Raw genomic sequence first — 57,671 nt, forward strand, 5'->3', positions numbered from 1 at the left:
CGTTTGGTGGCGATAGCGGAAGGGTTCCACGCGTACCCATCCCGAACACGACCGTTAAGCCTTCCAGCGCCGATGGTACTTGGACCGAAGGGTCCCGGGAGAGTAGGACGTCGCCAAGCCAGATAAAGCCCGCTGTTGATTTTATATCGACAGAGGGCTTTTTAGTGTTTTTGATGCTTATTGAATGCGTATGATTAAGAAAGTGTGTTCAATACAACCCTTTCAGGATAGATTTAGAAGTTGCAATATCGAGTTATTTATGATATATTATATATCTGTTCTTTTTTGTGAAATGCTTGTTGTTAAAAAAAAAATTGCAGCCTGTGAAAATATCACTTGTAATATAACTATAAAAATGATATATTATAATTCCGGCTGTTGAAAAACGGTTGATTTAAAATGATCTTACTTCAGTAAGATCATTAAGTGGGAGTTTAAATTCTCCTCAGTAATAGTACACACTTTCTAATGACGCGGGGTGGAGCAGTTCGGTAGCTCGTCGGGCTCATAACCCGAAGGTCGTAGGTTCAAATCCTGCCCCCGCAACCAATCTTATCGTTTTCGCAATAATTTTTTCTTTTTAAGAGCCATTAGCTCAGTTGGTAGAGCACCTGACTTTTAATCAGGGTGTCGAAGGTTCGAGTCCTTCATGGCTCACCATTAGTTTTACTTGTGCGCGTGTGGCGGAATTGGCAGACGCACTAGACTTAGGATCTAGCGTCTTTGACGTGGGGGTTCAAGTCCCTCCACGCGCACCATGTTTTTGCGGACGTGGCTCAGCGGTAGAGCATCGCCTTGCCAAGGCGAGGGTCGCGGGTTCGATTCCCGTCGTCCGCTTATGTTTTGAAAATAACGGGATGTAGCTCAGCTTGGTAGAGCACCTGGTTTGGGACCAGGGGGTCGCATGTTCAAATCGTGTCATCCCGATTATTCATATATTTCAAAAGGGTGCTGGATTTTCTCCAGCACCCTTTTGTGTTTTCTTGAAAGTGAATGGCTAGAGTATCCATTATCGATCAACGCTATATTTTAAATGACCATATTGTGTAAATAGATTTAGCTTGTTATCGTAGTAGTGGAAGTCTCTTTTTAAACTATCCAATTCACCTGAAAGGAAGCCTGTCATGAATGAGGTCATTCGTAAGCTAAATATCGATGAAATTCCTGCGTTTGTGGACATCGCTCTGAATGCATATCCTGCAAAAGCCGTACCGGGACCGGAGTTCAGAGAACGACAAATTACACGTTTCACACACAATCAAGAGAATATGTCTACGGTTCAATATTATGGTCTGTTTCGGGATAACCGCCTGATTGCCGGGATGCGCATCCATGAATACACCATGAATCTTTACGGACGAATGATCCAAGTGGGGGGCGTAGGGCAGGTTGCCGTAGATCTCCTTCATAAGAAAGAAAAAGCAGCCAAACAGTTAATTGAGTTTTTTATTTCACATTTTAAGTTAAAGGGAATTTCTCTTTTGCTCTTATATCCGTTCAGACCGGATTTTTATAAAAATATGGGATTTGGATATGGCTCAAAAATGAATCAATATCGAATCAAGCCGGAGAGCTTTCCAAGAGCAACGGAGAAGCATGGCTTGGTGTGGTTGGATCGCTCCCATCAAGATTTGATTCGTGACTGCAGCGACCGACAAGCCACGTCTACACACGGAATGATGCTGAAAACTCCTTATGAACTGAATCCGTTGTTCAACGCTCCGGGCAAGAGACTGATCGGATATATGGAAGATAACAAGTTAAATGGCTACATTTCATTCACCTTTAACAGTATTAGCTCGGATAACTTCCTGCTGCATGACATGGTCATTCATGAGTTTGTATATGAGACACCTGAGGCGCTGCAACAGCTGGGCACTTTTTTACATACGCAAAGTGATCAGATCAACCGGATTATATGGACGACACAGGATGATACTATCGAATATTTGATCGGAGATCCTCGCAACGGCAGCGACCGTATTCTTCCGAGTGTGTTTCATGAAAGTCATACATCAGGTGTGGGCTTGATGTACAAGATCATTGATATTGAGAAGTTTATAATCGAACTTGCCCAAACAGGTGCTGTGTATAGCTCGAAGCCGGTTACTTTGCATTTTAAGGTAACTGACTCCTTCTCTTCCAAACAACCGGACTCTTTCGCCTTACACATTGAGCAAGAGTCATTAACGATTTCAATGCAAGAACAACAAGGTACCAGGGACGATTCCGTTATCGAATTGGACATCTCGGACTTATCTTCCCTGTTAATGGGCGTGGTTGATGCAGAAAAGCTTTATCAATACGGAAAAATAAAAACTTCCGATCCGCAAGTTATAGCATTGCTTAAAAATTGTTTCCGGCGCGTTAACAAACCAGTCTGCACCACAGCTTTTTAATATTGTAATGGATGAAAAGGAGGTTATGCTGAATATCATTATCCAGAAGTGGAACAAAATCGCTTTCCCTTACGTTTAGCAGATAAAGGGGGATTGATGATGAAGATAAAAACTTTTGGCCTGCTCATGATTATTCTTCTAAGTGGATGCTCCAGCCTCCAGTTTAATCAGAATCAGACACATACCATTATCGATTGGGTGGATTTTGTAAAGCTGAATGGAAACATGTATACAAGTGATTGGGGAATCGTTCTAAAACATGAGAATGATGTGGCCGAAGAGGTTGGTGAAGTGAGTTTTACAGTGGATGAGGTCGTAACAGATCCAGGTTATAGAACCAAAGACGGGGACGCCGCCTTTCTGGATATTGGGACAAAACTTTATCGAGTAAAAGGGTTTGGAACAGATGAGCTCATTGCTGTAGCTGACGACACTCGGGTAAATGGTTATAAACTGTACATACAGGATCAATTCAGGAGTTCCATGATCAATCGTTATGATGAGATTCCAAAAGACAAGGTGAATAGCATTGGGCTGTATTGTGACAATGAATCGAAGCCTTACAAAACACTTACCGGGAAAGACATCAATAAATTTATTAAGCTTCTGGATGATGGGGTTTATTCCCCTAATTATTCACCTAATATGAACAACGGAGATCCTCTATATTATCTCATGGTTTTTTATACCGATGATCCGATTGGTAACTCTTTTTCGATAGCGGACGATAGTCAAAATGTTTATTTTTATCCTGACAGTACAAGGATTGTTGATAGTGAGATTCGTGATTGGATTGAGCAGTAATGATAAAATTCATATCACTTCCCATGTTAAAAGACCCTGCGGTTTGTCGCAGGGTCTTAGCTGTGTATTTATAAAAGTATACTTCTCGCCGAAGCAATGCGGAGGCTATAATTATACACTAAGCCCATTTTCCGTTACGGAACACCGGCTCGATGGTGCCATCAGCCAACACACCGTCAATCTCCAATTCTTCCGAACCGATCATAAAATCGACATGCGTCAAACTGACATTTGCGCCTTTGGCAAGCAGTTCTTCCTTGGAAAGCTTGGTTCCACCTTCGATATTAACCGGGTAGGAGCTGCCCAGTGCAAAATGGCATGATGCATTCTCATCCACCCCCGTATTGTAAAACACACGGTTTAAACTGGAGATTGGAGAATCATATGGCACAAGTGCCATTTCACCAAGATAGGAAGCACCCTCATCCGTATCGAGCAGCGAAGTCAGATGCTCACGTCCGGATTTTGCATCATACTTAACGACTTTGCCGTCCTTGAACGTAAGGGTAATCCCTTCAACTAGACGGCCATTCAAATTCAGTGGAAGTGTGCTGGTAACCGTGCCGTTGACACCTGTACGATGCGGCATGGTGTAGATTTCTTCTGTGGGCATATTGGCGACAAAATAAACACCGGCTTCGTTATAGTCCCCACCTCCAAGCCATAGATAGCCTTCCGGCATTTCGACGCGCAGGTCAGTGCCAGGAGCGCGGTAATGAAAACTTTTGTAACGTTTACTGTTCATAAACTCTTGTCTTTGTTTCAGTTCGGCAATGTGCTCACGCCAAGCGGCAACCGGATCCTCTGTGCCCACCCGGTTCATCAGGAACACAGCTTCCCACATCGCATCCAGTCGCTGCTCTTCCGGCAGGTCGGTGAAGACTTTGTTCGCCCAAGCACGGGTTGGCGCTTTGATCAGAGACCAGCTAACCTTATTATTTCTTACATAGGCCTGGTATTTCTCTCTTGCTACGGCAGCTGCTCTCACAGCGGTTGACACCTTGGACGAATCGATCCCACGGAACAGCTCCGGATCAGGTACCTTAATATGCAGTACGGCACCGCCGCCCTCAGCGAGCTGCTCCATCATGTCGGCCTGCCACTTCGGATAATAGCCAAAAGAGTCATCCGGCGCTTTTTCATAACGAATCCGGGTGGTTTTTTCATCCTCCCAATCGACCTGAACATATTTCGCGCCTGCTTCATAAGCTTTACTTACAACTAGTCGAGTGAACTCGACGGTTTCTAGGGGGGAATTTACCAGCAAAACTTGACCGGGTTGCACATTTACGCCCACTTTTACAACGAGTTCTGCATATTTTTCTAACATCGTTTCAAAACTGCTCATATGTATATTCCTCCATGTCATGTATATCGGTACTTTAATAGTTTACCATGTTTTGAACAGTAAGCCGTGAGGACCGATGAAAACATTCACTTTATGGATTTTGGCGGTAACTGCTTGTACATATATAGAGTTAAAATCATCGAAATAAAGGGTGTCTCTATGGCTCCTATAACCGTAGAGACGCCCTTTTGGCGTGAAGGATTAACTTTTGATCGCTCCAGCTGCAATATCAGAAATGAACTGCTTGCTGATAAACAGAAATAGAACAATTAGCGGAATGACCGCCATTAACGTACCGGCGATAACCATGGCATAATCGGTCGTATAGATGCCGTTTAATGAAGAAAGAGCGATTTGAAGCGTAAACTTGCTTTCATCATTCAGTATGATAAGGGGCCAAAGGTAGTCATTCCATACTCCGATAAACGTGAAGGCGGCTAAGAATGAAAGAGCAGGTCTCAGGATGGGAAGCGCAACATTCCAATAAAGCCGGAAAAATCCACAGCCATCGATCCTGCCGGCATCCAACAGTTCGGAGGGAACCGATTCCGACGCATATTGACGAATCCAGAAAATGCCGAAGGCATTAGCCATTCCCGGAATGATTAATGCTTTAAAAGTTCCTACCCAACCGAAAGTTGCCATAATAACAAAAGAAGGGACCAATGATAGCTGTGCCGGAGCCATCATGGTGGCGAGCAGAACGATGAACAGCCACTGTTTACCCGGGAAGTTGAATTTTGCAAATGTAAACCCGGCTAGGGAATCAAAGAACAGGACAAGAAGTGTACAAGCCGTAGCAACGAATAACGTGTTTAGGAAAGCGCCGAAAAAATCGATACTGCTTAGTACCCGTGTTATATTATCAATCAGATGGGAGCCAAACCACATTTTGGGCGGAAAGCTGTATATGTCTGCTGTCGTTCGCGTAGACATGACGAGAAGCCAGTAGAAAGGAAAGATCGATACGACCAGCCCGGCAAACAGCCCAAAATGCAGCAGAAGTGATTTACCTTTCATCATTCGTCTCACTCCTATTACGATTCATTTGATCCTTTGCCTTGGACCATTCTCCAGTTGATAATTGAGAAAAGGGCAATCAGTACGAACATTCCCCAGCCGACAGCGGAGCCATATCCGAAGTAATTGTTAACAAAAGCTTCCCGGTATAAATAGAGGACGATGGTTAGTCCTCCGCCGCTGACACCGCCGTCATTGCCGACAAGCACCTGGGGTTCCGTAAATACCTGCATGCCACCAATGGTAGAGGTGATTACGGTAAAGAGGATGATCGGTCTTAAATTCGGAATCGTAATTCTGAAAAAAGCCTGTATACCGGTAGCACCGTCAATTTTGGCTGCCTCATAGAGTACAGTTGGAATGCTCTGCAGGCCTGCAAGGTAGATAATGGCGTTATATCCGACCCAGCGCCAAATGATCATTATGGAGATGGCCAGCTGTATGCCCCACGTCTTGTTCAGCCACTCGACAGACTCCAGACCGATCAGATTGAGAAAGTAATTGAGCAGTCCATAATTGTTCGAAAACAGTGTGCTGAACACGATAGCAACGGCTACCAGGGATGTCACATTCGGCAGGAAGTAACCGATCCGAAAGAAGGTGCGGAACCTGACAAACGAAGCATTAAGCAGGAAGGCAATAATTAGAGCGAAACAGAGCATAGGTATGGTGGAGTAGATCCAGATGACGAGTGTATTGCGAACAGCGCTCCAAAACTCGGGGTCAGTGAGCATGAACTGATAGTTATTCAATCCGTTGAATGTCATCACGCCGATGCCGTCCCATTTTTGAAATGATAAGTACATGGAGAAGGCGATCGGAAACAGACCGAAGACAGCGAATAAAATGTAAAAAGGTGAAATAGCCAAGTATTCTTTCCGATGTTTCCAGAGCGTCGCCGCAAAACCATTCCTGTCCTTGTCCGAGGATGGCCCGCTTCCGACATGCTGTGATGTATGTTGATGCAAGGATGGTTCCATACGTTTCAACCTCCATTGTTATCCTTCTCTTCATCACTGAAGGGGTTAACGCAGCAGTTCCTTCTTAACGCGTTTCAACGCATCCTCCCAAGCTTTATTCGGGTCTTTGCCTTCGAGAGCTACAGATTGAAGCTCCCGGTTAACAATTCCATTCACATTGCCAAATCTGCCACCGAAATAAGCGGATTGGACGTTGAGTGCTGATTCCGTGAAAATTTCACCTGTCGCCTGATCACCGAAGAAAGGATCTTTCAGAAGCATCGCAGGTGAATCCAAAGCACTCGCCGCCGAAGGGAACAGGTTCATACTTTCATACGATTTCGATTGATTGTCAGGATTCAGTAACCACTGAAGTACCTTGATTGATTCCTCCGGATATGGGCTGGTTTTCATAATTGCAAGGAATGAGCCCCCGTTGTTGCCGTCGCCGCCGGGTGCCCGGGTTACCCGCCATTTTCCAGATGTATCCGGTGCTGCCTGCATGAGTATCTCCTTCGCCCAAACGGCCCCGACAAAAGAAGCGATTCTTCCGTTGTTCATCGCTGCGTTCCATTCGGAAGAGAAGCTGCTGGCGTTGGCCAAGAGTCCCATCCGTGATGCATTCACAGCGGTGTCCCAAGCTGTTTTCATGGAAGAGGAGGGATCCTCCCCGATGAAGGCATCGTCTTCTGAAAAATAAATGTGTTTGGACTGCGAATTGACTTGATTGTAAACATTATTGATGTTATCTGTGAGCTTGACCTTGCCCCCGAAGGCTTCATTCAGCTTCTTCCCGGCATTCAAATAATCATCCCAGGTTGCTAGTTGACGATGAACTTCTTCAGGGTCGTTGGGCAATCCAGCCTCCTCAAACAGGTCAGCTCGGTAGAAAAGAGCGGTCGGTCCGGTGTCAATCGGCATCGCGATCATTTTACCTTCGGGCGTTACCCCCAGGTTCCATTTCCAATCGAGATAATCTTGTTCAATCTCTTTGGCTCCGAGCTCATACAAGTCGTAGAACCGGTCCGAGCTTGTGAACAGCTCAGCTACCCAGTCGTTGAAGGCAACGATATCCGGACCGCCAGATCCTGCGGCTAGAGTTGTCTTGAGCTTGGATTTGAAATCACCGCCAATCTTTTGTGCCTGAATTCGTATGCCGGGGAACTCCTTTTCCACCGCTTTAATCAGATCGTCGTCCAGACTCCGGTTCCAATACCATAACGTAAGCGTTTTCGTTTCCGAGTTTGATTGATCAGCTGAGCAACCGTTTACAATTATGGTGATGCAAACGATCAAGCATGAAACGAGGAACCGACAATTAAGCATGGCTTAGCCTCCCATCCTGTAAAGTGAAAAAACGACCGTTTTACAGTGTATGACGTTAGGAGGTAACAATATATTGAATTTTTACTTTTTAGATAATGGAAGTTTCCTGGTTGTGGAGGTCTTTTACAAGAGAACGGGCTGGAGCCGTCCATGAAATTTGATAAATGGTTTGTTTATAGCTTATGTGCAATAGGTATAGGACTGCATGTAAGGATGTTGATCAGATCAATTCAAAATCATGAAGACCTAGTTATGGATATAATAGGTTTGTTCCTGTGGATAGCTTACTTGGTAGTCATGCACATCAATATTAAGAAAAAAGAGATAGCGTCTCAAGAAAGAACTGACAAGAGCAATTGAATAAACATTCTAGTAAACGAAAGGAGAGACAGTATGAATTTGACGATTATTTAGAAAAGACCTCACGGCCCTTCTGTATTCAGAATCGGCTATGAGGTCTCATTTTTTATGTTATTGCTGTTCTTTCGAAGTCTTCTCAGAGGACGGATTGTTCATAAATACTTCTGCCGCTTGCTCAGCAGAAAATTCCGTGTTGTCTAATCCTTCACCCGGAACAGGCATTTTATTCAGCTTCGTGGTATATACCTCGGATTTTGTTGGTTCATTCGAATTTGATTTGCTCATATGGACACCTCCTTTTGTAACTTGCAACATCATTTAGTGTCCCGAATCTGCGGAATATTATGCAAACACCAGATAGCTTTTGGCATTACCGATATTAATATAATAGCCTCCACATATAAAATGTCGCATAGGATTCCCAGTTTGCCCAGCCGGCTGAGAGCTTAAGAAGTTCATCACGGGACGGTTTCAGTTCCGATCCGAGAGCATGCTTTACAGCATTGTGCAAACCGACATCGTCGATAGGAAAGGCGGTAGGAATTCGCAAGCAGCGCATTAACACATAATTGGCAGTCCATGGCCCGATCCCCCGAATGCCTACCAATAATTTTTCGATTTTTTTATGGTCTCCGATCTGTAGCAATGCTTCCTTTGACAGCTTACCCTCTGCAAAAAGCTGAGCTATAGCAATTAGATACTCACGCTTCTTGACGGTCATCCGAAGATCCTCCATATCCGCTACCGAAAGGGCAGCGATCGTATCAGGTTCTGGAAATACATGAGACGTTATGCCATCAATTGTTACACTTCTACCGTAGGTTTCTACGAGCCGTCTTTTGAGTGTGAAGGCAAAGGCTAGATTGATTTGCTGTCCAAGAATCCCCCAGCAGACGGCTTCAAATAAATCCGGAATGCCCATATTTCGGAGTCCGTAAAAGGAATGGACCGTCTTCTGGAGAAGCACGTCCTGCTCGGCCATCTCATAAAAAGGAACAAGGTCTGTGTCCAGGTCAAACCATTCCCTAACATAGCGGACAATGGTTTCAAGGACGGCTGAATCTTTCGGTACGATATCTCCAATAAGGGAGACCATAAGTGAATGGGGGACATCGGGATCTTCAAATATTTCAATGACATAAATATGTTGTCCGATTGGGAGAGCTTTATAAATCCTATTTTCGTGGATACGGTACAAACATTCATTGGGTGCATTGGTCAGGTAATTTAAGTTTTGTGAAAAGCTGAATTCCCGAGGCACCGGTAGTTTTAATAGCTGCCCTGCATTTTGTTGTTCGTATAGTTCAGTCATTATTATATTCCTCCAAAGTGAAGTGGCTTTCTCTACTTAGTTGTACCATATATTGAAACCTCAGCATTTCATTATCTTGCTATTACATTCCATAATGCGTACATACGTCCTTATGCGGGGGTATACTGAAGGTGGAGGTGAACCACCGTGAATAAAGAACGAATAAAAGACTCTATGGATCAAGAGCTTCCGGAAGATCCAGAAGGAGAGTATCTGTCTGATGAACAATGGAGTGCCATTATTAACAACGATTCCAGTTATGATGATCAGTTTTTTTATGCGGTAAGAACAACAGGGATATTTTGCAGACCTTCCTGCAAATCAAAAGCACCCATGAAATCAAATGTCCGAATTTTTCAAAATGCGGAACAGGCGCTGTCCGCCCATTTCCGGCCTTGCAAACGATGTAAACCTACGGGAGAGCGATTGCCGGACCGGGAATGGGTGGAACAGATTGAGATGTATATTGATAACAACTACGCTGAGACGATCACACTGGAACACTTGGCTGATATTTGCCATGGTAGTCCCTATCATTTACAGCGAACTTTTAAAAGAGTAACAGGGATAACTCCTGTTGAATATGTGCAACAGAAACGGATCGAGCAAGCGAAACAGAATCTAATCTACACGGACCAATCGGTCTCGGAAATATCGTTGAATGTTGGGATGGCCAATGTTCCTTACTTCATAACTTTGTTCAAGAAGAAGACCGGATATACCCCTAAGGAATACCGTTACCAACATCAAATACACCATTCTACGGAGGTACAGAAACTATGAACACAGAACAAAGAGACAAGGCAGTACCTATCTACTGGACATTATTAAACGATCAAAAGTGGAGTCTGCATATGGCTGCTACGGAAAAGGGACTTTGTTTTGTGGGCTCCAACAATCAAGCGATAGATGAACTAATCGATTGGGCACAAACTCGTTATCCAGGAAGCCCGATCATTAGAGATGATGAGATGTTACTCCCATATGTTAAAGAACTTCTCGAATATTTAAGAGGAGAGCGTAAGATATTCAGCAAGCCGATTGATGTTCGGGGAACCCCCTTTCAGATTGCGGTGTGGAATGCTTTGAGTGAAATACCTTACGGATTAACGAAATCGTATTCAGATATTGCACAGCATATTCAAAAGCCTTCTTCGGTAAGAGCGGTTGGAACAGCAATAGGAGCGAATCCACTGTTAATCACCGTGCCATGTCACCGAGTTATAGGTAAGAATGGATCACTGACAGGATACCGGGGAGGTCTGGAGATGAAAACCAGGCTGTTGGAGTTGGAGAAGAAAGACCTGGTGATTCCAGCAGAGGGGAGCAGGCTGCGTGTCTCTACTTCTTAAAGAACGGGTTACCGGACTGGATTGGCCCCTTATCCAGCACCACCTGGATGAACAGGGGTTCGCTAAACTCCCGGTGCTATTCGGCAATAACGAATGCCAAGAGTTGATGGATGCATATGAGGAAGAGACGCGCTATCGCAGTACGATCAATATGTCCAGATACCGGTTTGGAGCAGGGGAGTACAAGTATTTTCAAGCACCTCTTCCAGACTTACTGCAGCAACTAAGAGAGGCTCTCTATCCAGAGTTGTCCAGAACAGCGAACCGATGGTCCGAATATATGGGAAAGAAGCAAGATTACCCGGATCACTTAGAGGAATTTCTGGAAGTATGTCATGAACAGGGACAGACTCGCCCAACGCCACTCATCCTGAAATATGAAGAAGGAGGATATAACTGTCTTCATCAGGACTTGTACGGCGATATATCCTTTCCCTTTCAGGTCGTATTTGCAATAAATCAGCGGGAAAAGGATTATACCGGAGGACAATTTGTACTGATGGAGCAGCGTCCCCGAGCACAGAGCAGAGGTCATGCCATCACCCTGGAACAGGGGGAGGGGCTTATTTTTCCAACACAGCACAGACCTGTGCTGGGATCGCGAGGTTATTACAAAACAACGATGAGGCATGGAGTCAGTACGATTACTTCCGGGACACGCTTTAGCCTTGGTATCATCTTTCATGACGCCAAGTGAAAAACCGACGCATGACTCTGCGACTCAAAAGAGCAAGGAAGCCTTCTGCCATCTCGGGATGGTAGAAGGCTTTTTTCTAAGCCAATAATTTTTGAATTTCCAATTGTCGTTCATACAAATGAGTGCGACCGAGATAAAATAACATTTCTAATTACATCGTATCGTACAGCCTTTTCTTTGATATCATGTAGTTAGTACCTTGAGGGATCATTTAGCCATACAGATAAAAATAAGGAGGTTGATTGAAAATGATAAAGCCTCTTGCAATGCTTCCGCTGGGTGATTCGGCGGTACTTATCGAGTTAGGTCAAGTAATCAGCGAGTCGGTACACCGTCAGGTTCATGCTGCTTCGCAGTACATCGAGAACCATCCGTTTCCGGGTTACATCGAATGCATTCCTTCCTTCACAACAGTAAGTATCCACTACGACTTGCTCAAGCTACCCAGGCGTGACGGAGTCAGCTCTTCCTTTGAAGTTGTATGCTCACTTCTGAATGAATTGTTAAGTGAAATTGAGATTCAGGAAGAGCGGAGCCCTGTAGTCGTCGATATTCCGGTATGTTATGAAGAGGAATACGGACCCGATTTGGAAGTTGTAGCTACTATAAACGAGTTGACTCCGGAAGAAGTGATTCATATTCATACCGGGCAGGACTATCTTATATATGCACTCGGTTTTACTCCAGGCTTTCCTTATGTCGGTGGAGTATCTGAACAGATCTCGGCTCCTCGAAAAAGCACACCAAGACTTAAAGTTCCTTCTGGATCGGTCGGGATAGCAGGGAATCAGACAGGAATTTACCCAATCGAAACACCTGGTGGGTGGCAGATAATCGGCCGGACACCACTGGCTTTGTTTCTTCCGGAACAATATCCTCCGACGCTGCTTGAAGGGGGGCAATACATAAGGTTCCGGAGAATAGACCGTGAGGAGTTTTCATTTCTGAGAGGTGGCAGCGTATGAGCATAACAGTTATTAAACCTGGGTTATTGTCCACCGTCCAGGATTTGGGAAGATCACGGTATGGTAAATACGGGGTAAGCATGTCGGGCGCAATGGATCACTTTTCTCATCGCACAGCGAATTGGCTGGTCGGAAACGATGAAAGAGAGGCCACGCTTGAATTGACCTGGTCGGGCTTCACCACTCAATTCGAGCAGGATCAATGGATTGCAATCACTGGAGGAGATTTTTCGCCTGCAATTGAAGGTGTAAGTGTTCCGATGTGGCGGCCGGTGTTTGTTCGAAGAGGCAGTATACTCACTTTTCATAAACCAATTACCGGATGCAGATCATACTTGGCTGTCTCAGGTGGAATCGATGTCCCTGAGCTGCTGGGCAGTCGCAGCACCTATTTACGCGCTGGAATTGGTGGATTTCAAGGTAGGGCATTAAAGTCCGGGGATGTGATATGTGTCAAACCCGGCGGGTTCAACAAACATCCGATCGAATTTGATGAAGGCAGTTCTTTTTACTCGGTAAAATGGTCGGTTCCAACGACTTTATTTCCTTCCTATCACGATCATCCGACGATTCGTGTTACCTGCGGAAACCAATTTGATGATTTCGAAATGGAAAGCAGGAAGTCTCTGTATGATCAGACTTTTCAAGTGACACCCCAATCGGACCGCATGGGATACCGTTTGTCAGGAGCGCCGTTACGTTTAAGTTCAGTAGGTGAGTACACATCCGAAGCCGTGTCGCTGGGCACCGTTCAGGTCCCGGCCGACGGGCAGCCAATCATTCTGATGGCGGACCGTCAGACCCATGGAGGATATCCGAAGATAGCGCAAGTCGCGAGCATTGATATTCCGGTTATAGCCCAGGTGCCACCTGGGAGCTCTATACGATTCAGCGAGATTACCTTGAAGGAAGCCGAAACGTTATTTATTGAATGGAGCCAGAAGATCCGGTTTCTGTCCAAGATGATCTATATGAGGTTAAAGGAGGAGTTTCATGTTACAGGTGGATCTGAATTGTGATATGGGAGAGAGCTTCGGTGCATACCGTATAAATATGGATGAAGAGTTAATGAATCATGTAACCTCAGCTAACATTGCCTGCGGGTTCCATGCCGGAGATCCAGCCGTGATGCGTTCTACCGTTAAACAAGCGCTCAGTAAAGGAATATCTCTCGGTGCCCATCCCGGACTACCGGATCTTGCGGGCTTCGGGAGAAGAAACATGGATATTACACCGGACGAAGCCTATGACATGGTTACTTATCAGATTGGTGCACTTGACGCATTTGCCAAACAGGAAGGAGGCGTCCTGCGGCATGTGAAGCCGCACGGCGCTCTGTACAATATGGCAGCCACCTCCAGACCTCTTGCTGATGCAATAGCTGCCGCCGTTCAAGGTATCGATTCAAGCCTGATCTTGTATGGTCTATCTGGCAGTGAGTTGATTCAAGCCGGGCAGAGACTGGGGCTGTCAACAGCTCAAGAGGTGTTTGCAGACCGCACATATCAGGATAACGGTTCGTTAACTCCCAGACGGTTGTCAGGTGCGCTGATTACCGATTCCGAACAAGCCGTACAACAGGTTATCCGTATGGTGAAGGAAAAGGTGGTCCTATCTACATCTGGCAAGAGAATACCGATTCAAGCGGATACGGTGTGTATTCATGGAGACGGAGCCTATGCTTCCATGTTTGCATCCGTGCTTTGTTCCCGGCTTGCGGCCGAGGGAGTCGTTGTGAAAGCTGTTCGCGAGTGAGCAAGAGAATTGATTCATATTAACGATGACTATTAGGAGGCACTTCTATGAAAATATTAATATCCGGCTTTGAGCCTTTTGGCGGCAGCAGCATAAATCCGACAGAGCGACTAATACAGGAAATTGTAAATATACCTTTTGAAAATGTAGAGCTCAGAACAATATTGCTGCCTGTTTATTTTGATGAGTGTGCCGAATTGCTACTGCGTGAGATGGAATCTTTCAAACCTGATGCGGTTATTGCCTGCGGAGTTGCGGCCGGCCGGACATCTATTACCCCGGAACGCATCGCAGTGAATGTTAAAGATATCGCTCCTGATTCACCATATCCAGACAATCGGGGCGGCCGGCCGCAGGATGAGCTGATTCAACCGGGAAGCCCTGATGGGCTGTTCAGCCGACTGCCGATCCGCAAGCTGGTTGATCGGATGCGGGAACAAGGGATACCGGCCTCCATCTCCAACACAGCTGGAACTTTTATTTGCAACAATACGATGTATGCTGTGCTGGACTATATCCGGATTCATAACTTACCGATGCTTGGAGGTTTTGTTCACTTTCCGGCATCGACTGAAATGGCAGTGGACAAGCCCGGGCTCCCGACATTAACTCACGATTCGATGTTAAAAGGGCTGGAAGTCATCATTCAGACTACAATTGAAGAGTTGAAACATGGATTACAGGCAACGAAATAAGAACCGTGCAATGCACATGCAGCGATCAACCATCTGTTCAACGGTTTCTGCTGATCTTCTGGTTAAAGTTTCTGAACATACAAGAAGCCGCTCATCCCGAGCGGCTTCTTGTATTTAATCTGATAAACTAGGGCCTGTCTTCAAACTATAAAACTAGCATTATAAGTGGTAAAATCAGGTTATGAAGAGACGATACGAAATACATGACGATCAGTGGGAACTTATCAAAGACGTGTTGCCAGCCGAACGAAAGAAACAAGGAGGACGACCTGCAAAAAATAACCGGACCATGCTCAATGCCATGCTCTGGATTGCTAGAACCGGCGCGCCTTGGCGCGATTTACCGGAGTATTATGGTCCCTGGAAATCGGTTTACACTCGGTTTCGTCGGTGGCAAATGTCAGGCGTATGGGAGCGAGTCCTTGAACAGATTTCGATTGAACCCGACTTCGAAAATGTGATGATCGATGCGACGATTGTTCGCGTTCATCAACATGGAGCCGGAGCAAAAGGGGGCAGCAATTTCAGGCAATCGGCCGCTCCAGAGGCGGATTAACAACCAAAATCCATGCAATTGTAGATGCGCTGGGTAACCCTTTGCGTTTTGAACTCACCGGCGGCCAAAATCATGATTGTGTGACCGGTTATGACATGTTGAAATGCATGGAACTCGCTGGAGCAAACGTGTTGGCTGATCGAGCTTATGACACCAATGATATTCTCGATTTTCTTCATGAGCAGCAGGCTCAGCCCGTGATTCCGAGCAAAAAATCTCGTAAGATTCAGCGTGAATGTGACTGGTGGCTCTACAAAGAACGTCATGAAATCGAATGTTTTTTCAACAAGATTAAACACTACCGCCGGATAGCTACCCGGTTCGATAAATTAGCCTGTACGTTTAGAGCTTTTTTGACACTGGCTTCCATTATGGTTTGGTTGGCTTAGGTTTGAAGACAGGCCCTAGTCTGCATTATGTTTATTTATATTTTACGATAATCGCATTGCTGATCTGGCGTCCAGGTGACGTAAGATAAGAACCGTTGTAATAAAGGCCGCTGGAAGCACCGCCATCCAAATTCATGGCCTGATATGCACCAGCTTGTTTCATGATTTCAGCGAGCTGTGGAATGGTAGCGCCACCCGTCGTTAACAAGATGAGCTTATGATCCTTCGTAATGCCCAGAGCACTCCGAGCTCCGCCTCCGGTCAGGATTTTCGGATCACGGAACCCTTCTTTTTTAACATCAAGAGAAACCTTACCGTTTACGACTAATCGTGGACCTGCTTGTACGGCACCCGCCGATTTGCCTGACGTAAAGTGTTCTTTAAAATCCAGACCAGGGAGTAACTGAGCAAGGTTATTGGAGTCAAAAGTAAATACCGTTCGTCTGTCGGCAGGACTGTCTTTCAGAAGGTTGCCGCCTCCGACGATGTAACCATAAGGTGTTCTGTAAGAGCCTGGTGAGTATGCGTCAAAAAACGTTCCATTGATCGCTGTTACGGCGTTATTGCGTTTGGCCAAACTGCGCAAGTCTTCGACCTTGCCTACTTTATTGCCGGCAAGTACAACACCCAGTTCTACCTTGGGGTGAAGCAAAGAGACCGTAACGGTCTGTGCACTGAATGTACGCGAACCGACCTTAAAGGATTTACGTGAGGATACGATTGGCTTGGAGCTGGACGGAATTAGTGTGCCTGAAAGAACCGGCAAGGGGGTCGTAGTCTCCCCCTGGGAGATTTGGACCGACGAAGTATCTTTATTCCATGAAATATTGAGATTCAAATGTTGGCTAATAAATTGTAGTGGTACAAACGTATTACCGTTATCACGGAAAGGGGCTGCCTTTATTTCAGTCTTCTTGCCATTTACGTATGCCGTTCGTTTGCCAACATAGAGAGTAAGATTGGTATCTTCCATGGAGATATCGATTTTTTTCTGAGCTGATTGATAGTTGACCTTGATCCCTTCGTAGCTTTTTAACAATCCAACAGGAATGAAGGACTGACTGCTCTTATCCACATATACCAGCATTTTTGCTGGGGATGCGGCGTAGAGTGGCGTAACCAGTGTGAGCATGGCTAGCAGAACTAAAGCGGTGATTCTTTTCATGTACGGTTCTTCTCCTTTGTATGTATATAGCACGTAACAACGTGTTTATAGAGTATATCGGTATTTACTGACTCATAATGTAGCCGACAAATGCAAAGGAAACAAACTCCCCTGTAAAATGCGAAATTATACTGATAAGCCCTGAATGAGACTTGTGAAGAGTGAATCCATCAATCATTTAATTTTCAACAATCTGAAGTGATCCCTGCTACTTTCTACCTATTTTTTAGTGAAAAGGTAACAAGAAACATGATAAATGTCGATAAACTGGTATAGTACTGGAAAATACCTGCGTAACAGAGGAACAAAGGAGAGAAATGAATGATCGTTAACAGGAGAACAACCAAGTTATCTCTAGTCATTGTGATGATGCTGGCTATGGTATTTCCCACGAGCGTTTTTGCTGCGAACGGGGATCTGACATCTATCGCTTTTGACACGAATGAGGAAGAGATTCATCTAACTGTCGCCGAAACGACCAGACAGCTTCGCGTCCTGGCAACCATTGAAGGTTCTAGTGCCAAGAAAGATGTAACCAACGAGGCGACATGGACTTCTTCCAGCACCAAAACAGTTAAGGTTGAGGGTGGATTGCTTACACCGCTCGATAAGGGAACGGCAACAATTACAGCTAAATACAAAGGCTCAATAGCCACGGTTAAAGTAATATCTAAATATGCGGCCGAAGAGTTTGCAATTAACCAACCTAAAGAGGTTGAGTATAAGCTCGGTACGGAAGGCATTGAAGTTAAAGCACTTACCGACGGTACGAATGATGTTACTTCGGAAGCTAAATGGACATCCTCCGATGAAGGTGTCGTTACCGTTGATAAAGGCCAGTTGAAGCTGATCGGCAGAGGTAATGCAACGATTACAGCTTCATATAAAGGTCTCAGCGCGTCTTATAAAGTGAAAGTAATATCACCTTACGAGAAGCTTGCCATCTCTCCAGGTGAAGATCAGGAGCTCCTCGTTGGAGATGATCCTGTAGAGCTTAAGGTTTACGCTAGAACATCAGATTCTGAAACAGGTCTGGGTACAGAGGTGACAGATAAAGAGGAGCTTAAGCTTAAATCTTCCGATACTTCTGTAGCGAAGATAAATGACGACGGCAAGCTGGAGCCTGTAGCATTAGGTAAAGCGACGATCACCGCGACTTATCTTGGAACTACCGCTTCAATCGATGTTTACGTGCGTAACCCATATGAAGCCTTGATCTTGACCGAGCCGGATTTCATTAAAAATCCACTGATGTTCCTGAATGATCAGACAACGATTAAGGCTATGGTACGTAATGCGGCAACGGAATCAAATGAGGTCGCTGCGACATGGACATCCTCTAATCCGCTAGCAGTAACAGCAGATGGTGGAAAAATTACGGCGAGAGCAACAGGTACTTCCAATATCAAAGTTTCATATCTTGGAATATCTAAAGAATTCCGTGTGACTGTATTACCGACCGTTACAGAGTTCAAAACAGACGAAACCGAATTTAAACTTCTTAAAGACGAGTCCAAGTCGGTACCAAAGGTAACTGGAACATTGCTTGATCTCGAGAAACAGGATTTCAGCAAATCCGTACAGTGGACAACGAGTGATGAGAAAGTAGCAACTGTAGACGACGACAAAATCAAGGCCCAGGCTAAAGGTGAAGCGGTCTTGACCGGGAAAATCGGCAGCAAAGAAGTGGCTGAGGTTAAGGTAATCGTTAATGAGAAAGTACTGATCCTTTTGCCTTCCATTGAGGAATATCAGATTGTTACAGGTAGAACTGAGGATCTGCCGAAAGTATCGGCTGTACTTGAAAACGGTGATGAGGAAGAGGTGAGTTCATCCGTTGAATGGTCGTTAACGGGTACTGCTGCTGTCATCAAGGATGGCCGGATTAAGGGACTGACTAAAGGTTCTACAGTTCTTAAAGGAACTTATTTAAATCAAAGTATCAAGATCCCCGTACTTGTGGAACAGGAGATTGTTAAGATCATCGTAGACCCTGAAACGGTTGAACTAAATATCAAGAAATCTAAATCTATTAAAGCAACAGGATACTATGCGAATGGAAAAACCGTTGCACTGTCGACTAAAATGAATTGGGTCTCATCGAATCCAAAAGTAGTAACGACAAGCCGTTCTTCCGTTAAAGCTGTCGGAGAAGGGACGGCAACTGTTAGTGGTTCGTATCAAGGTATTTCGGTTAGTGTAAAAGTGAATGTGGTGCCGAAGCTGACAAAGTTAACTGCCAGTGAGAAGAAGCTGAAATTGGCCCCAGGTGCTGTCAAAACCGTATCGTTGACGGCTGAATATGACACCGGTAAGACAAGTAGCGTAACAGGCAGTGCACAGTGGTCTAGCAGCAACACATCTGTTGCCAAAGTAACTGACGGCAAAATCGAAGCGGTATCTAAAGGAACCGCACGTATTAAAGCTAAGCTTGGTACCAAAACTGTGACTGTTACGGTTTCTGTAAAATAACTCAAAAGAGCAGCTTCCGGATTGAAGGAAGCGGCTCTTTTTTTATATAATGTTGGCCATTAGGGCAGGAGAAGACGAAAGAAGGGATTACGATTGAACTGGATGGAAGTTAGTAAATCCAAAGATGCACAGATTGCAGCTTCCGCTGCGAAAGTGTTGGATATCAACGCGCGGGATGAACGCGGCCGAACGCCTTTAATGCTTTTCCTTACAAATAAGATGCCGCCTGATGCGATCAAGGTTCTGCTGATGAACGGAGCAGATCTTGAAGCCGAGGATAAACTGGGTGATACGGCACTTAAGAAAGCAGTGAAGTTTAAGCAAACAGAAGCCCTTAAGCTTCTCTTGGAATATGGCGCTAAGCTTGATTCGCCGCTGGGGATTTTGGGAACGGCTTGGAATTCTGCACGGAGCGATAAGTCAATGGCCGATCTGCTGCTAGAGACGGAGGGAGCGATTCGCCTCACGCTGACTAAGGCGGAACAAGAGCGTGTAGACGATCTTCTATATGAGGAATCGAAGAAGAAGGCGTATGATAAAATCCGCCAGTTAGACTCTCCCGTTCTGCTGCATGCGGTAGTGAACGGCTATAACTGGGATGATGGTCCGGAGTCGATGATGGCGGTTTTTGAGAATCCTGTTTGTGCGGAAATTACGCTGCTTGATATGTATGATCTAATGGATGGGGATTACTGGCTGGAGGAAGACGAAAGCAATCTGGATGATCTAGACGAAGGAAAACGTTTCAGGGAACTTGCATCAAAGCTGAAGGAAAAGCTAGCACGCTCGAAAAACTAAAGTTTACAGGCTTACTCCAAAAAAATTAATGATGACCTGCCGGGTAAGATACCGGTAGGTTTTTTGTTGTGGTTAAACTTTAGCAATTACAAAAAAACTCTGAAGGGTAAAATTTATTACTCTATAAAGAAATAAGTATTGACTGTTAGAGTAATTTAAATTACTTTATAAAGTAAATATACATTCATTTTTTTACCAGGTCTATTACAAAATCATGTGAGGAGTGTGGATCATGTCAAGTATTCACTATCTAAAGCCAGAGCTTGATACACTTCACGGTTTTTTCAGCAAAGATTTGGAACCTGCACTGAAGATTGACTCTGGAGATACGGTTGTGTTTCAGACACTGGATGCCGGGTGGGGTTTGGAGAATCGTTCAGCTCCGGGACAACCCAGAAGAAAGTTCACTGAGAGAAAAGAAAGCCGGGAATGCAAACAGTTTGGTCATGCATTGGTTGGTCCGATCTATATTGAGCAAGCCAAACCGGGTCAAACCTTAGAAATTGTAATCAATGAAATAGTTCCCGGGGAGTGGGGGTGGACTTCGGCAGGAGGCTTTCCAAGCTATTGGAATAAGAAGATGGAGCTGACAGAAGAGAAAGAAATAACAATGGATTTCGAACTAGACATTGAGCAGATGGTCGGAAGAAGCCAGTTCGGTACCTTTAAGTACAGTGTTCCTTTAAACCCCTTCATGGGAGTTATGGGGATGCCACCTAAGGAGGAGGGAAAGCATACAACTTTTGTACCTCGGGCTTACGGTGGAAATATGGATTGTAAAGAACTACAAGCCGGAAGTACCCTGTATTTACCGATTCCGGTAGAAGGCGGACTGTTCTCGACGGGTGATGGTCATGCAGCGCAAGGAGACGGAGAAGTTTCCGGGCCTGCACTGGAATGTCCAATGGATAAAGTTAGCTTAACCTTTCATGTCAGGGACGACATGCCGTTAACGATGCCCCGAGCGAAGACAAAAAATGGATGGCTGACGATGGGGTTCCACGAAGATTTGGAAGAAGCCATGTGGATCGCTTTAAATGGAATGTTGGACCTAATGATGACAACGTATAACATTTCACGTGTAGAGGCATATGCTTATGCTTCGTTGACTGTAGACCTTCGAATTACCCAAATCGTCAATGTATCAAAAGGAGTTCACGCCTTTCTACCATTTCATGCGCTTCGTTGATCTACAACTGGAGAATAAAACAACCTGAAAACCGCTGAGTATCAGCGGTTTTATTAATATTAAGTAGCATGTATATAGGGACGAGGTGATGCAAACAATAACTTGTTAGTGCCATAGCAAACAAACAGTTAACATCGAGATTGGATATATTGGAGGAGAAATGAAATGCAGATGAACGATGAATTTCAAATTCCGCAGCCCAAAACGTATGGTCCACTAGGAAATTTACCTACGTACAACCTGGAAAAGCCGATACAATCCTTGACGGAGTTGGCTTATGAATTGGGCCCGATCTTCCGCATGCAGCTCCCGGGAGGCCGTAACGATATTTACATATCAAGCGAGGAACTTGTGGCCGATGCCTGTGACGAGGACCGTTTTGATAAAAGGGTATGGGCACCACTTCAAAAAGTGCGATCATTTGGTGGAGACGGCCTGTTTACCAGCTGGACGGAAGAGCCGAATTGGCAAAAAGCACACAACATTCTCATTCCAAGCTTCAGCCAACGAGCAATGCAGAGCTATCATTCCATGATGGTAGATATCGCTGTTCAGTTGGTCCAAAAGTGGATGCGCTTGAATCCAGATGAAAACGTCAATGTACCGGAAGACATGACCCGTCTTACGTTGGATACGATTGGACTCTGCGGGTTTAATTACCGCTTTAACAGCTTTTACCGCGAGCAGCCACATCCGTTTATTACAAGCATGGTCAGAGCGCTAGACGAAGCGATGAGTCAGCTTAGCCGTCTTGGAATCCAGGAAAAATTGATGGTCATCACCAAACGTCAATTCAAGCAGGACATTGATACGATGTTTTCTTTGGTGGATAAAATCATTTCAGAACGTAAATCCGGTGAGGATCAAGAAGCGGAAGATTTACTCTCTCGAATGCTGACAAGCAAAGATCCGGAGACTGGCGAAGGACTGAATGATGAAAATATCCGTTATCAGATCATCACATTTCTCATTGCAGGTCATGAAACTACGAGCGGATTGTTATCATTTGCAATCTACTTTCTTATGAACAATCCCGAAGTGCTGCGAAAAGCATACGAAGAGGTCGATCGCGTTCTGACAGAACCTACCCCAAAGTACAAACAGGTTCTGGAACTGAAGTACATTCGGATGATTTTGAATGAAACGTTGCGATTGTGGCCAACGGCTCCAGCTTTTTCGGTATATGCCAAAGAAGACACGGTTCTGTCCGGTAAATACCCACTGCAAAAAGGCGATAGCGTCAACGTCTTGATTCCTAAGCTTCATCGTGACCCGACAGCCTGGGGAGATGATGTGGATGATTTCCGGCCTGAACGGTTCCAGGATCAAAGTAAGGTGCCGATTCACGCTTACAAGCCTTTTGGAAATGGCCAACGGGCTTGTATTGGTCAGCAGTTTGCACTACATGAGGCGACACTGGTATTAGGGATGATTTTGAAGCATTTCGAGTTTTTCGATCATGATCAATATCAGTTGAAGGTGAAGGAAACATTAACATTGAAACCCGATGACTTTGAAATTAAGGTTCGTGTACGGGAGCAGTCGGCGGTTCAGACCATAATACAGCCAGAAGAACGTTCTGCGGATCATAACAATACGAAAAAAGATGTTTTTCAAGGAGCCACTTTAACCGGAGGCAATCATATTCCTTTGCTCGTGCTGTACGGTTCTAATCTTGGAACAGCCGAAAGTATAGCCAGAGAGATTGCAGACGTTGCCCGACTTCAAGGGATGCAGGTGGAAGCCGCCTCACTAAACAGCCGGATCAACAATCTTCCGGATGAAGGCGCCGTTATCATCGTCGCGGCCTCCTACAACGGAAAGCCGGCCAGTAATGCCCGTGAATTCCTACAATGGCTGGAACTGCTGGAAGAGGACGAATTGAGAGGTGTTAAATATGCGGTGTTTGGGTGTGGAGATCGCACCTGGGCAAATACGTATCAGGTAGTACCGAGACGAATTGACGAACTACTGCATCTGAAAGGAGCTGAACGGATATCGGAACGGGGTGAAGGCGATGCCAGCGGGGATTTTGAAATGCAGCTCGAAGTATGGAGAAGCCGACTGAGGGATGATCTGATAAAGGCATTTGATCTTAAGCTGAATCCTGCTGCGGAGAAGGAAAGAAACTCGCTGAATGTAAAATTTGTTCATGGGGTTGCAGGGACGCCCCTTGCACAGTCCTACGATGCCTTCCATGCAGCAGTCACCGTGAACCGTGATCTTCAAGCACCTGAAAGTGAACGCCGTACCAGACATATTGAGGTCGCACTTCCTTCGGGAGTAAGTTATGAAGAAGGGGATCATCTTGGAGTCCTGCCTGCGAACAGACGCATGAATGTAGATAGGATTTTGCAGCGTTTTGGATTAAATGGAAATGAACATCTTGTTCTTTCATCCAGTGGAAGAAGCGCAGCCCATCTACCTCTGGAACGACCGGTAAGCTTGTATGATCTGCTCAGCCACAGCGTTGAGGTTCAGGATGCGGCTAGCAGGGCTCAACTACGAGAGCTTGCGGCATATACCGCTTGTCCTCCGCATAAGCGTGAACTGGAAGCACTTCTGGAAGAAACGGTTTATAAAGATCAGGTGCTGAGTAAACGCCTCACCATGTTGGATTTGCTCGAAAAATATGAGGCCTGTGAAATGCCGTTTGAGCGTTTTCTTGAACTGCTTCCTCCCTTAAAACCAAGATACTATTCCATTTCCAGTTCCCCTAGGGTTAATTCAGATGCTGCCTCTATTACGGTGGGGGTAGTTAGAGGACCTGCAAGGACCGGCAAAGGTGAATACTTTGGAGTAGCTTCGAATTACCTTGCAGATCTTCAGCCTGGCGAGGGAATGATCATGTTCATCCGAACACCGGAATCGGGATTCCGACTGCCGGACAATCCGGAAACTCCGATTATTATGGTAGGCCCGGGAACCGGAGTAGCTCCATTTCGCGGATTTTTACAGTCACGCAGCATGATGAAACAGAACGGTAAGGGTATTGGTGAAGCACACTTGTTCTATGGATGCCGAAATGAATTGGACTACATTTACAGGGATGAAATGGAGCAATTTGAGAAGGACGGTTTGGTGAAACTTCATATTGCTTGTTCGAGACTTGAGGGAACACCAAAAACATATGTTCAGCATTTGTTGAATGAACAATCCGCGCACATGATTGATATTCTGGATCTACAAGGTGGATATCTGTATATTTGCGGAGACGGAAAAAGAATGGCTCCTGAGGTTGAAGACGTTTTTCATAACGCATATATGTCTAAACATGGAGTAGGTGAAGAGAAAGCAAGTAAGTGGCTTCAACAGCTTCAGGATGAAGGCCGATATGCTAAAGATGTATGGTCAGGGGATAATTAAAATATTTAAGCCATCGATTATTTCGATGGCTTTTTTTGATATCTGTTTTTTTAGATCGGATTATAATTACGTTACAAAGAAATTATTAATACGTTTTAACGAAATGATTATTGACTAAACACGTAATTTAAATTACTCTTTAAAGTAACGACATGTGGAAAATCATCTCAATTATTCACAATAGTCTATTAGCTTCTAATCATGAAGGAGGATGCTTCAAATGAAGTTAACGGAAAGCAGAGTTAATAATCAGGGCGTCATGATCCATGTTGCCGAAACAAATGCCGGTTCGAAAGAGATGATGATACCTCTCGTCATTATCCCGGGTTTATCCGAATGCGCAGAAGATTACTTACCGATTATGAAACGATTTGCTCCCAGACATTGTGTGGTGATTACCTTGCGCGGCAGAGGGAAGAGTGACTCGCCTTCCAGTGGATATACGTTGGAAGATCACATCAGTGATATTGATGCGGCAATCCAGCAGTTGAAGCTTACCGATTTTATATTATTAGGCTACTCCAGAGGAGTCGCCTACACGATTGGTTATGCACTGCAAAACACGTCTTTATTAAAAGGCCTTATTATCGGCGATTATCCTGCCGTCCACACGCAATTAAGGGACGGTTGGGTAGATTTCATGGCTACTATGCCCCCTTGGAGGGGGAAAACGATACTGGAGAGAATGAGCCGGGAAGCTTTGGAAGCGCTGCAGAAGGAGTCCGTAAACGTTGTTTTTTGGGATGAGCTTTCCCGGATAACTTGTTCAACCCTTATTATTCAGGCAGGTAAAGATACACCGCTGTCACCTGAAGCGCTGCAGATGTATAAAGAGCAATGGCCTGACGCTGAGATTGTCGTTTTTGATGAATTCGATCATAATCTATTTGAGCCCAATGCTGAGATTTTTATTGAAACGGTCGATCATTTTATGAGGAAAGTGGATAGAATGAGCGAAAACCAGTAACTGAATGAAAAGGAAGGGAACGACTTCATGGAACCGATGAAACTTAAACTAAATGTGTCCTTGTTAAGACAAAGAGTACCAAACCTAACTACTGCAGCACGTTCCGCAGGATTGCGTCCAGCCACGGTCTCCAATCTGTGCACGGGCAAGATCCCTGTAGGTCGGGCAGAAGTCCGAACGATTGCAGCACTAGCCGCTCTGGCGAAATGCAGTATAGATGAGTTGATTCTTAATGGAGAAGCGGTTGATATGATTGAAACAAAAATAAAGACGCTTGACCTGTTCGCCCCGTTAGCCAAAGGGGGGACTGTCGGTTTAGTGGCCCGGCCGGGAATGGGGCAGCTTGTGCTTCTTGGTGAACTGTTCCATCATTTTAAGCGCGACGGTTACTTGACACTTCTGCTAAAGCCTGAAGGAAATTATCCGGAGCTGCAGGATATGCTAGATGATGTGGAGAAAGTCGCTTATTCCATAGAAGATGTGTATAGCATGATTACAGCTGCTGGGCCGGATAAAGAAATTGTTTTTGCAGCTGATCGGGAGCATGTACTGACTGGTAAAATTTACGACTTGCAGGAACGCCTTCAGAATGAAGGAATTGTCAATGTTACAACTTTTTTGGTAGACCTCAAAGGGGCGGTCGTGGATGAAGATATACCGTATGGACCGCTTGAGACCTTATGGGTTTTCGATGCGGATCTTGCCGCTAGACACAAGTATCCGGCTGTAAATCCGATGCACTCAACATCCTCTGTACTGGAAGGCGTTCATCTAGACCAAAATCATTTAACAGTACAACAGCGGGCCCAAAAGCTATTGCGGCGGTACCGTGAGTTGCGTGCGCTTGTCAATGTGAAGGGGCTTGCCGGGATACCTGCTTCAGAAGTGGAAACCTATCACCGGGGCGAGCGACTGGAAGCGTATCTTACTCAGCCTTTCTGCATTGCCGAAGCGTTTACCGGAACAAAAGGAGAGTCAGTCAGTCTTCAGGACACATTATCGGATGTCCAATCGATTCTTAATGGAAGTATAGATCACATCCCGGTTGAAAGCCTATATTTCATTGGCCGGCTCCCGTAAGGGCGCATCTTGTATTGACATATCCTGAATAATCCAGTTATACTTCAAGAGTCGTACATGTAACTAAAATCAATAACATTTTGAAATGAGGAGGAAGGATATATGTTCTTTTTGTCTACTGTTTTAATTCGGAAAATGGGATAGACGGGAGAAGTCTACCCATTTATAGCTATTCCAACCGAAGAACAGTAGATCGAGAACGTCATTCTTCCTTGTCTTTACAATGACATATTGTAATGGGTAGGGTGTGTTCACCTTACCCATTTTTTGTTATATCTAAATTGAATAACGTTCTTTCCTATTGCTCTTCCGGTTGGCTTCAGAATTGAAACCTAAGGAGAGAGTAAGGATGAGTATTGTAAACGTAGAACAACTTAAGCATACGTATGGAGATAAACAACTTTTTAACGGATTGGATTTCCGTCTGCTGCAAGGAGAACACGCAGGATTGGTCGGAAACAACGGGGCTGGAAAATCAACACTGCTTCGCATGCTGACAGAAGAGATCATTCCGGATTCCGGTTCGGTTACCTGGCTACCGGGAGTAAAGGTTGGTTTCCTCCAGCAGCATCTAGATTTGAAAGCCGGAACAACGGTGTTGGAAGCATTACAGGATGTATTCCGTCATCTGTATGATCAGGAGCGCAAAATGCTTCAATTGGCTGCGCAAATGTCTTCTGCTTTAGGGGATATGGAATCACTATTAACACAGTATGGGAAGATTCAGAGCAGCCTAGAGCATAGTGGCTTCTATCATTTGGATTTACAAATTCAAGAGGTTGCTGCTGGACTAGGCATATTGGATCTTGGGATCGACCGTGATGTCAGTGAACTGAGCGGAGGCCAGCGCACCAAGCTGCTGCTAGGAAAGCTTTTGCTGGATCAACCGGATGTGTTGCTGCTTGATGAACCGACAAACTACTTGGATGATGTGCATATAGAGTGGTTAACTGCATATCTGAAACGTTATGAGTCAGCTTATCTCGTTGTGTCTCATGATGAGAAGTTCATGAATGAAGTAACGAGTACGATTTTCCATTTGGAGCATCAGACGATCAAGCGATATCCTGGAAACTATATCGCTTTTCAAAACCGATATGAGCTGAGCCGTAACCAATTGCAAGAAGCTTATGTACGGCAGCAGAAGGAAATTGGAAGGCTTGAAAGTTTTGTTCAGAAGAACCGAAACCGTAATGCCAAACAGGCGAAGAGCAGAGAAAAAATGCTGGACAAAATTCAGCGCATCGAGATCCAGAAAACAGCACCTAAACCCCGCTTTAAGTTTACAGTGAACAAAGAACCTGTTAACAAGATTATTGAGACAAAGCATCTTCAGGTTGGTTATACCCACCCACTGTTTAGTCCAAAAGATCTTATGATTAAGCGGGGGGAGAAGATCGCAATAACCGGTCATAACGGAATCGGTAAATCAACCATGCTAAAAACATTGCTTGGTAATATTGCGCCACTCAGCGGTTCTTTACAGATGGGCGATGGTGTTCATCCTGCTTATTATGCGCAGGAACACGAAGCTTATCAAGAGACGCCGCTTGAACATTTATGGAGCTATCGACCTGATCTCACACAAAAAGAAATCAGGCAGACGCTGGCGAGTGCCGGATTGACCGATAAGCATATAAGGCGTTCGATATCGATGCTAAGCGGTGGTGAACAGGCGAAGGTGCGATTGAGCAAGCTGATGATCACACCGGGCAATGTACTTGTGCTTGATGAACCGACCAACCATCTTGACGTCATCGCTAAAGAATCATTGAAAGACGCTTTATCCCAATATACCGGTACTATTGTGCTTGTCTCGCACGAGCCTGATTTTTATCTGGACTGGGTAACACAGGTGTGGTCTGTACAGGATTGGTGTTAATTTTGATCAATCACGTGATAAAATAACGAAAAGTGATAAATGGGCGGGGATTCGTCTATAATAAGGTTGACATCGTTCAATGTTATCCTTAAGATAACGATTAACTTGAATATTTTATGAAAAAGCAATGAAGAGAAAGAGTACTATGGTGATATCTTTGAACAGAGAGCTCCGGTAGCTGAAAAGGAGTAAAGAAGATCTGTGGGAATATGGTCTCTGAGCTGCGCATCGAACCCCGATTGGGATGTAGGCTGCGCCGGAACCCGCATCCGTTACCATGCTAGGGTATACTCGCGTAATTACGCGCCGTACCTGAAGAGGTGAATGCCGCGAGGCATTTATAAAATTGGGTGGTACCACGTGAGCAGAGCTCTCGTCCCTTTGGGATGAGGGCTTTTTTTGTTGTCTAAAAATTAAGGAGGAATTAAAGATGGCAAATATTTATATTGGCGGTGCATGGCCGTATGCGAACGGATCGTTGCACCTCGGCAGGCTTTCAAGTTTATTACCTGGTGATGTACTGGCACGTTATTTTCGCGCAAAAGGTGAGAAAGTACTATATGTTTCGGGCAGTGATTGTCACGGTACACCTGTGGCGGTTCAGGCTGAAAAAGAAGGCATATCACCGTCGGATTATGCAGGCAGGTACCATGATGAACTTCTGGAATGTTTCAATAAACTGGGGTTTTCGTATGATTTGTACACACGTACCGACACCGCCAACCACCATCAGGTAGTTAAGGAACTGTTCTTAAAGCTGCTCGACAACGAATATTTGTATAGAAAAACAATACAGCAATCCTACTGCGAGAGCGATGAGAGATTTTTGCCGGACCGTTATGTAGAAGGAACTTGTCCTGTGTGCGGACAACGGGCGCGAGGAGATCAGTGCGATTATTGCTCCACCTTGCTGGACCCTTCCGATTTGAGTGAGAGAACGTGCAAATTATGCGGATCAACTCCGGTAGAGCGGCCAACCGAACATTACTATATTGCTTTAACCCGATTACAGTCTGAATTGGAGGAGTATGCGGTTCATGCACAAGGATGGAGAGAGAACGCAAAGCAATTGACCAAAAGATATTTGGAGGAGGGGCTTCAAGACCGTGCAGCGACAAGGGACTTGTCTTGGGGAGTCGATGTTCCTGTCAGTGGATTCGAGGACAAGAAAATCTATGTATGGATTGAAGCCGTCAGTGGGTACTTGTCTGCTAGCAAACAGTGGGCTGAAGAAACGGGAGGTAACTGGGAGCAGTTCTGGCTTGAAGGGGAAGACAGCATTGTATCGTATTATGTACATGGTAAGGATAACGTACCTTTTCATACGCTGATCTGGCCTGCAATATTATTGGGGACTGGTGGACTTCATCTGCCGGATCATATCATTTCCTGTGAATACATGACACTCGAGGGAAAGAAATTCTCTACCAGTCGGAATTGGGCGGTGTGGGTTCCGAATTTACTGAGCCGGTATGATCCGGATACGATTCGTTATTTTCTCATTGCAAACGGACCTGAAAAGCGGGATACCGACTTCTCATGGAGGGAGTTCATTCACAGTCACAATGGTGAGCTGCTCGGTGCTTACGGTAATTTGGTGAACCGAACCTTGGCTTTTATTGTAAAATCTTTCGACGGAGAAGTTCCGGAAGGGGAATTGTCGGAAGAATGGCGAATTACGATAGAGAAACTGTATTTGAAATCCGGGGTACTTATTGAAGACGGAAAGCTTAAAGACGCACTGGAGTATATCTTTGCTGGTGTACGCAAGGCCAACAAGTATTTCGATGAACAAAAGCCGTGGATTCAAATAAAAGATCAGCGGGAGGCATGTGGACATACGTTATACAATTGCGTGCAGATCATTGCCAATCTATCGCAGCTGCTTCATCCATTCATCCCCTTTTCATGTGAGAAGGTAAGAAGGTTCCTGAATTTAGCGCAGCCGTCCTGGAAGATGATAAATGTACCCGTTCAGCAGAGTATAAGCGATCTAGAATTGCTGTTTGAGCGCATTGATGTCAGTCGGATCGAGGAGGAAACCAACCTCTTGAATAAACAGTTGCTGGATTCTAACTAGAAAAAAAGAGTGCTATGCTCATTTGGCAGTCCAGTAGGAGTAGGAGAGAAAAATAATGAATCGAATATGGTTTGTCATGTTGGTGCTTGTTACGACTTCGCTAATGCATTTTTATTCCTGGCACCGTTGTTTGGTGTGCTGTCAGGATGGCTTATGCTTGGAGAAATTGTAAAGTGAAACTGGACAGCGAAACAACCAATGAAGGTACGGGTTGAAGAAAAAGCTTAGACTGCATTTTGGTTGAAAGCCATGTTCTGCTATAATACTTTCATACATACAGATTAATGAAAATTATAGTTTGGGGGCTGCTGTGCTGATTAAAATGAACAAGTTTTATAAACTATGTATTGGTATCATATTGATTTTGGTCATTATTTATTTGGGGTCGCTTGTAAGTTTCGTTTTTAAACCCATCATTGCATTGTTCAGTCTGCTTATCGTTGTTCCAGTCTTGCTGGCAGGGTTCTTTTATTACTTGCTCCGTCCATTGGTTGATTTCTTGGAGAAGCGTAAGCTGAAACGTTCATTGGCTATTTTGCTTATTTATGTTGTGATCGCGATTTTGCTGGTCGCTTTTATTTGGGGAGTATGGCCTTCACTTAGCAAACAGATTATTGCTTTAAAGGAAAACGCACCAAGTCTGTTCATAGCACTAGCCAATGAGCTGGAGAAGTTGAAGGAGAACACGTTTCTTTCTAATCTATTCCCGGAAGATACCAACAGACTTGATCAAGTTACAGATTATTTGAATAAAGGTTTTTCATTTCTGACAAATTACATGACGGGATTGTTTTCTTTTGTCTCGAATTTCGCAATTATTTTGTTCACCTTTCCAATCTTCCTATTCTATATGCTAAAAGAGGGGGGAAAGTTTGGCCAGAAAATTGTTAGCTTCATGCCGAATCGTTTTCGTGACGAAGGAACCGAGATGATGAACGACATTGACAAGGTGCTAAGCAGCTTTATTATGGGTAGAGTTTTAGTTAATGTGGCGCTTGGTGTTCTGATGTATATTGGATTTATCATCATCGGTTTGCCTTATGCATTACTGTTGACCGTTATTGCGGTGATCATGAATTTTATTCCTTTTGTTGGGGCTATACTATCATCTGTACCGATTGTCATTATAGGATTCGTGCAATCACCTTCCGTAGCGATATGGTCCCTTGTAATTATTCTGGTTGCACAGCAAATCCAGGACAACCTCGTGGCACCTTATATTTTCGGTAAACAGCTGGATATACATCCGTTAACGACCATCATTTTGGTATTTGCCGGCGGTGAATTATTTGGAATTTTCGGGATCATCGTGATCATACCGGTGTACATGGTAATCAAAATCGTGGTCACTCGTATTTACGTCAGATTTTTCAAACAGAAATGGGAAGAAGCGTAGTAATATTTAAGAAATTCGCTTGGGTGAATGACCGATTTGGCGTTTCCTGGCAATTGATTTTTAACACGATGAGTTTATAAACCTGATCAAAAACACGTGCGTACATGCACGTGTTTTTTGATCTTGATGAAGAAATCATGATGATGGATGTGCCCTTTTACATATTGAGAGTATAAAAAAGTAAAAGCCGATTCGCCCAATCAATATGAATGGGAAATCGGCTTGAAACATATTAGGGATGCATTAATTAAAATCCTTTGTATTGAGGCTCTTCATTTTCTAGTTGTTGTACACGGCCTTGCACTTGTTGAACAATTTGGTCCGTTTGCTGTGCTGCATTTGTAAAAAGTGTTTTAGCCTCTTGGTTTTGGGTTTCCAATGCAAATTGTTCAAGGCTTGCTTGCGCGCTCTTCAAAGAAGCCAGGGTAGTTTTAACTTGGGAAGCAACTGTCATCGATATCACCTCCTTTCCAGGAGTTAACGATAGTTTCCTAAATAAATAACTATGTAACGAAAAGTAATATAACTCAGTTAGCCGTTAAACATTCATGGGAAAAATTGTATAATAAAAATTTTGAATTTATTTTGAAGATCAAGCACTGAATTGGTATGTCACTAAAAGTATTTCCTTTTACGGAAAAGAGTTATAAGTTTGATATTAGCTTTTTAGACAAATAATTTGATTAGTCCAAAAATGTGTTGATTGGAGGAGGAATCAAACTGTGCCGAACTGGCTAGAAATTGCATTGCGAACTTTAGTAGCCATAGTCGTCCTTTTTTTTATGACGAAATTATTGGGCAAAAGGCAAGTTTCCCAGCTTTCGTTCTTCGAGTACATTACAGGAATTACAATCGGTAGTTTGGCGGCATATATTTCTTTAGATTTGGAAGCAAATTGGTATCTGGGAATAATCTCTTTAGGAGTATGGGTCGCGGTATCTATTGGCATTGAATTTTTGCAGATTAAAAGCAAAAAGGCCAGAGATTTTATTGACGGAAAAGCTACAGTGCTCATTAAAGATGGAAAAGTATTGGAAGATAATTTAAAGAAAGAACGTCTCGCCACCGATGAATTATTGGAGCAGCTAAGAAGCAAAGACGTCTTTAAATTGGCGGATGTCGAATTTGCGGTAATGGAGCCAAACGGGGATATCAATGTGCTGCTCACCAAAGATAATCTGCCTTTGACGCCAAATCATCTTGGTATTAAAGTCGGACCTGAACCAGAGTCGCAAACTGTGATTATGGATGGAAAGATCATGGATGAACCACTGGCAACAATCGGATTAAGCCGGGCATGGTTAAATACCGAACTGGAAAAAACAGGAGTTGCTGTTGAGAATGTATTTTTGGGTCAAGTGGATTCTTATGGGCAATTTTATGTTGACTTGTTTGACGATCAGATAAAAGTACCAGAGCCTCAAATCAAGGCCACATTATATGCTACTTTGAAAAAATGCGAAGCGGATTTGGAGCTGTTCGGCCTGACAACACAAAATAAAAAGGCTAAAGAAATGTACGAGCAGTGCGCAAAACAATTGCAGTCTGTCATTACGGAAGTGAAGCCATGCTTACATCGTTAAATTTTCAAAAGGAGGTATTCAATTTATGTCAAATGAGAAAAAGAAAGAGCTGACTCCAACACAGCAGGAGTATCAAGAACTTGCTAATAAAAGAGAGCCAGCCAGACCGATTTTTCAAAACTGTATACGGGCTTTTATTTCCGGTGGCACAATCTGTTTAATTGGGCAAGCTATTCAGGAAATGTTCGTTCATTGGGCGGGATTTAGCGAGAAAGAGGCTAGCAACCCAACTGTTGCTGTTTTGATTTTGATCTCCGTTATTCTTACTTGTTTTGGCGTATACGATAAAATGGCGCAGTGGGCAGGAGCAGGTTCTGCCGTACCCGTTACGGGATTCGCCAATACGATGGCTTCCGCGGCGCTTGAGCATCGAAGCGAAGGATTTGTTCTGGGCGTAGGAGGAAAAATGTTTAAGCTTTCGGGTCCCGTTATTGTATTCGGTGTGGTTGCAGCTTTTTTTATCGGAATTCTGCATTTGATTTTTAATCCTGGCGCTATAGGAGGATCTTGAAAATGCTTAAAGGTCATCAGAGCTGGATTTTTGAAAACCGTCCATCCATTCTTGGCACCGCAACCGTTGTCGGTCCGTTCGAAGGACAAGGGCCTTTAGCCGAAGATTTTGATATCATTCATGGGGAATTGTCGTTAGGACAGGATAGTTGGGAAAAAGCTGAACGAACCTTGTTGGAAGAAGCGGCCAAACTCGCTATCGAGAATGCGGGATTAACGAAAGAGCAAATCAACTTTTTTCTCGGCGGCGATTTGATGAACCAAATTATCAGTACAAGCTTTGCTGCAAGAACGTTTGAGATACCTTATATCGGCATATTCGGGGCATGTTCAACCTCAATGGAAAGCTTAGCTGTAGCCGCTAATCTTGTTAATTCACGATCGGCCCAATATGCATTGTCCAGTGCATGCAGCCATAACTCAACGGCGGAAAAACAATTTCGTTATCCAACTGAATACGGCTCTCAAAAGCCTCCAACTGCACAGTTTACGGTAACTGGAGCCGGAGCGAGTGTTGTTTCGCAGTCAGGTAAAGGACCATACGTTACTTCCGCAACGATTGGCCGAGTTATCGACATGGGTATTACGGATCCGTTCAATATGGGTGCCGCGATGGCTCCTGCGGCGGTAGACACGATTCAGGCCCATTTCCGTGATTTTCAGATCGAGCCCGGACATTACGATCTGATCGTGACGGGCGACCTGTCTAAAGTGGGGTATGAAATCGCATGCGATTTATTTGAGAAACATAAAGTACCAATACAACAAACGGAATATAAAGATTGTGGAATGATGATTTACGACTACGAAAAACAGATGGTACAGGCTGGAGCTAGCGGCTGCGGATGCTCGGCGGTCGTTACGTATGGCCATCTGCTGAAACGATTGCGCAACCATGAACTAAACCGGATACTGGTTGTGGCAACTGGAGCGCTGATGTCACCGATATCTTACCAGCAGGGAGAAAGCATTCCGTGTATCGCACATGCAGTTTCGATCGAAAGGGAGATGGGGAAAATATGATTTTTCTGTGGGCGTTCGTGATTGGCGGTGCTATTTGCGTTTTCGGTCAAATATGCTTCGATGTTTTCAAGCTAACTCCTGCTCATACCATGACATTGCTTGTCGTTCTTGGGGCGATCGGGGACGGATTGGGTCTTTACGATCCATTCATCGAATTTGCCGGCGCCGGCGCATCTGTCCCGATTACAAGCTTCGGTAATTCTCTTGTGCATGGTGCCTTGGAGGAAATCAAAAAAGACGGCTGGATCGGCATTGTTACAGGCATTTTCAAAATTACTAGCGCGGGCATTTCCTCAGCCATTATCTTTTCATTTTTGGCAGCTTTGTTTGTTAAGCCCAAGGGATAATTCGGTATGTATGTTATGACGAAGAAGTTCAACAAGGACGAAATGTTATCGGCTTTGTGGATCGATACAATAACTCCCATCTTGGCAGCATACCAAGTTGGGAGTTTTTATAATTTTCTCGGAAGGATTGCTCTTTCTTTTTTAAAGTAACCAACATAGAAATATGAAGTTTCGTTTTTTCTTTATAAACAATTATGTTAGAATAATCATATTATTAAAAGCTAATAAGTAATCTACGCAACTACATCGGAGGGAAATATGGAGCTCATACATTCATCGGAAGTACAACACATGATTGATAAGCTGACGGATCAAGATCTTTACATACATCTTGAGCTAACTACGGGAGCGTACGCTGCCCATTACGATAGTTCCAAACATCCTGCCGCCAACTTTATTACGAATGCGAAGATCCGGTTTTCACATGGATCGATTTCCGGAAACGGACCTTATCGTGTCGGATTAAAAATAGAGCAAGGATGGGTTTACGCGGAGGGGCTTACTCATTTTGAAAAGAGTGAGACTGAGCGGCTGATCATGGCAGGCCATGACAGCCAAGGCAAGTTGGTCGTAGCCTTACAACTAAGCCGGGAACCCTTCTAAATGGAACAGGAGATGAGAAACAACATGGATAATAACGTTCTGGTCGTGCTGCCGCATCCGGATGATGAGTCATTTGGTGCATCTGGAACACTTGCAAAGCTCGTTCAACAAGGAACGCGGGTAACTTATGCATGCTTGACTTTGGGAGAGATGGGACGAAATATGGGTGTCCCGCCATTTGCGAGTCGGATCACCCTTCCCTCTGTTCGTAAGCTGGAGCTGGAAGAATCCTGCCGGGCTATCGGAATTCAGGACTTGAGAATGCTTGGATTTCATGATAAAACGATTGAATTCGAGCCACATGAAGTACTGGATGGAACGATTGAATCGCTCATCAATGAATTGAATCCTGCACTGATTATTACTTTTTATCCGGGATACAGCGTTCACCCCGACCATGATGCAACGGGGGCTGCTGTTATCCGAACCATTCAAAAGCTTCCTGAAGAACAGCGTCCTGTCGTACACTGTATAGCCTTCGCTAAGAACTGTGAACAGCATATCGGGAAGGCGGATGTGGTTAATGATGTGACCGGCTTTATTGAGCACAAGATGAACTCCATCAAAGCACATCGTTCCCAGTTCCAGGTTGCAGACTTACTGGGAAGTAAACATCCGAGCCCTGAAGAGATTAACAAGCGTTTTGGCAATGAAGCTTTCTGGACCTATCGTTTTAAATAATATAGAAGTAAGGGATAAGCACTCTAGCCATATATAGATTGTACCTAAAAAACACGCCCAGACTCCAATCTGCGCGTGTTTTGTGTTCGATTAAGTACAATTTTCACAATTGAATATTCCAAAAATATCAATTTTATGGTAGAATTATATGCGAACGGTTGTTCCTTGATTCCTTTAAATAGAAACATGAACCAGAGGAAGGTGCGACTTGATGTCTGACTCGCATTTAGAAATTGACGAGGTAATTAAATTTATCCATAAGCATATTTTTGACCCGCTTTCGTTATCCCGTTTGGCTAAGCATGTTGCATATAGTCCGTACCATTTCTCGCGTATATTCAAGGAAAGAATGGGGCTTTCACCCTTATATTATGTATCCTCTCTACGGTTACAGAAAGCAAAAGATTTATTGCTTCAAAGTGATTTAAGTGTTCGTGATATCGCTTTGGAAATCGGACAACAAAGTTTGGGGACCTTCACTACACGGTTTACGGAACGGGTTGGCATGTCGCCGTCGCAATTCAGAAATTCAACACTGCAAGCATCCAATCATTTTTCCTTATTGCAAAAGCTTAATACTTGGACGCCTGAAAATCTAATATCCAGTCCATACGGAAGAGTAGAAGGTACCGTTCATGTAGTGAAGCCGTTTGCAGGTGTTATTTTGATTGGATTATTCCCCAAACCTATCCCCGAAGGCCAACCACTGTATGGAACACTCTTATCATCTTTAGGTTACTTTTGCTTCGCAGACGTAAACCCGGGCACGTATTATCTAATGGCTACCTCCATTTCCTGGAACATGAAGGCTCTGGATTTTTTGCTTCCTCAAGCAACTTTACGCACCCGTTCGAGAGACCCAATCGTTGTTAAAGCTAGGATGTCCGTGCCCTATCAACAAGTTACGCTGTATCCACCCCGGTTAGATGATCCACCAATTTTAATATCCCTGCCTCTATTAATGCAAAATTTTCTTAGCCGGATCTCAACTAACCTAAATAGTTAAAATCCTTGAGCTGTAAGTTCAATGGATGAGTCATTTCTTATAGAGAACGCTTTAGCTAAGACCTTTGCGAACGAAGTATAGCAATTGAGAAGAAATCATGGCATCGTAGATGTGTTATATTTTGAAACAACAGCTCAGAATCACATTCAAGAACACAAATTAACGTTGAGGTGAGATGAATATGGCACTACAGTCGGACAAAATTTTTGTTAATTTACCCGTAAAAGATTTGAATAAATCCGTTGAATTTTTTACGAAAATCGGATTTGAGTTCAACCCTCAGTTTACAGATGAGAATGCGACCTGCATGGTGATCAGTGATCATATATTTGCCATGCTACTAGTGGAGGATTATTTCAAAACCTTCACGAAAAAAGACATTTCAAATGCAGCCAAAACGACAGAAGTTATCATTGCCTTATCTACAGAGAGTAGGGAGCAAGTGGATGAAATCGTCAATAAAGCGCTGGCTGCAGGTGGCGAGAAATCCAATGATCCTGTCGACCATGGATTTATGTATAGCTGGAGCTTTCAGGATATAGACGGTCATATGTGGGAAGTTCTGTATATGAATTCTGGTGAAGTTGAACAAGGATAATTTTTGCAGGATCATTTATTTTTAAGGCTTTGTTAAATCACATGCATTGTTGATATTTTATTTTCACGAACGTTTGTTCTATAGTTAGGGTGATATCATTGTACGGAGATGATTACCCATGGATTTAAAGGAATTGAAGAAGCTTGCTGATGCACTCGACGATAGCGGCAAACGAGAGCTCATTCACTTTTTACAGTCCCGAACCAAGGGAATGTCAGCTCCGATAGGTGTGAAATCCAGGAACAAATGCATAAACATGGGCATGCCTGCCCCCATTGCAACAATTGTTCTGCTGTGCGATTTGGCAAATATGTTGTTAAAACACGCACTGGAGAAGTCAAACGGCAACGTTACCACTGTAAATCCTGCCTTCAAACATTCAATGACCTGACGAATACCCCACTTCAGCGGACACGAAGACCTCATATCTGGGCTCGGTTTATCGAATGCATGATTGAGGGCTATTCACTCAGGAAATGTGCTGAGGAACTGCATGGTGAGGTAACGCATATGTTACCTTGTTTTACTGGCGGCATAAAATTCTTGCTGCTCTGAAGCAAATTCCAACTGAAGCATTCCAGGGCATCGTCGCAATGGACGAAATGTATTTCTTGTTCTCTGAAAAGGGCAAAAGAAACATCACCGAACGTAAGCCTCGTAAACGCGGCGGCAAAGCCAAACATCGTGGCATCAGCAGCGACCAAGTATGTGTACTGGTTGCCCGTGACCGTCAGAAGATGACATTCTCTGGCGTTCTTGGGCGTGGACGTATACGAACATCGAAATTGGACGAAGCTATCGGCGGTCATTTATCTGATTCAATCGTTCTTTGCACTGATTCGTGGAGGGCATTCAGCTCCTATGCGAATACGAAGGGCTTGGCTCATTACCGTTTCAAGTCCGATGGGAAACAGCGTGTGAAAGGCGTTTACCATATCCAAAACGTCAACAGTTACCACAGCCGCCTAAAAAAGTGGATAGACCGCTTCAACGGCGTTGCAACGAAGTATCTGCAACATTACTTGGCTTGGTTTCGTTATTTGGACAGCAAGGAGTTTGAGAATACGGCGTCGAACAAGAAGAATATGTTGGTCAACTCTTGCCTGTTTACTGTAACGGACACGAACGTCAAGCTTCGGCGTAAAGCTTTTTCTTGTTGAACCGGCAGTAATGGTTAATAGGTAGTTTAGTTATCTTGTGTAATTAAATACGCAATCTATAAGAAATTACAACATTTGTTGCATGCTATGATATAAAAAACTTCGCACAATGAAAGGAGAAATCGTAATGACAACAAACAATATCAGTGAACCAGAGAATGGTAATGCCCTTACTCCACAAAATCCGTCTACACTTAATCCTGCAATGGCACGCTTGAATGTCTTCGTAGGGAAATGGAATACAGAGGGTTTGATTAAAGCGAGTCCGTCCGGGCCAGCTACGCAGTTGAAAGCAGTAGATACCTACGAATGGTTGCCCGGGGGTTATTTTATAATTCATCATGTTGATGGCCATATGGGGAAAGATGAGGTCAAGGCTATTGAGATCATCGGCTATGATGCTTCCAGTCAGACTTATACAACACACTCGTATGATAACCATGGTAATATCAGTGCATACCAAGCGAACCTACACGACAGTACCTGGACAATTTTGGGCAAATCGGAGCGATTCACAGGTATGTTTAGTGATGATAGCACCACGTTAACAGGTAGTTGGGAGCTGTCAACCGACGGAAAGAATTGGGTACATTGGATGGAGATCAAGTTGACTAAAGTCATTTAGCTGAAAATCCCCCTACTACCTTATATTTACTTGGGGTTTGAATACGAAATCAGTATCAATACACCGCCAAAAGCAGCATGCCTATTCACTTAACTAACGGATACGATAGTTCAAAAACCGCTCTTTTTCTTTGAGCGGTTTTTCTATGGTCCAAAATCAACATTATGATTTAACATAGCCATTTTTAAAAGCTCTGTTCATTAATAATGTTGATAATGAAGAAAAGAAATAGGACCTGTTGGAGGTCCTATTCCTTGGTTGAATTTTATGAATGTGATGTTAACGGAAATAAAAACGGTTTTGTTTCATCTTCTAATAATGGACGGACGAACAATGTATCATCACTCTCTGTTATGAATTCTGTATAGATGTTCTTATTATCATAATCAGGTGTGAAATGGAAATGAATGATTTCCGTATCAGCAGAAACAATGTGATTTAATATTGAATCTAATTCAACTCTTTTTTTGCTGATTATATCAAAAATATGAAGATGATGATCCTCTTGTTTATACATAACAATGACATCATCCTCTTCAATGTAATAAATCGCGTCATTAAATGCCAGGATAAAGTAAAACATTAGTAGAGATTCATTATTCTTCACCCCAAATATAGAAGATACAGGTATTCTTTCAACGGAAAATTCCTCCATCATTTGGAAATCATTTGTATTATTCGTATCTAACTTGCGTAAGTAATGTGTTTTATCTGGTCGTTTTTTTAGATCTGAAACGTTTAATGAAAAACTACTTTCTTGTACTTTTACAAATCCAAATTTAGGATAAAAATCTAGAACGGATTCATTTGCAAATAAGTAGATAAAGTCGTATTCATTTTCGTATTTTTCAATGATGTGGTTCATCAGTTTCCCAGATAAACCTTGATTACGATAATCAGGATGCGTCATTACCGTGCCAACTTGTATAGCTTTATATTCTTTACCATTAGATACAACCGTCATTTTAGTTATGGAGGCATTTGCGATCACTTTATCTCCATCAACGTATGAATAACAAATATAGTTGTCGTTCCAACACCCTTTTTCGTACCACTTTTTAAAATCAATCTCAAAGATCATTTTAGCTAATTCGGTAAAGCTTTCCTTATAGGTTTCATGTTCTTATAGTCATTTATTAACTGATAATCACTCATAAGAAAACCTCTATTCTTTATTTAATACGGAATCTCTCTCATTTCCTCTATAACACGAATAGGTTGATTATGTAAGGGAGTGAGCGTCTCTAATGATATACCCCTCACCAAGTTCAATCTCAGAGAAACCAGACATATGTCGGGCTTGGAACTGGATGGAGGTCTTCCCGCCGACTATTAGAATATTTTGGATATCTGAAGCACCTTCAGCGGGGAGAGCAAAAGATTTAACATAAGGATAGCATTCGCGAAGAGTAGTGTGTATCGCGTTTACGTGATGATCATGTTCACTTCTTCCCATGAGATTTAGGATGATTGCCCCATGGGAATCCAACTTCTCTGATGTCATCTTAAAAAATTCCCACGATGTTAAATGCTGCGGTGTTCCTTTATCGGTAAACGCGTCTAAAATAATGAAGTCATAGGCTTCCGGATCTTCACCCTCGAGAATTTGACGTCCATCGGCAACAATGACATTATCCCCGTTGTACCCGAAGTACTTTCTGCTTAACTCCACGATTCTAGCATCGAGTTCTGCGACTTTACATCGTTTATCCGCACAATAACGCGGGATAGTCCCAATCCCATGCCCGATTACAAACAAGTCTTCGAAAGACGGGTCATTCAACTCCATGAGATGGATCATGGCTCGGGGATATTCAAACAAGATACGTTCCGGATGATTAAGATCCAGAGCGCCCTGTATCGCCTCATTAGAAAACTGTAATACTCGAAAATTCCCATTCTCACCATACAATTTTGGAGTGTCCAGTACAGTGATTTCTTGATCGTTAACATGATCCTTATACAGTAAATGCAAATGATTGAACTCCTTCAAAAATATGATACATCGATCATAATTTCCTTTGTAATGTGTATTGGAACCTTACTGCCAATCCATCTGGTTACTCTTTTATGGTGTCGTCACATATCGTCGTCATTTCTTTATCCTCTATAAGCAGAAATAATATATCAAGAAGCTCTTTACGCTGCTTAGAATTGAGTTTTTTAATTAACTTATCAGCGATATTTGTTTGTATGTCAAGGATTCCACTAATATTGTTTTCTGCCAGCTCCGTTAGCTGGATAAGGGTTGCCCGTCGATCTGTTGGGTCGGGGGTGCGAACTAGAAGATTTTCTTTTTCCAGACCATCAACAAAATCAGTAACCGTACGTGCCTTAACGCCCAACTTAGCAGCTAATTCGTTCATACGAATCTTTCCTGCTTCTGAAACGATAGAAAGTACTTGTAAACGCGGACCCGATATGTGAAATGGTGTGTTGAGAGCGGATAATTGCGACATAAATTCCCTTTGGACAGAATGTGTCGCTCTGATCAATACGTGAATGACATCAATCGCTTGAGGATTGTTTGTGTTAATATTCATTATTTTTTAGCTCCTTGGTTTGTTGTTGATTCATGGCTCAATTCATTTCCGATCTCTTGAACATAATAATATATTATAGACGGAATAATGAAGTTAAGCTAACGGAGCACTTCTTTTTACTTGACACGGATTAATTGGGACAAGTCATCTATTATCGGGTTTGCACATATCAGAATTAAAAGAGCTGTTTAACTAACATTCATAAAAAAAGAGGGGCTGATCCAAAGTAACAGTTGGAGAGCCCCTTTATACATTTGTATGATACCTATTATTCTGTTTGAATCTTTCCTTATCGCGGATCGAGCTGGACCATCGCTTGTTTACCGCTCAATTGAATGCCGGTTTTTTTAATACCCACTTCTTTCAGATCTTGAATCAATTCCTCTAAAAGAACCTTGGCTTTGGCCCCTTCTTTACCTTGCACTCGGACAACTAGTGCTACAGAATTTCCGGCACGGAGAAGTTTATCCGCTTGAGTTCTCTTCGTATCATAATCATGTTCTTCAATATTTGGAGTTAATCGTATTTCTTTGAGTTTAGCGGGCTGCTCTTTCTTGCGAGCTTGTTGGCGTTCTTCCTTAACCGTTCCTGATGATATCAGACGGCAAGGCGGAGGACTGCTGAATAGGGAAGTGCAGACAAGGTCCACCTTTAACTTCCGAGCCAGCTCAAGCGCCTCTGTAGTTGGAACAACTCCTAAATTTTCTCCATGGATCCCAGTAAGTTCCACTTCTGCGGCTTTAATCTTTTCGTTCTTAATCATGTATTCACACATGCCTCTCACTCTAAACTGTGAGTTAATCATACCGCTGGGAGGTAGTAAGATCAACTCTTGACCATAATAGTGATTGAATGTAATTCAAAGGAATGAACAAACATAAATGATATGTGTTTATTTATATGTAGACAGAAAACGAAAAAGTCCACAAAAAAATCAAATGAACTATTGTAATTTTATAGACAAATGAATATACTGTCTACATATTGAAGCTGTGGAGTCGACACATGGTTTTATCATAATGTTATTGGAGTCTGCAGGTTGATGTTGAGGTTGATTCATGTATTCTTAAATCAAAGGAATGATAAGTTGTGTTAAAGAATCGTTATGTAAGAACGATCATCCTATCCAGGGTGTTTCTTCAGCTTGGAATATGGATACGAAATTTTGCAATACTGCTATATGTAACAAATTTAACGAATAATGATCCGTTGTATGTTTCACTTATTTCGGTTGTTGAGTACGCGCCGATCTTCATTTTTGCCATTATAGGTGGAACGTTTGCTGATCGATGGAGACCCAAACGGACCATGGTATGGTGCGATATGCTATCCGCCATATCTGTGTTGATCGTTCTGCTCGCTCTTGTATATGGAGGATGGTACGCACTGCTGCTGGGTACGCTCGTATCCGCCAGTTTGTCTCAATTTTCGCAGCCCTCTGCGATGAAATTTTACAAGGAACATGTGCCTGGTGAGCAGGTTCAAAGTGTCATGGCACTGTCTCAGTCCTTAGTGGCCGTCTTTATGGTTCTCGGTCCCGTATTAGGCTCATTTATTTTTCTGCAATACGGCATTGAGATTTCTCTTGGTTTAACTGCACTTATGTTTCTCGGATCGGCACTCGTATTAACCAGACTTCCTCGGGATAAAAAAGATACGTTAGCCGATGCCAACAACAATTTTGTCGGAGAAATGAAAGATGGATTGAAGTATGTATGGAATAACGTTCAATTAAGAACGTTAAGCGCAACATTTGCGGCCAGCGGACTGGCGGTTGGTCTGATCCAGCCCTTGATGCTGTTTATTACGATTGAAAAGCTTGGGCAAGACAAAACGTTTCTACAGTGGCTGCTTATGGCGAATGGTGCTGCCATGCTCGTAGGAGGCGTCGCTATTATCGGATTGGCTTCAAAAGTGAAGCCTCACATTTTACTTTCGATCGGTTTGGTTGTTAGTGCTTTGGTGACTGTTGGTATCGGATCTTCCACGGTAGTTATCTGGACCATAGTCTTTGAGGTGATTAGCGGATTTTTTTATCCATGTATTCAAGTCGGCATCCAAACACTTATAATGAAAAATACAGAAGCCTCATATATCGGCAGAGTAGGAGGAGCCATAACGCCGGTATTCATGGGGATGATGGTTCTAGGTATGTCATTCTCTGGTTATCTGAAGGGACAGTTTTCACTGTTTATCGTATTTAGCATAAGTGCAGGTTTATTTATTTTGGGTTCGTTGGTATTAGCTCCTCTGTTTCGGAAAAACGAAAATATTCACGAACAAGCATTTTGAGAAGAACAAAATCATAAAGAGCTTTCCCTAAGGTCAGCTAGAATTTCTTATTCACGATGTGAGGGTTAACGGACATGATCTGTTCAGCTATATCCCAGAGTCTGGGTAAGTAATGAATGACCTTCTCAGCCCGATCAAGCAGGATATCTGTAGAGGTAATGCCAAGGTCTGCAATGATCTCCTCAAAGGCCGGTAATAATTCATGCTGTAGTTCAGGTGAACCGTCAGCTGCCAATATTTTATGACATCGGGCAAAGGTAGCAACGATCCAGAAAACGGCTTCGTGATGGAAGCCGGTCTGTATTAATTTGAGGCTTCCATCAATGGCAATCGGCCGTGCCGAAGTGGTAATGTCAGTACTGAAGAAGAACGGTGTCTTGGCCACTTTTGCTGCAACGTCGAAAGTACGAGCCAGTTGTCTAACATGATAATCGACTCGCCGAGGTGTCATAAGATGACATCCTAGCAGTTCCAACAATTCCTGGTAAATATCCATATGACCGTAACTGATTAGCACCTCTCGAGCAGCAAGGTACCTCAGCCTAACCGTGGGGTTGCGAAGTGCAGCCACCAGGAGAACATGCGTGGTTACACCGGTTGGAAATAGCCATGAGGTGATCCGGTCAAAGAGGGGGGCCGATGTATCGATCGTCTTCAGCCCGATTTCGATTCTTTCCCGTGCGTTCCCACACCTGCGGTGCACCCAAGCCCACTCCGCGAAGTGCTGCGATACTTGTATCTGAAGTTTACGCAGATGTCCTGTTGGATCCGAGATAATACTATCCATACGGAAGCTACCTGCCAGATGATAGGAAGTTAGAACTTCTTCGGGAGACTCTAGTTGCTTCCAAGATAAATAAGTGACCTCCACGAGTGCTCCCTTATAATCAAACTTCCCGAGTTTAATGGGGGGAGCGTCCGCTTCAGTTACAATCACAACATCAATATCTGATGATGCGGACAATTCCTCGTCTTCTGGTTGACCTACAGTTGAACCACTGAAATAAGCCCCGCGGAAGCCTTTATCTTGAGAAGCGTATTGATCAACCCATTCAATAGCAGCCTTACGCGCAGCTCCGACTTTCAAGTGAATCATCCTCCTTTTGGATCTCCAATGACCTTGGTCAGCCGAATTTAGAGATTGCACCAATGAGAAAAACTACACATTAATACGCTATGACATTCTTCAAGGCTTAAGACGTTTTTATGATGAGCTGAAATATCAGAAGAAATATCGGACTGTTTGGAGAAATGTTCAATAACATAACTTCTTTTATATAGGGGAGTTTTTTCATCATAGGTTATAATGCTATAATAGGGTTGTAAAATTCATAAAGAAAGCGGGAACAGCATGGGTCGTAAATGGAATAATATCAAAGAGAAGAAAGCCTCAAAGGATGCAAATACAAGTCGTATTTATGCAAAGTTCGGGGTTGAAATCTATGTAGCAGCAAAAAAAGGTGAGCCAGATCCAGAATCTAACCGCGCCTTAAAAGTTGTACTTGAGAGAGCAAAAACATATAACGTACCTAAAGCTATTATTGACCGCGCCTTGGATAAAGCTAAAGGCAGTGCGGAAGAAACGTATACAGAGCTTCGGTACGAAGGTTTTGGACCGAACGGAGCCATGGTCATCGTAGATACATTGACGAATAACGTCAACCGTACAGCTTCTGATGTTCGTTCCGCATTTAATAAAAACGGCGGAAACATGGGTGTGAGTGGATCTGTCGCGTATATGTTTGATGCGACCGCTGTTATTGGTGTTACAGGCAAGAGCTTGGATGAAGTATTTGAGCTGTTGATGGAAGCTGATGTAGAGGTTCGCGATATCATGGAAGAAGATGAGTCTGTCATTGTATATGCGGAACCGGATCAGTTCCATGAGGTGCAAGAAGCGTTCAGAAACGTTGGTATTTCTGATTTTACCGTTGCTGAATTAACGATGCTTGCGCAAAACTATGTTGAACTTCCTGCAGATGCCGTACCACAATTCGAAAAATTGATTGATGCTCTGGAAGATCTGGAAGATGTTCAGCAAGTGTATCATAACGTGGATTCTGAAGAGTAAATCTGATGAATTAATATTATGATAAATGTCTCCTCATGAATGAATTGAAAAATTCATAATGAGGAGGTATTTTTTATACTGTTGGAAGAAGAGGAGAAACACCTACATAATGAATTTACATATTACTAAAGAACTAAATAAAAATGATAAGTATCATATTAATAATCAGCTTTATGAGTTTAATTTAAAGAATTTCCCAGTAGATTTAGGTGGGAGATACCAAGAAATTAATTTATTTCTGAAGGATGAAAATGGCAAGGTTCGCGGGGGAATATTAGGTGAAATTTGCTGGAATTGGTTAGAGATTCATACTTTTATAATTGATGAAGACATGCGTAAATCGGGTTATGGAACTAAACTATTATTAGAAATAGAACAAATAGCTTTGGAGACGAGTTGTGACTTCATAAAAGTAGATACTTTAAGTTTTCAAGCATTAGATTTTTATAAAAAACACGGGTTTCAAGAGTTTGGTACCCTTGATAATGTCGGAAGAGATTTTAAGCATTACTATCTAAAAAAAGATTTATAGACAGTTTAATGATTGCATTAATTGAAAACACCTATAATAAAAGAAAAAAGCTCAGATAATTAACTCTGAGCTTTTTTCTTTTATTAAATTCATGTTGACCCTGACATTAGTGTCATCGTTTATAATCAGATTAGACCCATACAATTACAATTGGAGGCATGACACTTGAGAATTGGAGAACTCGCCAATCGAACCGGAGTCAGCATCCGCTCTCTTCGTTATTATGAGCAGCAGGGATTGCTTGCTCCCAAACGGCATGATAACGGATATCGTGAATATTCCTCATTCATGATTGAACAAGTGCAGACTATTCAATTTTACTTGAAATTAGGTTTGACTACTGAACAAATCGCCGGCTTTCTGAATTGCGTGTTGATGAACAAAGAAGCATTTTGTAAAGAGGTTCTTCCGGTATATCAACAGAAACTGAAAGAAATTGATGATCAAATCAAGCAGCTTGAGAGCATAAAGTCAAATCTGGAGGAACGCATAAGTTCGATTATTGAAGAACATCCAGCCAGTGAAATCAATTCCTTGAAAGTGGGATGTAACAATGAATGAGCCAACGATTCACATTATAGGTATATCCGGAAGTCTCCGTAACGGTTCGTCTAATACGAATCTGTTACGTGCAGCTGCCACTTTGGCTCCTAAACATGTTAAGTTGACGATTTTCGATGGATTAGGTGATCTTCCGCATTTCAATCCCGAAATCGACGGAGAGGAAGTACCGGAAGCTGTGATCGATTTTCGGACACAACTTAAGGCCGCTGACAGCGTGTTAATTAGCACACCGGAATATGCAAGTGGTGTGCCAGGCGTTCTTAAGAACGCGATTGACTGGACGGTGTCATCGAGTGAGTTATATAACAAACCGACAGGTGTGCTGAGTGCCTCACCACATCCTTCAGGCGGTGAAAATGCTCATGCGTCACTTTTAATGACTCTGAATATGTTGAATGCACATATAGTCTCTGGGGGAACGATGTGTATTCCACAAATAAGTTTGAAAATGAATGCAGCGGGAGACATCACGGACAATGGTTTGGCAAAGGAAATAATAGCAGTGCTTCATGCTCTGGAAAAAGCTTTGAATACCGAGTTATAAACAATTTTATTTACAAAGGGGATAGCAGAATGCTTGAGACAATGACAAAAGAGAATTTTTCAGAACTCATCGACAAAGGTTTAACGCTGGTTGATTTTTGGGCGCCTTGGTGCGGACCTTGTAAAATGCAGCTTCCCATTGTGGAAGAGCTTTCCGTCGAACTACAAGATTCTATAGTCATCGGTAAAGTGAATGCAGATGAAGAGCCCGAGCTCTCTTCTAAGTATGGCGTGATGGGTCTTCCGACACTGATTCTATTTAAAAACGGCCAACCGGTGGAAAAACTGGTGGGCTTGCAGCGGAAAAATTCCATTATAGGCAAAATCCAAACTCACCAATAAAAGTACCCCTTCATGTTGCAAATAGGCGAAGATTTCAGTATGATTTACATGACAAATGAAATGCTTATGTGTGACTGGCGGAACATGGGGAACCATGAGGGAGCACATGAATGGCAGCGGCCGTACGCCTGGGCAGAGGTAAGGAGTTTCTTTCTCCTTGCCTCTTTTATTTTTGAGATAAGCAAGCTTAGACTTCGGGGTGAACTGCATCCTTATCTCGCAAGAATAAACTACCGCTATGAGCGGTAAAATGGGGGATATGCCAATGTTGCAAACTAAGAAAATAATGCTGCTCGGTTCGGGAGAACTAGGAAAGGAAGTTTTGATCGAAGCTCAGCGTCTGGGAGTTGAGACGGTAGCGGTTGATCGTTACGCTCATGCACCTGCCATGCAGGTAGCCCACCGTCATTATGTGATCGATATGCTGGATGGTGAGCGGTTGCGGGAAATTATCGAACAGGAAAAACCGGATCTTATTGTACCCGAGATTGAAGCATTAGCGACTTCAGAGCTTTTAAAACTGGAGGAAGAAGGCCATCGGGTCATTCCAACAGCCCGCGCTGCGAAGCTGACGATGGATCGGGAAGGGATTAGACGTCTTGCATCAGAGAAACTGGGCCTGCCAACAGCCGGTTATAAATTTGCTGACACGTATGATCAGTTTGTTCAAGCGGTAAAGGAGATGGGGTATCCTTGCGTTATCAAACCTCTGATGAGTTCTTCAGGAAAAGGACAAAGTGTTTGCCGTGAAGAGAAGGACATTGAACAGTGCTGGAACGTAGCAATGGAAGGTGGCCGGGTTCAGAACGGGCGGGTTATTATTGAGGAGTTCATCTGCTTTGAGTCTGAAATCACACTGCTCACGGTTCGTTCCGTAAACGGAACAAGCTTCTGCGCACCAATCGGACATATTCAAGAAAACGGGGATTACATTGAGTCCTGGCAGCCGCATGATATGACAGAGGATCAGATTAAAGAAGCTAAGCATATTGCTGGAGCCATAACAGACGAACTAGGCGGATATGGTCTGTTTGGTGTTGAACTCTTTTTAACGGAGGATAAAGTTTATTTCAGCGAAGTTTCTCCGCGGCCGCATGATACTGGACTAGTGACACTCGTAACGCAAAATCTTTCTGAATTTGCATTACACGTCCGTGCGATCCTCGGTTATCCAATCCCTGAAATTGTACTTATGACGCCGGGAGCCAGCCGTCCATTGAAAGCAAGCCTTGAACTCGAACACTATTGTATTACCGGTGTGGAGAAGGCATTATCGGTCCCGAACACGCAGGTTCGTGTATTTGGCAAGCCGGTTACAAAGGCAGGTCGGAGAATGGCGGTCGCTTTATCAACGTCCGATTCGGTTGAAAATGCACGGAAACAGGCGAAATTGGCACTTGATGAGCTTGCTGTTGTAGAATCTTAACTATACGTGGTTTTTTGAAAAGTATCGGAGTTCGTTTCTCTTGACGGTGTCATTAAATGAAATGCTATGGTTGAGATAGAGCTGTGTGAGTGTTGTAGTCTCCGACACTTGCACAGCTCTTTTAAGACTTTACAATCTCTTCAACTAACAAGTATATTAAGTTATTATTACTTAAAAAATTGGGGGATGGGTGAACAATGAAAACATATCTGTATTTTGTTCGTCATGGAATTGCTCCATTTTCTTTGGAACTTGAGCGCTCGGGAGGTGCGAGCTTGAACGATCAAGGGAAATCTGATGCTAAAAGAGTAGCAGAGCTGTTAAGAGATGAAGGAATTGATGTGATCGTCTCCAGTTCGTATAACAGGGCAAGAGAAACAGTAGCTCCACTTGCTGAACTGCTACAGAAAGAGATCATTTTGTATAACGAGCTTATTGAAAGACCAATTGGTACTTTGAATGAAGCTGTATCCGATGAGGAGCTGTTAATAGGAATTGAACAATCTTTTATCGATATAGATTATTGCATGCCCGAAGGGGAGACAACGCGACAGACGCAGGATTGGGCTATACCGATCATTATGCAACTGCTCTCGGAATATAAAGGCAAGAAAATCGCGCTTGGTACCCACGGAAATATAATGACGATCATATTGAATTATTTCGATTCTAATTATGGCTTTGAATTTTGGAAGGGGACAAGCAAACCTGATATTTATAAATTGGAATTCCAAGATAATCACCTGAGCCATGTTCAGCGGTTGTGGAGTCCCGCATAAAGCAAACAATTATTAAGGGACCCTATTTTGCAATGGCCTACGGTGGACTCCATGACGATCATGTGGGAAACATCTGAGCCGGCATCCTCCAGAGTAGATGTTCTGTTAGCAGAGAGAATCCATAGTGGATATCAAGGTAATTACAAAAAACCGGAGCAAGTGATCACAACCGTCTCTAATGAAGGGCATTCAAAAATTCACCAGCTCACAGTGAACGGCCTTGAAGCAGGGACGGTTTATTTTTACCAAATACATTCAGGTAACGGACAAAGTGTGCGACTACATCTGGTATTAATCAATTAAATCTAACAATCGGCATAAACGGTATAAATAGTACCCGCCGCGAAGTTGTTCTTGGTTTATGTTGTTCAGGTACGCCAGCGAATCTTGAGCGATTTTTTTCGCATGCTCCAGATCGTTATGATCCATTGCCCCGATCGCTTGTTTAAGCCCCACTAAGTCATATGTATAGACAGCCGGCCGCAAGGTGCGAAGCAGGATGATTTTACGAATTTGAGATTGATTAAATATTCGGTACCTATTTCGTGAATCTCGTGAAGAAGTGATAAGTCCGATCTTTTCCCAGTATCGGATTGTTGAACTTGGGATGTTCGTCGCAGCAGAGACCTCCCCGATGGTCATCCATTCTTTGCTTCCACCTGAATCCAGGAAGTTAAGTTCATTAGACGCCAAGACGTGAAATGTTTCTTCAGCCAGAATTGTATCACGATACAGGTTGGCCTGAACTTGGTTAACCAATCGGAGTGCAGTATCCACTTCTTCAGATTGAATCTTGCATAAAACGTCTTTCGTTACATCCATCCCAAAACCTGGGGCCATAGCTTGAATACATTCAAAATAAGCGATATGCTCCTCTGTATAGATCCGATAACCGCTTGCTGAACGCTTTGTAGGGGGAACAATTCCCTGTGCTTCATAATTTCTTAGGGCACTTGTACTTATATTAAGTTTAGTTGCGATATCTATCGGTCTTATATTCATGGGTTCACCTCAACATTCATGCTGATTAAGATTAAAGCACACTTATAAAGTTTTTTAAATTAACTTAAGAAAAAACAACAGATTTGATCGAGCAAGTTTAGAATTAGCATGAATGTTGTACGATAAAAGAGTATAGCATAATTGCTCTGATGGTAAAAGAGCTTTTCAAAGCTTGTCCAGAGAAAGAGAGGGAACAACGAATGATCACTAACGAATTTGACCAACAAGTAGAGAATTTGATTCAAAAAGGATATCCTGCGATTGCAGGGTTAAATGAGGATGAATTCAGAAATCAGCTTCAGCCTCTCAAAACAAATACAATAGGGTTTGAGAAGAGTGTGGAAGATCGAGAAGGTTATATTCCTTATGTCATCGTCATCAAAAGCGAGTGGGTGGATGGAGAGAAGGCGATGCAACTCGTAGAGCGAAAAAATCAAAAAGGATTTAGTGTTATGGATGCTAATGACATTCAGAGATTTAAACCTATTGAGGGGATAGAACTACCTAATGGAATAGCATACCTGGCCATGGATATAGATACAGGTACAGAAACTCGTAACGTCACACCAAACGAAGCACTCAAGACGATTGTAAACGACAACCGCTCTCCACTTACCCTGGAAGAGGGGATAGCTGTTATTACACATAACCCTGATATATTAATGAAAAATAGGGGCTTCTCACTGCTTGGTTCTCGCTGTGGAGACCGCAGGGTTACCGCCTTGTGGATTAGTGCCGGGAAACCGAAGCTTGGCTGGTGTTGGGCAGGCAACCCACATACATGGTTGGGCTCAGCATCATGTAGTTCAAGAGTTGGAATGTAACAAGCAAACCGACTGACATAAAAAGGACTGTTCAGTCATCGTGAACAGTCCTTTCCTGTTTATCCTTCGTTATGAGATTCCACAAATTTTACCGCTTCATAAACCATGGCTGCAGCAATGTGATTATTACGATTATGTAGTTTATGTATGGAGGTGATATCATGACAGTAACAGTAACAGTAACAGTAACAGTAACAGTAACAGTAACAGTAACAGTAACGGTAACGGTTCATCAAATAACTCGCTGTTTCGGTTAGACGGGAGGATAACATCATATGTACCAAGATAAAGCAGACGCAGACTTTTCTAATGAGGTGCTGCTGAGTCTTCATTCTGACGAACAATGGAGACGCCGGAAAAGGGAATTAATAAGCTGGACAAGCTCTCCCAAAGTTCGTAAGGGGGAGAAGAAGACTAGGTTATTTAATGGTGTCTACGTTGACTCGGAGATTTATCCCGCATTGAGCAGGCTTAATCGGCTAGGGATACAAACCGAATTTTCCTGTGCTGGGGTAAGTCCCCTGGATGAGCCCGTGGATCATTCACTATATGCATACATTACTTTAATGGCTGGTAGCACCTCGGATAAATTCGCTGCCACCGTTGTGAATGTAATGAAACATCGTGTGTTGGTGACGTTCGAACCTACATGGGGCAGGTATGACGTATCTTCATTTTTTATAGGACATAACCGCTCTTTCTGTTTGTTAATAGATCATTGTGCTGCATTAATGGAAGAGAATGATTCCGATGTATAAAGGTCGTTATAAGAGAGGATTACATATGTAGAATAGCTTGGGCACCAATAACTGAGCAACGAAAATTAGTGCCCAAACCTCCCTAAAAAATCACGCCTGTATCTACGATTTCAACATCTACTTTCGTATGAAATTGCACTTTTGGGTAATCCTTACTCCAGTTTTTGGTTTTCCATACGTTATTATGATAGGCAATCACTTTTCTCCCTACGCCGAAAATATCGCAGTTCGCCTTTTGAAGTTCTCGGATGACATCTTTTGCCTCTTCCGTCAGCATTTCAGAGAGCCTTTGATTAATACTGTCGAGCTTTTTTTCAGTGAGCGCTTGGTCCTCCGTAAACTCTTCGACAATGGCTTGGAGTTTCAAATTCAAATTCACAATAATGTCTCCGTCCTTAGATACATGCACGTTAAATTTACGTTTTATTTTTTTCTTCGCCAAATTGAAGGTCATGGTACCGTGTAAGTTATCCGGATAACTTATTTCTATTTTTCTGGTGAAGCGTGCATTTTCTCCCTGTCGTCCCTTGAGCAGAACTAACATAACGGATTGGTCTGCGTTTAGTGATCCGGTGAGATGGTGTTCATGAAACAGAGCCACACCTTTAGCCACTACTTCTTTACCTTCTTGTCCAATATAAGGCAGTGCGAAGTCCTGTCCGGGATCCTTCAAGGATCGGAACACGGTATCAACGGTTTCTGTAGGATAGAATAGACTCATCCGTTCCAAACTCTTAATTTTCTGTGAAATGAACTCGCCGACTTTCATTCCTCCAACCATTTTTTGACTTAGGATTTTTGTAGCTTCACCTTCAGTGACGACAAGCCGAAGATTTGCTGTCGGGTTATTGGGATCCCTGAAAATCACATTTAGAACAGAATTCAAACCTTGCTTTGCTAAAGGACTTCCTATAAGCTGTATGCTATTTTTTATAAAACTCAAGTTACCTCGATCTTTTTTTCGCATCTCACTGCTTGCATCGCGTGTTGTCATTCCTTCACTTGTGTGAATTTCATTAGTCGTGCTGGTCTGTTCTGCTTCAGCAGGGATAATGATTTCGACCGCTTGAAATATCTTTCCATCATCCTTGAGGTCTAAGGCCACACTGTAAGCAAGATTGATATCTTTCAAATATTCTCGATCCCAACATCCGGTCAGGGAGACGAGGGCTAGAAGCATCACCAAGAAATAGGAAATGAGTTTCATGCCAATTCACCGGCCTTCCTTTTGACAAAGAGAGATAGAATCATCATTACGAGAGGGATGCCGACTATAAAAAGGTACGCTGAATACTCAACTGCTCTATCTAATTGATTTATGGCCATAGGGGTTATAGGAAACAACGCGATAATGTAACTTACAATTATGACATAGGGTGCAAAGTTCTTGTGATTACTCCTCTTAAATAAAACTGTAAGTCCAATAGAAGGCGCATAACAATAACTGACAATCGAGCATACAAGCGTAATTGCCCATATCGGTAAGAACAGGACGTCTGCACGATCGAAAACATAAAAATTAAGGGATTTCATCAGGTAAATCACCGGTTCAGGTATTAATCGTAGCTGCTCGGTATTAAATACCATCACGCAGGTGACGACAACAAATGTATAGAACAAAGTGACGAACAAATTGGCCAGACTAATCGTCATCAGTCTTTGTTTGTTCGATCCTTGTGTATAAGGAAAAGTGATGAGCATCATCTCAAATCCATACATGGAAATCGTAGCATCTTTGGCACCTTTTACAATATTCATGTAGCCGGCCTCAAGTAGCGGAAACATATATTCTACACGGGATTGAGTTAAGCCATAGCTGACAAAAAAGATCAATGGTATAAACAGAAAAGATGCCAGCGCATAGAATCTGGCCAATACTGTCAGCTTCTCTCTGGCTAGATATAGAGCCATGATCGAGAAGAGACCTAACAATACCCATTTAGGTGTTGACAGGAGTATCCAGCTTTGCAAAACATCAACGGTGCTGAGCAAAATATTAGCAGCTAGAAGTATGAAGTGACCGATATAACAAACAATCAATAATCTGCCTATGACTGGACCACACAGTTTTAGACAAATATGAAACAGGCTGAGTCCAGGATACTTCTTCAATAAAAACCACATTATAATGATAATAATTTGGGTGACAAACCCCGCAATCAAAACGGAGAGACCCGAACCGCCCATCGCATTATTATTCAACTCGTGAGGAATCGAAAGAACACCAACCCCGATTTGGGCCTGAATGATAAAAAAGAAAAACTGCAATTTCGAGAGCATTTTCTCACTTTGAGTCATCATATCTCATCCTTTACTGCATGAAGTGGACTGTTATTCATCAGGATCAGAACTGCTTTGATGCTTGCGGATACTCCAAATGGGAAATCGTACAAACGTATCCTTTAGACCTCTTAAACTTAACGGAGTCAACGGGTTAAAATATGGCTTTCCAAAGGATTCAAGTTTGACCAAATGGATGAACAAAATCGTCAGTCCAAATGAAATTCCGATATATCCGAATATGGACGCAACAACCATCAGTGGAAACCTTAATATGCGAATAGACGAGCTCATCTCATTGGAAGGAATGAGAAAAGAGGATATGGCAGTTAAGGCTACGACAATAATCATCGTATACGATATTAAACCAGCTTTCACGATGGCATCCCCGATAACTAAACCGCCTACAATGCCTATAGTTTGACCGACTCGGTTAGGAAGACGAAGTCCCGCTTCCCGAAGCAATTCAAAAATGAGCTCAAGCAGCATAGCTTCGACCAATGGAGGAAACGGTACACGTGATAATGAACCTTGAACCGTGAAAAACAATTGTAGTGGCAGCACATTGGAATGATAAGAAACGGTCGCTATATATATAGCGGGCAGCATGAATGCTGTTATGAAGCTTAACAACCGGATAATGCGAACAAAGGAGGCGATCATCCAACGATTACTATAATCATCAAGAGTTTTGTAAAAAGTGAAAAAGTTTACAGGTACGATCAATGCGGTTGGATCACCATCGAGTAGAATGGCTACATGCCCGCTGAGCAAGTGTGCACAGGTATAATCGGGACGCTCTGTATTCAGATGCTGGGGGAATATCGAATACGGATTATCCTCCATTACTTCCTGTATGTATCCTGTAGTGATTATGGCATCCAAAGTGATGTCTTTTAGTCTTGATTCAACTTTCTGCAATACCTCTTCATTAGCAACATCTTGCAAATATACCACCGCAACTTGCTTGGGAGATTTTTCTCCAATCTGGAAGTAACGGATAGTGAGATTAGATGTGCTGATCTGTTTGCGAATTTGGTATAAATTCACTTTCAAACTTTCGATAAAGCCATTATGAGCACCTCGAACGACACTTTCGTTTTCTGGCTCCGATACGCTTCGTAAGTAATTTGCCGGTGTGGAGAGGATGTAAAACTCGGGGTTCCCTTCTAAAAAATAGAGGCATTTTCCTTCTATGAGTCCATGGACACCCTTATCTAACGAGGTTTCTTGGTCAAAACCGAGGG

57 protein-coding genes, 5 tRNA genes, 1 rRNA gene, 2 pseudogenes, 1 riboswitch and 1 other annotated feature (1 of these 67 cut by a window edge) are annotated in these 57,671 nt (G+C 43.3%); of the genes and pseudogenes, 48 read left to right on the plus strand and 17 right to left on the minus strand.

Going from position 1 to position 57,671, the window contains the following annotated elements:
• Positions 1–2 precede the first annotated feature (2 nt).
• The 8 genes from rrf to B9N86_RS11315 all read left to right on the plus strand — a co-directional run bounded on the left by rrf (position 3) and on the right by B9N86_RS11315 (position 3,203).
• A 5S ribosomal RNA gene (gene rrf, locus B9N86_RS11280) occupies positions 3–119 on the plus strand.
• Positions 120–472: 353 nt separating this feature from the next.
• A tRNA-Met gene (locus B9N86_RS11285) sits at positions 473–549 on the plus strand.
• A gap of 35 nt (positions 550–584) precedes the next feature.
• Positions 585–660 (plus strand) — tRNA-Lys (locus B9N86_RS11290).
• Positions 661–674: 14 nt separating this feature from the next.
• Positions 675–758: transfer RNA gene (locus tag B9N86_RS11295), tRNA-Leu, on the plus strand.
• A 7-nt stretch (positions 759–765) separates the two neighbouring features.
• Positions 766–837 (plus strand) — tRNA-Gly (locus B9N86_RS11300).
• Between the two features lie 16 nt (positions 838–853).
• A tRNA-Pro gene (locus B9N86_RS11305) sits at positions 854–927 on the plus strand.
• A gap of 197 nt (positions 928–1,124) precedes the next feature.
• Positions 1,125–2,399: a GNAT family N-acetyltransferase gene (locus B9N86_RS11310; RefSeq protein ID WP_208919311.1), complete on the plus strand. Its 1,275-nt coding sequence runs from the start codon at positions 1,125–1,127 to the stop codon at positions 2,397–2,399.
• Positions 2,400–2,495: 96 nt separating this feature from the next.
• Positions 2,496–3,203, plus strand: a complete 708-nt coding sequence (locus B9N86_RS11315) for a hypothetical protein (RefSeq protein WP_208919312.1) — start codon at positions 2,496–2,498, stop codon at positions 3,201–3,203.
• 118 nt (positions 3,204–3,321) lie between these two features.
• On the opposite strand, the gene B9N86_RS11320 is transcribed toward B9N86_RS11315, so the two are convergent.
• The 6 genes from B9N86_RS11320 to B9N86_RS11345 form a co-directional block, all read right to left on the minus strand.
• Positions 3,322–4,551, minus strand: a complete 1,230-nt coding sequence (locus B9N86_RS11320) for an aminopeptidase (protein ID WP_208919313.1) — start codon at positions 4,549–4,551, stop codon at positions 3,322–3,324.
• 201 nt (positions 4,552–4,752) lie between these two features.
• Positions 4,753–5,574 (minus strand): carbohydrate ABC transporter permease, encoded by an 822-nt coding sequence (locus B9N86_RS11325; protein WP_208919314.1) that lies wholly within the window; start codon positions 5,572–5,574, stop codon positions 4,753–4,755.
• 14 nt (positions 5,575–5,588) lie between these two features.
• On the minus strand, positions 5,589–6,551 hold the full coding sequence (locus tag B9N86_RS11330) for a carbohydrate ABC transporter permease (RefSeq protein WP_244563035.1): 963 nt from the start codon (positions 6,549–6,551) through the stop codon (positions 5,589–5,591).
• Between the two features lie 45 nt (positions 6,552–6,596).
• The gene (locus tag B9N86_RS11335; RefSeq protein WP_208919315.1) at positions 6,597–7,856 is read right to left on the minus strand and encodes an extracellular solute-binding protein; all 1,260 of its coding nucleotides are present in this window, start codon (positions 7,854–7,856) and stop codon (positions 6,597–6,599) included.
• A gap of 471 nt (positions 7,857–8,327) precedes the next feature.
• Positions 8,328–8,501: a hypothetical protein gene (locus B9N86_RS11340; protein WP_208919316.1), complete on the minus strand. Its 174-nt coding sequence runs from the start codon at positions 8,499–8,501 to the stop codon at positions 8,328–8,330.
• Between the two features lie 94 nt (positions 8,502–8,595).
• A complete protein-coding gene (locus B9N86_RS11345; RefSeq protein WP_208919317.1) occupies positions 8,596–9,528 on the minus strand; it encodes a DNA-3-methyladenine glycosylase family protein in 933 nt (310 codons plus the stop codon).
• A 174-nt stretch (positions 9,529–9,702) separates the two neighbouring features.
• Here B9N86_RS11345 and B9N86_RS11350 point away from each other — a divergent pair, with 174 nt between their 5' ends.
• From B9N86_RS11350 to B9N86_RS11385, 8 genes and pseudogenes are all read left to right on the plus strand, one after another.
• Positions 9,703–10,311, plus strand: coding sequence for a bifunctional transcriptional activator/DNA repair enzyme AdaA (locus B9N86_RS11350; protein WP_208920237.1), 609 nt, complete (start codon positions 9,703–9,705; stop codon positions 10,309–10,311).
• Entirely contained in the window at positions 10,308–10,880 is a 573-nt protein-coding gene (locus B9N86_RS11355; RefSeq protein ID WP_208919318.1) for a methylated-DNA--[protein]-cysteine S-methyltransferase, read from the plus strand. The genes B9N86_RS11350 and B9N86_RS11355 overlap by 4 nt, the downstream gene beginning before the upstream one ends.
• Positions 10,864–11,577 (plus strand): 2OG-Fe(II) oxygenase, encoded by a 714-nt coding sequence (locus tag B9N86_RS11360; protein WP_208919319.1) that lies wholly within the window; start codon positions 10,864–10,866, stop codon positions 11,575–11,577. Before B9N86_RS11355 ends, B9N86_RS11360 begins: the two co-directional genes overlap by 17 nt.
• Before the next feature lie 248 nt (positions 11,578–11,825).
• Entirely contained in the window at positions 11,826–12,542 is a 717-nt protein-coding gene (gene pxpB, locus B9N86_RS11365) for a 5-oxoprolinase subunit PxpB (RefSeq protein WP_208919320.1), read from the plus strand.
• Entirely contained in the window at positions 12,539–13,561 is a 1,023-nt protein-coding gene (locus B9N86_RS11370) for a 5-oxoprolinase subunit C family protein (protein ID WP_208919321.1), read from the plus strand. The genes pxpB and B9N86_RS11370 overlap by 4 nt, the downstream gene beginning before the upstream one ends.
• Positions 13,536–14,297, plus strand: coding sequence for a LamB/YcsF family protein (locus B9N86_RS11375; protein WP_208919322.1), 762 nt, complete (start codon positions 13,536–13,538; stop codon positions 14,295–14,297). The genes B9N86_RS11370 and B9N86_RS11375 overlap by 26 nt, the downstream gene beginning before the upstream one ends.
• A 47-nt stretch (positions 14,298–14,344) precedes the next feature.
• The gene (locus B9N86_RS11380; RefSeq protein WP_208919323.1) at positions 14,345–14,992 is read left to right on the plus strand and encodes a pyroglutamyl-peptidase I; all 648 of its coding nucleotides are present in this window, start codon (positions 14,345–14,347) and stop codon (positions 14,990–14,992) included.
• A 181-nt stretch (positions 14,993–15,173) separates the two neighbouring features.
• Positions 15,174–15,937, plus strand: a pseudogene (locus B9N86_RS11385) (IS5 family transposase).
• 31 nt (positions 15,938–15,968) lie between these two features.
• Here the strand turns inward: B9N86_RS11385 and B9N86_RS11390 are convergent.
• Positions 15,969–17,102 (minus strand): phosphodiester glycosidase family protein, encoded by a 1,134-nt coding sequence (locus B9N86_RS11390; protein ID WP_208919324.1) that lies wholly within the window; start codon positions 17,100–17,102, stop codon positions 15,969–15,971.
• 321 nt (positions 17,103–17,423) lie between these two features.
• On the opposite strand from B9N86_RS11390, the gene B9N86_RS11395 reads away from it, so the two are divergent.
• The 11 genes from B9N86_RS11395 (at position 17,424) to B9N86_RS30950 (ending at position 32,412) form a co-directional block, all read left to right on the plus strand.
• Positions 17,424–19,574, plus strand: coding sequence for a hypothetical protein (locus B9N86_RS11395; protein ID WP_208919325.1), 2,151 nt, complete (start codon positions 17,424–17,426; stop codon positions 19,572–19,574).
• A gap of 102 nt (positions 19,575–19,676) precedes the next feature.
• Complete coding sequence (locus B9N86_RS11400; RefSeq protein ID WP_208920239.1) at positions 19,677–20,372, plus strand: DUF4274 domain-containing protein; 696 nt, start codon at positions 19,677–19,679, stop codon at positions 20,370–20,372.
• Positions 20,373–20,604: 232 nt separating this feature from the next.
• Complete coding sequence (locus tag B9N86_RS11405; protein ID WP_208919326.1) at positions 20,605–21,561, plus strand: acetamidase/formamidase family protein; 957 nt, start codon at positions 20,605–20,607, stop codon at positions 21,559–21,561.
• 171 nt (positions 21,562–21,732) lie between these two features.
• On the plus strand, positions 21,733–24,927 hold the full coding sequence (locus tag B9N86_RS11410) for a bifunctional cytochrome P450/NADPH--P450 reductase (protein ID WP_208920241.1): 3,195 nt from the start codon (positions 21,733–21,735) through the stop codon (positions 24,925–24,927).
• 220 nt (positions 24,928–25,147) lie between these two features.
• Complete coding sequence (locus tag B9N86_RS11415; protein WP_208919327.1) at positions 25,148–25,894, plus strand: alpha/beta fold hydrolase; 747 nt, start codon at positions 25,148–25,150, stop codon at positions 25,892–25,894.
• Between the two features lie 36 nt (positions 25,895–25,930).
• Positions 25,931–26,974 carry a P-loop NTPase family protein gene (locus tag B9N86_RS11420; RefSeq protein WP_425298583.1) on the plus strand — a complete coding sequence of 348 codons (1,044 nt, stop codon included), beginning with the start codon at positions 25,931–25,933 and terminating at the stop codon, positions 26,972–26,974.
• 349 nt (positions 26,975–27,323) lie between these two features.
• Positions 27,324–28,856, plus strand: coding sequence for an ABC-F family ATP-binding cassette domain-containing protein (locus B9N86_RS11425; protein ID WP_208919329.1), 1,533 nt, complete (start codon positions 27,324–27,326; stop codon positions 28,854–28,856).
• Positions 28,857–28,974: 118 nt separating this feature from the next.
• Positions 28,975–29,240, plus strand: a binding site (T-box leader).
• A 46-nt stretch (positions 29,241–29,286) separates the two neighbouring features.
• Complete coding sequence (gene metG, locus B9N86_RS11430; RefSeq protein WP_208919330.1) at positions 29,287–30,936, plus strand: methionine--tRNA ligase; 1,650 nt, start codon at positions 29,287–29,289, stop codon at positions 30,934–30,936.
• A gap of 9 nt (positions 30,937–30,945) precedes the next feature.
• The gene (locus B9N86_RS30000) at positions 30,946–31,113 is read left to right on the plus strand and encodes a hypothetical protein (RefSeq protein WP_210190662.1); all 168 of its coding nucleotides are present in this window, start codon (positions 30,946–30,948) and stop codon (positions 31,111–31,113) included.
• A 136-nt stretch (positions 31,114–31,249) separates the two neighbouring features.
• Entirely contained in the window at positions 31,250–32,332 is a 1,083-nt protein-coding gene (locus B9N86_RS11435) for an AI-2E family transporter (protein ID WP_208920243.1), read from the plus strand.
• Positions 32,317–32,412 carry a VOC family protein gene (locus B9N86_RS30950; protein ID WP_208919331.1) on the plus strand — a complete coding sequence of 32 codons (96 nt, stop codon included), beginning with the start codon at positions 32,317–32,319 and terminating at the stop codon, positions 32,410–32,412. The genes B9N86_RS11435 and B9N86_RS30950 overlap by 16 nt, the downstream gene beginning before the upstream one ends.
• Before the next feature lie 167 nt (positions 32,413–32,579).
• Here B9N86_RS30950 and B9N86_RS11445 read toward each other — a convergent pair whose 3' ends face one another.
• Complete coding sequence (locus B9N86_RS11445; RefSeq protein ID WP_208919332.1) at positions 32,580–32,786, minus strand: DUF1657 domain-containing protein; 207 nt, start codon at positions 32,784–32,786, stop codon at positions 32,580–32,582.
• A gap of 268 nt (positions 32,787–33,054) precedes the next feature.
• Between B9N86_RS11445 and B9N86_RS11450 the strand changes: the two genes are divergently transcribed.
• From B9N86_RS11450 to B9N86_RS11495, 10 genes and pseudogenes are all read left to right on the plus strand, one after another.
• Entirely contained in the window at positions 33,055–33,915 is an 861-nt protein-coding gene (locus B9N86_RS11450) for a DUF421 domain-containing protein (protein ID WP_208919333.1), read from the plus strand.
• Positions 33,916–33,940: 25 nt separating this feature from the next.
• The gene (gene spoVAC / locus B9N86_RS11455) at positions 33,941–34,426 is read left to right on the plus strand and encodes a stage V sporulation protein AC (protein WP_208919334.1); all 486 of its coding nucleotides are present in this window, start codon (positions 33,941–33,943) and stop codon (positions 34,424–34,426) included.
• A gap of 2 nt (positions 34,427–34,428) precedes the next feature.
• The gene (gene spoVAD, locus B9N86_RS11460; protein WP_208919335.1) at positions 34,429–35,448 is read left to right on the plus strand and encodes a stage V sporulation protein AD; all 1,020 of its coding nucleotides are present in this window, start codon (positions 34,429–34,431) and stop codon (positions 35,446–35,448) included.
• Positions 35,445–35,795 (plus strand): stage V sporulation protein AE, encoded by a 351-nt coding sequence (spoVAE, locus tag B9N86_RS11465; protein ID WP_208919336.1) that lies wholly within the window; start codon positions 35,445–35,447, stop codon positions 35,793–35,795. Before spoVAD ends, spoVAE begins: the two co-directional genes overlap by 4 nt.
• Before the next feature lie 258 nt (positions 35,796–36,053).
• Positions 36,054–36,398, plus strand: a complete 345-nt coding sequence (locus B9N86_RS11470) for a YojF family protein (protein WP_208919337.1) — start codon at positions 36,054–36,056, stop codon at positions 36,396–36,398.
• Positions 36,399–36,422: 24 nt separating this feature from the next.
• Complete coding sequence (gene bshB2, locus B9N86_RS11475) at positions 36,423–37,079, plus strand: bacillithiol biosynthesis deacetylase BshB2 (RefSeq protein ID WP_208919338.1); 657 nt, start codon at positions 36,423–36,425, stop codon at positions 37,077–37,079.
• A 211-nt stretch (positions 37,080–37,290) separates the two neighbouring features.
• Positions 37,291–38,085, plus strand: coding sequence for a helix-turn-helix transcriptional regulator (locus B9N86_RS11480; RefSeq protein ID WP_208919339.1), 795 nt, complete (start codon positions 37,291–37,293; stop codon positions 38,083–38,085).
• A 181-nt stretch (positions 38,086–38,266) separates the two neighbouring features.
• Complete coding sequence (locus tag B9N86_RS11485; protein WP_208919340.1) at positions 38,267–38,683, plus strand: VOC family protein; 417 nt, start codon at positions 38,267–38,269, stop codon at positions 38,681–38,683.
• A 118-nt stretch (positions 38,684–38,801) separates the two neighbouring features.
• Positions 38,802–39,843 (plus strand): annotated as a pseudogene (locus B9N86_RS11490) (IS1595 family transposase).
• Between the two features lie 127 nt (positions 39,844–39,970).
• Positions 39,971–40,468, plus strand: a complete 498-nt coding sequence (locus B9N86_RS11495; protein ID WP_208919341.1) for a DUF1579 family protein — start codon at positions 39,971–39,973, stop codon at positions 40,466–40,468.
• Between the two features lie 265 nt (positions 40,469–40,733).
• Here B9N86_RS11495 and B9N86_RS11500 read toward each other — a convergent pair whose 3' ends face one another.
• The 4 genes from B9N86_RS11500 to infC form a co-directional block, all read right to left on the minus strand.
• Positions 40,734–41,549 (minus strand): GNAT family N-acetyltransferase, encoded by an 816-nt coding sequence (locus B9N86_RS11500; RefSeq protein WP_342193800.1) that lies wholly within the window; start codon positions 41,547–41,549, stop codon positions 40,734–40,736.
• 141 nt (positions 41,550–41,690) lie between these two features.
• Positions 41,691–42,461, minus strand: coding sequence for a spermidine synthase (locus tag B9N86_RS11505; protein WP_208919342.1), 771 nt, complete (start codon positions 42,459–42,461; stop codon positions 41,691–41,693).
• A gap of 67 nt (positions 42,462–42,528) precedes the next feature.
• Entirely contained in the window at positions 42,529–43,005 is a 477-nt protein-coding gene (locus B9N86_RS11510; protein ID WP_208920245.1) for a MarR family winged helix-turn-helix transcriptional regulator, read from the minus strand.
• Positions 43,006–43,300: 295 nt separating this feature from the next.
• On the minus strand, positions 43,301–43,774 hold the full coding sequence (gene infC, locus B9N86_RS11515; protein WP_208919343.1) for a translation initiation factor IF-3: 474 nt from the start codon (positions 43,772–43,774) through the stop codon (positions 43,301–43,303).
• Positions 43,775–44,100: 326 nt separating this feature from the next.
• Between infC and B9N86_RS11520 the strand changes: the two genes are divergently transcribed.
• A complete protein-coding gene (locus B9N86_RS11520) occupies positions 44,101–45,303 on the plus strand; it encodes an MFS transporter (RefSeq protein ID WP_208919344.1) in 1,203 nt (400 codons plus the stop codon).
• Positions 45,304–45,340: 37 nt separating this feature from the next.
• On the opposite strand, the gene B9N86_RS11525 is transcribed toward B9N86_RS11520, so the two are convergent.
• A complete protein-coding gene (locus B9N86_RS11525) occupies positions 45,341–46,399 on the minus strand; it encodes a hypothetical protein (protein WP_342193802.1) in 1,059 nt (352 codons plus the stop codon).
• A gap of 255 nt (positions 46,400–46,654) precedes the next feature.
• On the opposite strand from B9N86_RS11525, the gene B9N86_RS11530 reads away from it, so the two are divergent.
• From B9N86_RS11530 to B9N86_RS11570, 8 genes are all read left to right on the plus strand, one after another.
• Positions 46,655–47,374, plus strand: coding sequence for a YebC/PmpR family DNA-binding transcriptional regulator (locus B9N86_RS11530; RefSeq protein WP_208919346.1), 720 nt, complete (start codon positions 46,655–46,657; stop codon positions 47,372–47,374).
• Positions 47,375–47,483: 109 nt separating this feature from the next.
• Positions 47,484–47,906: a GNAT family N-acetyltransferase gene (locus B9N86_RS11535; RefSeq protein ID WP_208919347.1), complete on the plus strand. Its 423-nt coding sequence runs from the start codon at positions 47,484–47,486 to the stop codon at positions 47,904–47,906.
• Positions 47,907–48,071: 165 nt separating this feature from the next.
• Positions 48,072–48,467 (plus strand): MerR family transcriptional regulator, encoded by a 396-nt coding sequence (locus B9N86_RS11540; protein WP_208919348.1) that lies wholly within the window; start codon positions 48,072–48,074, stop codon positions 48,465–48,467.
• Positions 48,460–49,014: an NADPH-dependent FMN reductase gene (locus tag B9N86_RS11545; protein WP_208919349.1), complete on the plus strand. Its 555-nt coding sequence runs from the start codon at positions 48,460–48,462 to the stop codon at positions 49,012–49,014. Before B9N86_RS11540 ends, B9N86_RS11545 begins: the two co-directional genes overlap by 8 nt.
• A gap of 29 nt (positions 49,015–49,043) precedes the next feature.
• Positions 49,044–49,355 (plus strand): thioredoxin, encoded by a 312-nt coding sequence (gene trxA / locus B9N86_RS11550; RefSeq protein ID WP_208919350.1) that lies wholly within the window; start codon positions 49,044–49,046, stop codon positions 49,353–49,355.
• A gap of 60 nt (positions 49,356–49,415) precedes the next feature.
• A riboswitch (ZMP/ZTP riboswitch) is annotated at positions 49,416–49,496 on the plus strand.
• A gap of 124 nt (positions 49,497–49,620) precedes the next feature.
• On the plus strand, positions 49,621–50,781 hold the full coding sequence (purT, locus tag B9N86_RS11560; protein ID WP_208919352.1) for a phosphoribosylglycinamide formyltransferase 2: 1,161 nt from the start codon (positions 49,621–49,623) through the stop codon (positions 50,779–50,781).
• Positions 50,782–50,978: 197 nt separating this feature from the next.
• A complete protein-coding gene (locus B9N86_RS11565) occupies positions 50,979–51,560 on the plus strand; it encodes a histidine phosphatase family protein (protein WP_208919353.1) in 582 nt (193 codons plus the stop codon).
• A gap of 27 nt (positions 51,561–51,587) precedes the next feature.
• The gene (locus B9N86_RS11570) at positions 51,588–51,863 is read left to right on the plus strand and encodes a fibronectin type III domain-containing protein (RefSeq protein ID WP_244563037.1); all 276 of its coding nucleotides are present in this window, start codon (positions 51,588–51,590) and stop codon (positions 51,861–51,863) included.
• Here the strand turns inward: B9N86_RS11570 and B9N86_RS11575 are convergent.
• Positions 51,852–52,562: a MerR family DNA-binding transcriptional regulator gene (locus tag B9N86_RS11575; protein WP_208919354.1), complete on the minus strand. Its 711-nt coding sequence runs from the start codon at positions 52,560–52,562 to the stop codon at positions 51,852–51,854. The two genes, B9N86_RS11570 and B9N86_RS11575, sit on opposite strands and share 12 nt — an antisense overlap.
• Positions 52,563–52,762: 200 nt before the next feature.
• Here B9N86_RS11575 and B9N86_RS11580 point away from each other — a divergent pair, with 200 nt between their 5' ends.
• Both B9N86_RS11580 and B9N86_RS11585 read left to right on the plus strand, forming a co-directional pair.
• A complete protein-coding gene (locus B9N86_RS11580; RefSeq protein ID WP_208919355.1) occupies positions 52,763–53,386 on the plus strand; it encodes a DUF5701 family protein in 624 nt (207 codons plus the stop codon).
• 275 nt (positions 53,387–53,661) lie between these two features.
• Positions 53,662–54,144, plus strand: coding sequence for a hypothetical protein (locus tag B9N86_RS11585; RefSeq protein ID WP_208919356.1), 483 nt, complete (start codon positions 53,662–53,664; stop codon positions 54,142–54,144).
• Between the two features lie 82 nt (positions 54,145–54,226).
• On the opposite strand, the gene B9N86_RS11590 is transcribed toward B9N86_RS11585, so the two are convergent.
• The 3 genes in view from B9N86_RS11590 to B9N86_RS11600 are tightly spaced (at most 30 nt apart) and all read right to left on the minus strand, a layout consistent with a single transcriptional unit that may run on beyond the window.
• Positions 54,227–55,351 carry a Ger(x)C family spore germination protein gene (locus tag B9N86_RS11590; RefSeq protein ID WP_208919357.1) on the minus strand — a complete coding sequence of 375 codons (1,125 nt, stop codon included), beginning with the start codon at positions 55,349–55,351 and terminating at the stop codon, positions 54,227–54,229.
• Positions 55,348–56,445 carry a GerAB/ArcD/ProY family transporter gene (locus tag B9N86_RS11595; protein ID WP_210190664.1) on the minus strand — a complete coding sequence of 366 codons (1,098 nt, stop codon included), beginning with the start codon at positions 56,443–56,445 and terminating at the stop codon, positions 55,348–55,350. Before B9N86_RS11595 ends, B9N86_RS11590 begins: the two co-directional genes overlap by 4 nt.
• Before the next feature lie 30 nt (positions 56,446–56,475).
• Positions 56,476–57,671: the 3' portion of a spore germination protein gene (locus tag B9N86_RS11600; RefSeq protein ID WP_208920249.1), read on the minus strand. 187 nt of this gene lie beyond the right edge of the window; the window shows 1,196 of its 1,383 coding nt (coding positions 188–1,383); its start codon lies off the right edge, out of view — the gene reads right to left on this strand; it ends in the stop codon at positions 56,476–56,478.

Origin of the sequence: Paenibacillus uliginis N3/975 (assembly GCF_900177425.1) — a bacterium.
Taxonomy (GTDB): Bacteria; Bacillota; Bacilli; order Paenibacillales; family Paenibacillaceae; genus Paenibacillus_AQ; species Paenibacillus_AQ uliginis.

What these genes read in the sequence shown, in the direction of transcription:
- B9N86_RS11375 (WP_208919322.1), top strand. Translation starts at nt 13,536, where the DNA reads ATGTTACAGGTGGATCTGAATTGTGATATGGGAGAGAGCTTCGGTGCA.
- B9N86_RS11310 (WP_208919311.1), top strand. Translation starts at nt 1,125, where the DNA reads ATGAATGAGGTCATTCGTAAGCTAAATATCGATGAAATTCCTGCGTTT.
- spoVAC (WP_208919334.1), top strand. Translation starts at nt 33,941, where the DNA reads ATGTCAAATGAGAAAAAGAAAGAGCTGACTCCAACACAGCAGGAGTAT.
- B9N86_RS11425 (WP_208919329.1), top strand. Translation starts at nt 27,324, where the DNA reads ATGAGTATTGTAAACGTAGAACAACTTAAGCATACGTATGGAGATAAA.
- infC (WP_208919343.1), bottom strand. Translation starts at nt 43,774, where the DNA reads ATGATTAAGAACGAAAAGATTAAAGCCGCAGAAGTGGAACTTACTGGG.
- B9N86_RS11415 (WP_208919327.1), top strand. Translation starts at nt 25,148, where the DNA reads ATGAAGTTAACGGAAAGCAGAGTTAATAATCAGGGCGTCATGATCCAT.
- B9N86_RS11530 (WP_208919346.1), top strand. Translation starts at nt 46,655, where the DNA reads ATGGGTCGTAAATGGAATAATATCAAAGAGAAGAAAGCCTCAAAGGAT.
- B9N86_RS11350 (WP_208920237.1), top strand. Translation starts at nt 9,703, where the DNA reads ATGGATCAAGAGCTTCCGGAAGATCCAGAAGGAGAGTATCTGTCTGAT.
- B9N86_RS11400 (WP_208920239.1), top strand. Translation starts at nt 19,677, where the DNA reads ATGGAAGTTAGTAAATCCAAAGATGCACAGATTGCAGCTTCCGCTGCG.
- B9N86_RS11565 (WP_208919353.1), top strand. Translation starts at nt 50,979, where the DNA reads ATGAAAACATATCTGTATTTTGTTCGTCATGGAATTGCTCCATTTTCT.
- purT (WP_208919352.1), top strand. Translation starts at nt 49,621, where the DNA reads ATGTTGCAAACTAAGAAAATAATGCTGCTCGGTTCGGGAGAACTAGGA.
- B9N86_RS11340 (WP_208919316.1), bottom strand. Translation starts at nt 8,501, where the DNA reads ATGAGCAAATCAAATTCGAATGAACCAACAAAATCCGAGGTATATACC.
- trxA (WP_208919350.1), top strand. Translation starts at nt 49,044, where the DNA reads ATGCTTGAGACAATGACAAAAGAGAATTTTTCAGAACTCATCGACAAA.
- B9N86_RS11420 (WP_425298583.1), top strand. Translation starts at nt 25,931, where the DNA reads ATGAAACTTAAACTAAATGTGTCCTTGTTAAGACAAAGAGTACCAAAC.
- B9N86_RS11325 (WP_208919314.1), bottom strand. Translation starts at nt 5,574, where the DNA reads ATGATGAAAGGTAAATCACTTCTGCTGCATTTTGGGCTGTTTGCCGGG.
- B9N86_RS11345 (WP_208919317.1), bottom strand. Translation starts at nt 9,528, where the DNA reads ATGACTGAACTATACGAACAACAAAATGCAGGGCAGCTATTAAAACTA.
- B9N86_RS11480 (WP_208919339.1), top strand. Translation starts at nt 37,291, where the DNA reads ATGTCTGACTCGCATTTAGAAATTGACGAGGTAATTAAATTTATCCAT.
- B9N86_RS11485 (WP_208919340.1), top strand. Translation starts at nt 38,267, where the DNA reads ATGGCACTACAGTCGGACAAAATTTTTGTTAATTTACCCGTAAAAGAT.
- B9N86_RS11445 (WP_208919332.1), bottom strand. Translation starts at nt 32,786, where the DNA reads ATGACAGTTGCTTCCCAAGTTAAAACTACCCTGGCTTCTTTGAAGAGC.
- B9N86_RS11585 (WP_208919356.1), top strand. Translation starts at nt 53,662, where the DNA reads ATGTACCAAGATAAAGCAGACGCAGACTTTTCTAATGAGGTGCTGCTG.
- B9N86_RS11495 (WP_208919341.1), top strand. Translation starts at nt 39,971, where the DNA reads ATGACAACAAACAATATCAGTGAACCAGAGAATGGTAATGCCCTTACT.
- B9N86_RS11595 (WP_210190664.1), bottom strand. Translation starts at nt 56,445, where the DNA reads ATGATGACTCAAAGTGAGAAAATGCTCTCGAAATTGCAGTTTTTCTTT.
- pxpB (WP_208919320.1), top strand. Translation starts at nt 11,826, where the DNA reads ATGATAAAGCCTCTTGCAATGCTTCCGCTGGGTGATTCGGCGGTACTT.
- B9N86_RS11545 (WP_208919349.1), top strand. Translation starts at nt 48,460, where the DNA reads ATGAATGAGCCAACGATTCACATTATAGGTATATCCGGAAGTCTCCGT.
- B9N86_RS11525 (WP_342193802.1), bottom strand. Translation starts at nt 46,399, where the DNA reads ATGATTCACTTGAAAGTCGGAGCTGCGCGTAAGGCTGCTATTGAATGG.
- spoVAD (WP_208919335.1), top strand. Translation starts at nt 34,429, where the DNA reads ATGCTTAAAGGTCATCAGAGCTGGATTTTTGAAAACCGTCCATCCATT.
- metG (WP_208919330.1), top strand. Translation starts at nt 29,287, where the DNA reads ATGGCAAATATTTATATTGGCGGTGCATGGCCGTATGCGAACGGATCG.
- B9N86_RS11395 (WP_208919325.1), top strand. Translation starts at nt 17,424, where the DNA reads ATGATCGTTAACAGGAGAACAACCAAGTTATCTCTAGTCATTGTGATG.
- B9N86_RS11380 (WP_208919323.1), top strand. Translation starts at nt 14,345, where the DNA reads ATGAAAATATTAATATCCGGCTTTGAGCCTTTTGGCGGCAGCAGCATA.
- B9N86_RS11410 (WP_208920241.1), top strand. Translation starts at nt 21,733, where the DNA reads ATGAACGATGAATTTCAAATTCCGCAGCCCAAAACGTATGGTCCACTA.
- B9N86_RS11320 (WP_208919313.1), bottom strand. Translation starts at nt 4,551, where the DNA reads ATGAGCAGTTTTGAAACGATGTTAGAAAAATATGCAGAACTCGTTGTA.
- B9N86_RS11535 (WP_208919347.1), top strand. Translation starts at nt 47,484, where the DNA reads ATGAATTTACATATTACTAAAGAACTAAATAAAAATGATAAGTATCAT.
- B9N86_RS11470 (WP_208919337.1), top strand. Translation starts at nt 36,054, where the DNA reads ATGGAGCTCATACATTCATCGGAAGTACAACACATGATTGATAAGCTG.
- B9N86_RS11575 (WP_208919354.1), bottom strand. Translation starts at nt 52,562, where the DNA reads ATGAATATAAGACCGATAGATATCGCAACTAAACTTAATATAAGTACA.
- B9N86_RS11330 (WP_244563035.1), bottom strand. Translation starts at nt 6,551, where the DNA reads ATGGAACCATCCTTGCATCAACATACATCACAGCATGTCGGAAGCGGG.
- B9N86_RS11580 (WP_208919355.1), top strand. Translation starts at nt 52,763, where the DNA reads ATGATCACTAACGAATTTGACCAACAAGTAGAGAATTTGATTCAAAAA.
- B9N86_RS11370 (WP_208919321.1), top strand. Translation starts at nt 12,539, where the DNA reads ATGAGCATAACAGTTATTAAACCTGGGTTATTGTCCACCGTCCAGGAT.
- B9N86_RS11500 (WP_342193800.1), bottom strand. Translation starts at nt 41,549, where the DNA reads ATGATCTTTGAGATTGATTTTAAAAAGTGGTACGAAAAAGGGTGTTGG.
- B9N86_RS11335 (WP_208919315.1), bottom strand. Translation starts at nt 7,856, where the DNA reads ATGCTTAATTGTCGGTTCCTCGTTTCATGCTTGATCGTTTGCATCACC.
- B9N86_RS11405 (WP_208919326.1), top strand. Translation starts at nt 20,605, where the DNA reads ATGTCAAGTATTCACTATCTAAAGCCAGAGCTTGATACACTTCACGGT.
- B9N86_RS30950 (WP_208919331.1), top strand. Translation starts at nt 32,317, where the DNA reads ATGGGAAGAAGCGTAGTAATATTTAAGAAATTCGCTTGGGTGAATGAC.
- B9N86_RS11390 (WP_208919324.1), bottom strand. Translation starts at nt 17,102, where the DNA reads ATGAAAAGAATCACCGCTTTAGTTCTGCTAGCCATGCTCACACTGGTT.
- B9N86_RS11590 (WP_208919357.1), bottom strand. Translation starts at nt 55,351, where the DNA reads ATGAAACTCATTTCCTATTTCTTGGTGATGCTTCTAGCCCTCGTCTCC.
- B9N86_RS11355 (WP_208919318.1), top strand. Translation starts at nt 10,308, where the DNA reads ATGAACACAGAACAAAGAGACAAGGCAGTACCTATCTACTGGACATTA.
- B9N86_RS11315 (WP_208919312.1), top strand. Translation starts at nt 2,496, where the DNA reads ATGATGAAGATAAAAACTTTTGGCCTGCTCATGATTATTCTTCTAAGT.
- bshB2 (WP_208919338.1), top strand. Translation starts at nt 36,423, where the DNA reads ATGGATAATAACGTTCTGGTCGTGCTGCCGCATCCGGATGATGAGTCA.
- spoVAE (WP_208919336.1), top strand. Translation starts at nt 35,445, where the DNA reads ATGATTTTTCTGTGGGCGTTCGTGATTGGCGGTGCTATTTGCGTTTTC.